Genomic DNA, 57,671 nt, shown 5'->3' on the forward strand with positions numbered 1-57,671 from the left:
ATAGTCCGAGATGAAGCCGCGGAGCCGCGCGGCGAGGACGCCGTTGAGGTGGATCTCGGCGTCCTCGTCGTGGTGGACCGAGAGCGTGAAGCCCCCGCGATCCCCCTCGGGGAGCGTGAACTCGCGGCGCATCCAGATGTCCCGGGACCGCCACTCGGTGCGGACCACGGCGCCGGGCGTGCCCCGGGTGCCGAAGCCCCCGGGGGCCTCGGGCCAGGAGGTGTCGTCGAAGTCCTCGCGGGCCCAGTCGGCGGCGGGCCGCCGTTCGGTCCGCCTCCAGGGGACTCCCTCCTTGCGCGAGGTGGATGCGACCTCCCGGGCCGCGGCGGGGAGGATCGGGGTCAGGTCGGCCGAGGTCGGATCGATCCGGTAGATTCCGCCCCGATCGAGGCCGACGACGTACAGCTCCCCCTCGTCGTCGAGGCCGAAGGACGCGATCCGCTCCGGAGCCCGGCCGATCTCGACGATCGAGGTCAGGGTGCGATCCTTCTGGCCGATCGCCCAGACGCGGCGGGTCTCGTAGTCGCCGAAGACGTACCGGCCCGCGAGCGCGGGGGACCGGCCGCCGCGGTAGACGAACCCTCCGGTGACCGAGACGCCGACCCGGTGGTGGTAGGCGAAGACGGGCGGGACGTAGCGTTCGCCGGGCCGCGCAAAGCGGTCGGAGAAGGGACGGAAGCCCTCCAGCACGTTCCAGCCGTGATTGTCGCCGCGACGGACGATCGAGACCTCCTCGTAGAGCCCCTGGCCGACGTCGCCGACCCAGAGGTCGCCGGTCGGCGGGTCGAAGCTGAACCGCCAGGGCTCGCGACATCCGAGGGCCCAGATCTCCGGCCGGGCGCCCTCGCGATTGCGGAACGGGTTATCCGCCGGGATGGCGTAGGCGAGGCCGTCGTCCGCCCGGTCCACGTCGATCCGGCTGATCTTGGCGAGGAGCGTGGAGAGATCCTGGCCGTGGCCCCGCGGGTCTCCCTGCGGGCCGGTGTCGCCCATGCCGATGTAGAGCTTGCCGTCGGGCCCGAACGCGAGGTTGCCGCCGTTGTGGATGTCGCTGACGACCGGCATCCTGAGGATCGGCCGCGAGGGCTCGCCGGAGTCGCGGAGGCCGCCGGCCGCCGCCCGGCGCTCGACGACTTCCACGGCGAGCCGTCCGCCGTCGCGCGGGGAGTGCCGCTCCAGGAAGTAGCGGCCGTTCCTGGGGAATTCGGGGTGAAACGCGACGCTCGTGAGGCCGGTCAGCTCGCCGGGCGTCGTCTCGCCGCCCACGTCGACGAAGAGGCTCCGGCTCCGGCCGTCCTTCTCCAGCAGCCAGACCCGCCCCCGCTGCATCTCGATGACGGCCGATGTGCCGGCATGGCCGGGGAGCGGCCCGAACCAGACCGGCCGGTGGAGCGGGGGGGCCGGCACGGGCCGCGGCACGAAGGTCACGGGCCGCGTGGCGCGGGGGATGTCGCGGGCATTCACGGCCTCGCGGGGGGAGGAAGAGGCGGGCGGTTCGAGGGTCCCGAGATACGCGACCAGGTCGGCCATCTGCCCCGGCGTGAGGGCCGCGTGCAGCCCCTCCGGCATCAGCGAGACCCGCGACGGCGACTGCTCCTCGATCTCCGATCGCGCCAGGCGGATGCTCTCCGTGGCCGAGGTCACGATCTGGAGCTCGTCCTCGCCCGTGGGGCGGAGCAGACCCTGGAGCACCCGGCCCGACTTGAGGGCCACGACGGTGGAGAGGAACTCCGGATGGATCTTCGCGGAGGGCTCGAGGATCGAGTCGAGGATCGCGGGGGCGTCCCACTGGCCGCCGCCGAGGCTCGACAGGTCCGGCCCGATCGACGGCCCCTTGCCGCCGATGGCGTGGCACGTGGCGCACTGGGTCCGGGCCGCATCCTCGAAGAGCCGCCGGCCACGGGCCGCGTCGCCCCTGGCGGCCAGCGCGGCGGCCCGGTAGCGGGCCAGGCCCGCGACGTCACGCGCGGGCGCGGTCTGCGAGCGAACTTCCCCGGGGACGAGCGCGGCCAGCACCGCCAGGGCCGCGATCAGCCCCGGCGCGGAGGCCGTGTCGCATCTTCGAGTCATGGTCCGTGCCCCTCGGGACGTGATACCGACGCATGCCTGCCGAGAATCCCGACGCGGGGAAACTCCCAGGGCGAGTGCCCCGCCGGATATTCTATGTAGACGCGTGCGTGATGGGGAATCTCGCGATCCATGGTCTGCGGGGGAGTGCCGCGTGAGCTGGGCGTCGCCGGAGGTCGAGGACTGGACGGATCGCGCACACGCGCTGGTGGAGGCGGCCGAGGGGGGCGACGGGCTGACGCTCCTCCACCGGCGGCTCGACCTGCTGGGCGAGGGCTTCCGCCTCCGCCAGGCGACCGACGCGAAGGGGGAGAGCGCCGGCCCCGGACCGGGCGAGGAGCAGGCCCGCGAATCGGCCCTCCGCGCCCTGATCCTGCTCCAGCGTGCGGTCCTGGAGCAGGTCGACGCCGAGATCGCGCGGAGCCCCGACGTCGAGCCGGACCCGTTCCACGCCGAGGGCGAGGACGACGGCCGGGCCGAGCCGGCCACCGCCAGGGCGATCGTCGCGGCCCGGGTCAAGGAATGGCTGCCGCTGGGGAAGGCGGCGCTCCGGTCGCTCGTCGCCGATCACCAGGTCCGGCGGATGGGGCGGGCGCTCGCCGTCCACGGCATGCGCGGGGACCTCGAGTGGCTCAGCGACGTGGTCGCCCGGCTCGACGGCGAGCCGGCGTCGGTCGCGACGGCCGCGCTCGAGGTGGACCTCGGGCGGATCGACCACGACCTCCGCGCGGCCTCGGCGGCGGGGCGGCCGGAGCAGCTCCGGGAGCGGGACCGGCTGATCGCCTGGGCCGATGCGCTTCGCCGGCTGCTGCTCGGCCGGCGGGTCCGGCGAGAGCTGGCGTGGCCCGCGGCCGGCATGCCCCCCGAGCGGCTGCTGACGATGCGGCTCCAGCTCTCGCGGCTGGAGGCCACGGTGGAGGCCCTGGACGACGGCGAGCGGTCGCGGGAGTGGGCGGAGGCCCTGGCCGTCCGCCGGGCCGACCTGGCGGATCGCGCGGCCGCGGCCTTCCGATCGATGGATCCGGCCGACGCCCGGCGGCACTGCGACCGGTGCGTCCAGGCGACCCAGGACGAGGTCAGCGAGGCCATCGCCTTCGTCGAGGACATGCCGCTGCGGCGGGCCGTGAGCCGGCTCGAGCTCGCCGGCCAGGATCTCGACCAGCTCGCGATCGTGGTCCGCCCCCTCGCGGACGAGGAGCAGGCCGCCGAGGCGCGGGCCCCCGACCCGGCGATCCCGGCGCCGCGGACGACCTCCCAGGCCGCCGAGGAGGAGCTCGAGGAGGTCGACGAGGCCCGCGCGCGGACCCGCCGGCAGCTCGCGGAGGTCCGGCGCCTGCGGCGGCGGGTCCACGGCGAGTGGCAGGAGAAGCTGCTGGCGCTCCGCCTCCGCGAGCGGTTCGGGCGGCGGGCGGTGCGGCTGCTGGAATCGGCCGTGCTCTGGCTGATCGTGGGGCTCCTCTCGCTGGTGGCCGCGGAGGCGGCGCTGCGGCACGGCGGCCGGCTGACTCCCGCGGGCCGGGCCGCGATCGCGTGGGCGGACCTGGTCGTCTGCTCGCTCCTCCTGGCGGAGTTCGGCCTGCGACTGGCGCTGGCGCCGGAGCGATGGCGCTACTTCCGCCGCCATTTCGCGATCGACCTGCTGGCCTCGCTGCCGCTGGGGTTCCTCGCCTATCTCATCGAGGCGGATGAGGCCGAGGTGGGCCTGGCGCAGGCGGAGGAGGCCGTCGACCTGCTCCAGTTCCTCCAGGTCGGCCGCCTGGTGCAGGTGCTCCGCGTCGTCCGGATCATCCTGCCGGCGCTTCGGGTCCTGCGGCTTGGGCTCTTCGCCCTCCGGCTGGGGGACCGGCTGGTCCGCCGGCACGCGGGGCTGCTCAATCGCAACGTCGTCCTCTTCGAGCCGTACCACGCCCACCGGGCGGAATCGAGCGACCGGCACGTGCTGGCCGCCCTGCGGGCGGAGCAGGAGCACGCGGCCACGCTCGTCGCCTCGCGGCTCGGCCGGGCCCAGCGGCTCCGGCTGGCCTCGCGCGGGCTGGCCGACCTGGGGGTGAGGATCCGGGCCTTGCCGGGTGAGGCGTTCGACGACCCGACCGACCCGGGCGAGGCCCGCGACGGGCGGGAGATCCCCGTCGAGGCGCTGGTGGACCGGATGATCCAGCTCACGCCGGAGCAGCTCGTCGACCGCATGGGGCCGGGCTTCGTCACGTCCGCCGATCGCTACCTCCGGCTCCTGGACGCCCCGGGCATCCGCCGCCTGCCGGTGGTCCGAAATCTGGTCGCCTACCGCCAGAAGAGCCCGGCGGAGGCCGCGGCGCTGGCGGCCAACTACATGGGCCATCTGGTGCAGCAGGCCCTCGAGGTCGTCTACTTCCTGGCGGACCTCCAGGGGACGGTCTCCCCCGCCGTCTTCCTGGACCGGCTGGGCGCGGCCCTGGTCTCCGCGACGCGGAACCCGGCGAAGCGCCTGCTCTGGCTGGGCTCCGCGTTCCTGCTCCTGTTCCTGCTGGTCAACGGGCTGGCGGTCTTCCGGCCGTTCCGCGGCTTCGTGGACAAGCTTCAGGACCTCCTCGGCTGGCCGGTGATCATCCTGGGGGGCATCTGCCTGGTCTTCTGGCTGCTCGGGGCGTGGTTCCGCAAGATCGCCAACCAGTCGGCCGACTTCAGCGAGAGGGTGGTCGAGGCCCAGTTCGTGGCCCAGACCAGGACGCTGAAGTCCCTCCGTCGCGAGGAGGACGGCCGGTTCCTCCTGGAACGGGTCATCGATCCCGAGTTCCTCCTCCGGTCGTCCGACAACCGGCGGCCCGGCCCGGAACGACGCGCGGACGCGACCGAGGCCGTCGTCGGCCGGGGGGGAGCGGCCGTCGAGGATCGAGAGCTGTCCTTCCTGAGGAATGTCGGCCTCCTCTACCAGGACTACCTGGACGGCTCGCCGTTCCACCGCAGCGACACCCGGGCCTCGGTGCAGCTCCTGGGGAACCTGGCCCTGACCAACATGAGGCGGAGCCACCTGGGGCACCTCCTCCGCGAGGGGCGGACGATCGATCGGCTGGACCTGAACCGGGCCGGCCGGGTCCTCGGCGGCCCGTACCTCTGGTTCAACTACATCACCCGGATGATCGTCCAGGAGACGGCGATCCTGCTGCTGGACTACAACCGGCACGCCATCCCCCTGGACCGGCTGGCCTGCTCGCCCGAGGGATCTCGCCGGGGATTCCGGGAGTGGCTGGCGCGTCGGCTCCGGGTCGAGCCCGACGAGATCTTCCTCCCCCCGACCGCGGGGCAGGGACGTGCGGCGGAGGAGGTCGCCGGCCCGGCCGACGGGGCGATCCCCCGACGGCCCGAGGCCGACGCGTTCATGGAGACCGTGGAGTTCACCGCGATCGACTTCCTGGCGGCGGATCCCGTGCGGGACGCGGCGATCCGGCGGCGGTTCGGGCCGCAGGTCGCCGACCTGGTCCGGCGCGACCGCCGGCAGAACGTCCGCCGGGCCTTCCGCAGCTATCCGCTCCACGAGCTGCCGCTGGCCCGGCGGACCATCAACCCCTACGCCTTCTACGAGGCCCACCTTTCTCGCGGCCGGATCGTCCTGCTGCCGTTCCTGATCCTGATCGCGGCCGCCCGGATGGTGACCGCGTCGGTGCGCGGGGTCCACGGCGTCGTCGAGGAGATCCTCCATCCCGAGGCGGACCCGGTGGAGGAGATCCCGGCGGACACCTACGCGACGGCGATCCGGAAGATCCATCGGATGCGCAAACCTGTGCTCATGGGTTCGCTCTGGCTGCGGGCGCGGTTCGACGTCGAATACCTGGGACTCCCCCTGCCGACGGCCCCGCCGGAGCTGACGGCGGGGCCGCTGATCGAGGGCGACCTGGACTACATCCGGGCCTCGCGGCAGGACCGGATCGTCGCCGAGCAGATCCGGATGGGCCATTCTCGACGCCTCCAGTGGATCGGCCGCTGGCTGGAGCGGTTCGGCTGGACGTTCGACGGCCTCCCGGCCTTCCTCGCCGCCGAGATCCCCTATCTCTCCGATCGCGGCGGCGAGGCCCTGCGGGCGCTCGTGGCCGCCTGCGTGCTGGACCACGACGACATCGCCACCCTGGCATCCTCCATCGAGGGCCTCGCACGCGTGATGACGCATGGGGCCGATCCCGAGGTGGACATCTCGCTGCTCCCCCCCAACCTCCCCGATCCGGTGATCAACCTGCGGCGGCTCTGGCACCCGGTCCCCTCGGTCCGAAGGCCCGCGGCCGACCTCTTCAACCTGCCGTGCTTCTCGTCCTACGGGCCGGCCGAGCGCGGCCGGATCCTCGCCTACATGAAGCGGCATCGCCGCGCCGTCCGGGGCTGGGTCAAGGTCGTGCTGGGGCAGGGGGGGGCGGATCCCTGGGCCGTGGTCCGGGCCCGGATGCGCGAGGTCCTCCTGCGGACCGACCTCTGGAGCGACCAGATCATCGTCCTCCGCGCGGTGCAGACCCTGGCACTCCTGGACGTCCAGCACAACTGCAACCTGGTCCGCAGCCTGGGCGACTACGACGCCCCCACTCGCCCCACTCGCCAGTAGGGAGTGGGGCGAAGGACGCAGGGAGTGGAGGATTCGGCCGGGCGGAGCGACCGCGACGGCCGAGCCCCTCGACTTCCTACTTCCCGCTCTCGACCAGCTCTCGCTCGCAGCGGGCGGGGGCGACCTTGCGGACGCAGACGCGCTGCATGTCGCGGAGGTTGAGGCTGAACTTCAGCTTGTCCAGGTTGAGGCGCTGGGAGAGCCCCCAGAAGGCCCGCTGGAGCCCGCGGCTCTTGGAGACGATCCCGACGTTGTGGAGCAGCCGCTCGGCCGACAACGATCGGCCGACGGCGGCGGCCTCCACGGTGTCGAAGCCGGCCGCCTCGTACACCTTGCGGAGCGTATCGAACGTGAAGAAGTAAATATGTCCGCCGCAGTTGACGCTACGCTCGCGTCGCCCCATCAGCTTGAACATGAGGGTGTCGTAGCGGGGCGTCTCGATGACCAGGTGGCCGCCCGGCTTGAGGACGCGGTTGATCTCGCCGAGCGTCCGGATCGGGTCGTCCACGTGCTCGATGACGTGGTTGAACAGGAGGACGTCGATCGACTCGTCGGGGATGTTGGCGTCCTCGAGGATCGCGGGGATCGCCTCGATCCCCAGGTGGTCCTTGCAGAACTTGCAGCAAGCGGCCGCGGGCTCCACGCCCAGGACGTCCCAGCCATCCTTGCGGAAGGCGTCGAGCAGGAATCCGAGGCTGCTGCCGACCTCCAGGAGCTTGCCCCGATTGGGGTAGAGGCGATTCAGGAGCGCCCGCGTGCGGTCGTAATCTCGGACCTGGAGCCGCTCCTTGCTGAGCCGCATGTGCGTCCAGCCGACGGCGTCCAGGAAGTGCTGGTTGAGGGTGCCGTCGGCCTCGGCCTGCAGCGCCAGCTTGAACGGGTCGTAGTTGGGATCCTCCCGCCCGATCTCCATGTGGTCGGGATCCTTCGCCCGCGGGCTGGCATACATCAGGCCGCAGCGGTTGCAGCGGACGATCTGGCTAATCTGGGCGACGCCCGCCGGGAAGACGATCGTGGCGTCATCGACTCCGCAATAGTTGCAAGGCACGGGATCGGCCATGCGGTGGGTTCCTCTCAAGGGGATACGTGATCGCCGCGTCGGCTCGAAGCTCGGCAAGAGAGCTTAATATGACTCCAGTAGGCGGATTGTTGATTCTACCCGGGGCGATGGGGCGAGAAACAGGGGAAAAGGGGCCGCGTTGCCCGGCGGAATCACGACGGCCCATCGGCCAGCGCGCGGACGAGGCGATCGCTGGCGGCCTGCCAGCGGAAGCGGGCCGCGATGGCCCGACCGACCGCGATGCGGCGGTCGCGCTCCTCGTGGCGGTCGAGGAGCTGGCGGAGGGTCGCCGCGATGGAATCCGGGCTGAGGGGATCGAAGTACCAGCCGGCGGCGCCGCCGATCTCCGGCAGGGCCGTCGAGTCGGCGAGCGCGGCGGGGATGCCCTGGGCCATGGCCTCGACGACCGGGATGCCGAAGCTCTCGCAGAGCGAGGGGAAGACCAGGGCGACGGCCTCGGCGTAGGCGGCGCGGAGGGCCTCTCCCTGGCGATAGCCGGGCATCCGGACGACGGCCCGCTTGCCGGCCGCCGCGACGGCCTCGCGGAGCGGGCGGGCCTCCGCCTCCGCCCCGGTCCCGAGCAGGACCAGCGCCAGGTCCCCGGCGGCGACCTCCGGCAGGGACGTCGCCGCCTGGACCAGCCGGGGCAGGTTCTTCCTCGGCTGGAAGTTCGCCACCGAGATCAGGTAGGGCATCCCGGCGGGCAGCCCCAGGTCCTGCCGCACCCGCTCCCGCTCGCTCGGGGTCGCCGGGTCGAAGAACAGGTCCTCGGCGGCGTTGGGCACGTACACCACCTTGTCCCGGCAGGCCGGGAATGCCTCCGCGAGCCGGCCGGTGTTGAAGCCCGAGACCGAGAGGATCAGGTCCGCCCGGTCGTAGGCCGCGGCCAGCCGCTCGCGGGTCCGTTGCGGCGAATATCGCAGCCCCTGGAGGACGTCGTGGCTCGTCACCGCCAGCCGGGCCGACCTCACCGGCACGGCGTACTCGGCGGGGCAGTACACCCAGTCGGCCGGGCCGCAGAGCGCGTCGATCGTCGGCCAGTCGGAAAACCGCCACCAGCGCAGGAGTTGGCGCGTCCGCACGGGGAGCTCGCGGCGAGGCAGGCGCTCCAGGGTGGCCCAGTAGGCCAGGCCGTCGGGCTGGACCATCCGCCCCGTGGCCACCCGAAGGCTGACGTCCTCGCGCCGGGCGAGGCATTCGAGCTGTCCCAGCGCGTGCCTCGTCACCCCCGTGGGGCCGTGGCAGCCGTCCAGGTCATAGAACCAAAGGATCCGCATGGTGGAGGCCCGGGGAGGGCCATCGGTCCGGCCGTCCTGGTCGAGGTCCGCGGCCGGCACCGGCAACGATGCCTCATCCGGGGCGGGGACGGACAGGGCGGCCGACGATGTGCCGGCCCCCATCCCGGATGGGCCATCATGGTCGCGGTGCGGCATCCCTGAGCCCTGGCCTTTCCTCGCCGCCGATCGCGCCATCTCTTGGCCCGGCACCCGGCCCCTGGGTCCACCCGAATCGATCCGGCGAGTCGTCATGTCCATCGAACTGCCCACAGGCTGTCCCGATCGTAGAAATCCCGCGTCCGACTGTCAATCGCGACGCTTCGCGACATGCGCGCGCGGGCTTTGAAATCCCCCGGAGGGCCGGTAGACTACGAGCGGCCCCCGGCCATTCGCCCCGGGCCAGGCCCGTACCATGTCGAGCGATCCATGATGCCCCACGACCGTGCGCCCGGGGACGCCTCCGCCGACCTCCAGTTCGATCGCGCCGAGTTCGCGGATCCTCCGGGCGACATGCCGCCGGCGGGCGACGTCCCGGCCGTCGCGACCGACGTCGAGGCATCCCGGTGCCTCGCCTGCCGCGGGCCGATCGAGGACGTCTATTACGAGGTCCATGGCCAGGTCGTCTGCCCAACCTGCCGGGGGCGGATCGGCGCGGCCCGGGACATGGGCTCCCCGGCCGGGCGGCTGCTCAAGGCCCTGCTTTTCGGGCTCGGTGCCGCGATCATCGGCTCGATCCTCTACTACGCGTTCATCGCCTTCACCGGATGGAACTTCGGCCTGGTCGCGGTCGTGCTCGGGGTGCTCGTCGGGGGGGCCGTCCGGGCCGGCTCGGGGGGCCGCGGAGGGCCCGTGTTCCAGGCCCTGGCCGTCGTCCTGGCGTACCTGGCCATCGCGGCTATGGCCATCCCGGATAACTACTCCGCCCTCATTCAGGCCATCGAAGACCGCGGCGCCGAGGCGGCCCAGCCGCAGGCCCCGGCCCAGCCCGCCGCCGTACCGCCTCCGCCGGCCCGGCCGCGCGCCGACGCCCGGGCGGTCCTGGCGAAGATGATCGCGGAACACCCCTCGATCCTCCTCGTTCTCGGGTTCAGCATCCTCATCTCGCCGGTCGAGCTGGCGATGCTCGCCCCCATCTCCGGCCTGATCTACGCCTTCGCCCTCTGGGAGGCATGGAAGATCAATCGCCGGGCCGTCGTCACGTTCAACGGCCCGTATCGCCTGGCCGCGGCGACGTGCCCGCCCGCGGCCGAGAAGCCGCCGGAGGCCGCCGATGAGCCCTGAGCCCGCCTCGTCCCCGTTCGCGACCGCGATCACCTGCCCGGCCTGTGGCACGGAGGTGGCCCCGACGCTGCTGGCCTGCCCGGCCTGCCGGACGCTCGTCCACGCCGACCACCTCAAAGCCTTGGCCCGGGCCGCCGAGGAGGCGGAGCAGGCCGGCGACGTCTCGGCCGCCCTGGCCGCCTGGCGGCAGGCCCTCGCCCTGCTCCCACCGTCCACTCGCCAGCACGCGGCGATCTCGGCGCGGATCGCGGAGCTGTCGCGGCTCGCGGAAGGGGGGGGCGAGGCGGCCGGCGCGGGAGGCAGGGCCGCCGCCCCCGGGTCCGACGTCCAGGGCTGGTCCCAGGGGCTCGCCGGGGCCGGCGGCGCGGCCGGCGCGCTCGCCCTGGCCGCCTGGAAGTTCAAGTTCGCGTTCTTCCTCCTCTTCGGCAAGGCCAAGCTCCTGCTCCTGGGCCTGACCAAGGCCAGCACGTTCTTCTCCATGCTCGCCATGGTCGGCGTCTACTGGACCGCCTTCGGGCTCCCCTTCGCGCTCGGCCTGGTCCTCTCGATCTACGTCCACGAGATGGGCCACGTGGCCGTGCTGATGCGCTACGGCGTCCCCTTCAGCGCCCCGCTGTTCATCCCCGGCCTGGGGGCGGTGATCCGCCTCCGGCAGGCCTTCAACGACCCTCGCGAGGACGCCCGCGTCGGCCTCGCCGGGCCGACGTGGGGCCTGGGGGCGGCGCTCGCCTGCGGGGGGATCTACCTCCTGACCGGCCAGCAGGTCTTCGCCGCGCTCGCACAGTTCGGCGCGCTGCTCAACCTGTTCAATCTCCTCCCGATCTGGCAGCTCGACGGCGGCCGCGCCTTCCACAGCTTCGACCGCCCCCAGCGATGGCTCGCCGCCGCCGCCATCGCCACCGCCTGGTCCCTGACCGGTGACGGCCTGCTCCTCCTGATCACCATCGTCGCCGCCGCGCGGGCCGCCCTCGACCGGCCGGCTCCCCGACCCGACCGCGGCGCCCTGGCCCGGTACATCGTCCTGGTCGCCGCCCTCGCGGTCCTCGCCTACTCGCCGGCCTTCCGCGTCCGGGGCTGATCGATCCCTGGACCTCTGACTTGAACGGACCATCTTCATGTGGATTTCGGGAATTCTACTGTACAGACGTTGACAACATGCCGATCTCTCGTTGTACTTCAGCCACCTCGCCGCGATCCTGTTCATGCGATCAGGATGCGGGAGGGGCTCACCTCAACGGAAGAATTTCATGGCGCACCCGATTCCTGCAGGCCAGCCCGTGATCACGCCGCACCTGGTCGTCAAGGGGGCGGCGGAGGCGATCGAGTTCTACAAGAAGGCGTTCGGCGCGGTGGAGATCTACCGGATGCCGTTCCCCGAGAGTGATGGCACCATCAAGCTGGGGCATGCGGAGCTGAAGTTCGGCGACTCCAAGTTGTATCTCGCGGACGAGTTCCCCAGCTACGGCTCGGTCGGGCCGGCGAACGGGAGCTCTCCGGTGGTGATCAACCTGGCCGTCACCGACGCGGACGCGACCTTCGAGAAGGCGACGGCGGCCGGTGCGACCGTGACCATGGCGCCCCAGGACATGTTCTGGGGGGACCGCTACGGCAAGCTCGTGGATCCGTTCGGCCATCATTGGGGGATTTCGGAGCATCTCGAGGACCTCACGCCCGAGGAGATCGAGGCACGCAAGGAGAAGGCCTTCGCGGGCGCCCCCTGCGAGTGAGCGACTCGCGGCCTCAGTCCAGCGGGTGGAGGCGGGCCTCCTCCTCGGCCTCCCGCAGCAACTGCCTCTCGGCCTCCCGCCGATTTCGGTCGGCGGCGGCCGCCCCTTCCGCGCCCTCGGGCTTGCCCTGGGCCACCCACATCTCGTAGGCACGGGCCTCGACCTGGGCCGCCACCACCTTCTCGGCCTCCAGCCAGTTCCGGGTGGCGAGGTCGTCGCCCTTCGGTTTCCCCTGCACGACCCACATGCGATAGGACCGAAGCTCGGTCAGCTTCCGGAATTCGGCGGATCGCTCGGCGGGCTTGGCGGCATCCGGCCCCGGGCGCTGATCCGCCGCCGGGGCGGTCGCCGCGGGGGGAACGACCGGGTGGGCCGCGGGGGGAACGACCGGGCCCTGATTCAGCCGGGCCATCGCGGCGAGCCCGACCCCCGCCGCCAGCAGGATCGCCGCCGTCGCGGCCCCGTACCTCAGTCCCGACCCGAGCCCACGGGCCGCGGGCCTCGCCGACTCGAGGTGCGGGTCGATCGCCCGGACCAGGTGGCCGACCGAGTCGTACCGCTCGCGGGGATCTTCCTCCAGGCCCCGCAGGATCGCGGCATCGAGCGCCGACGGGAGCGACGGATTCAGGCGGGAGGGGGGGCCGAAGCGGCCCATGGGACGCCGGCCCGTGAGCAGCTCGTAGGTCACGGCGGCCAGCGAGTACTGGTCGGCCCGCTCATCGATCCGATCCCCGCGCTGCTGCTCGGGCGAGACATAGCCGAGCGTCCCCAGCCCCCGCCCGGAGCGCGTCAGGGCGCCGGCGCTCTCCTGCAAGACGGCCAGGCCGAAGTCGCAGACCTTGCACAGGGTCTCCGTGGGCATGAGGATGTTCTCGGGCTTCAGGTCGCGGTGGATGATCCCCTTGCCGTGCAGGTGCTCGAGCGCATCGCCGGCCTGGCGGAGGATCTCCCGCACCCGGTCCGACGTCATCGGCCTGCCCGGTTTCATCCGGCTCCGCAGGTCCCCCCCCTCGATGTACTCGGTCGCCAGGTAGGGCAGGTCCGAGTCGGCCGTCACGCCGTAATCGAAGAGGGCGAGGATGTGCGGGTGGGAGAGGTTCGCGAGCAGCTCCGCCTCCCGACGGAACCGCGCCCGGCAGAGGACCGGGTCCTCGAGATCCGGGATCGTCAGCACCTTCACGCAGACGAGCCGCCCGAGCGCGACCTGGCGCGCCAGGAAGACGCGGCCCATGCCCCCCGCGCCGAGCTGCCGGATCAACTCATGGCCGGGAACCACCGGCGCGGTCACCCGGGAGGTCTCGTCAACCCGCGCCATGGCCAACCCATCCTCCACGGGTGCAACTTGCCCGTTCCGAAGAAGCCGTATCCCTGGCAAGCTCAGCCTATCATCCCGGGCGCTTTCCTGCACCGCATTCCGGACCCGGGCCGCCCGGATTCCCGCATCATGGGGGATCGTCTGCGAGGATGCACCGGATATCACATGAGCGCACATACACAAAAGCAATGAAAGTAGGCCGGCGGCATCGAGCCCAGGCCCTCCGGCCGATCGAAGGAGGTCGGACATGTCGCCCTCGACAGTTCCCGAGGAAACGTCCCGAAAACATCCGGGATGGCACGTAACTTAACGCGACTTTCGCACGAAAACCGGCCAAGCGAGCTTGTCAAGAAATTGGCAGACGCTATAGTCTCCCCATCGCGAAAGCGAGGCGGCATGGACGGCGCCATGGAGAGGCCATGGCCTCGCCTGCCCGGCCGCCGGGATACATGGGCCGAGGCCCCGAGTGAAGGAGCACCGTTCGCATGGCCGACCAGAGACTCGCAAGGATTGCAGGCCGCATCGCCTGGATGGCAGTCGTCGCCCTCGCCGCGTGCACGTCCGCGCAGCCCGTCCGGGCGGGGCAGTTCACCGGCATCGTCTCCTTCGGCGATAGCCTCTCGGACGTCGGGAACACGTTCCTGGCGGCCGGCCTCCCGCCGGATCCCCCCTATTACCAGGGCCGCTACTCGAACGGGCTGAACTGGCTGGATTACCTGGCCAAGGACCTGGGGATCGCCGGTCCGGTGGCGAGCCTCGCCGGCGGCTCGGATTACGCCTGGGGCGGGGCCCAGACGGGCGACGGCCTCTCGTTCATGGGCACGCCGAACATCGGCATGCAGGTGGATGGCTTCCTGATGGCCGGCGGCACCCTGACCGGCTCCCAGCTCGTCACGATCTGGGGGGGCGCCAATGACTTCCTCAACGCCGGGCTGACCGATCCGGCGGTCGCCGTGGCCAACCTCTCGGCCGCGATCACCAAGCTGGCGGCGGCCGGCGCGTCCCAGTTCATCGTCCCGAATCTCCCGCTGCTCGGCGAGCTCCCCGTGACCAACACGTTGCCCGACGCCGTCCGGCAGGCCCTGGACGGCCTCACGATGGCCTTCAACGCCATGCTCGCGCAGGAGTTGACGAAGCTCGACGCGACCCTCGGGATCACGATCCATCAGCTCGACATCGCCACCGTCTTCCAGGAGATGCTGGCCGATCCGTCGAAGTACGGCCTCACCAACGTGACCGATTCCGCGCTCGACTCCGGCAACTTCACCGGCGCCGGCTACCTGTTCTGGGATAACGTCCATCCGACGACCTCGGTCCAGGAGCGGATCGGGCATGCGGCCGCCGCCACCGTGATCCCAGAGCCTTCCTCCCTCGCCCTGCTCGCGATCGGCGGCTGCGCCGTGGTGCCCATGCTGCGGCCTCGGGCCCGGCGCCGCGCGGCCTGAACGACGCCCGACACGAGGATCTCGACACGTCCGGCGCCCGGGCGAATGCCCGGGCGGCCGCTATCTCGGCCCCCAGGGCGCCCGGCTGCCGTCGATGGTCGTCTGGTAGTGGAGCGGCTCGAGGACCCGTGGCGAGGTCCCGTCGATGTTCATCACCCAGACGGGCCGCTTGTCGGCCCGCTTCTCCTTGTAGGCGAGCTCCATCCGCTGGCCGTCCCGCCAGTAGACCTCGTCGCAGAGCCGGAACGAGATCAGCCGGCCGTCCGGCGAGACCGAGGGCGAGGTGGCGCCCCGGCCCCCGCCGAAGTGCGTGAGCTGATCCCGCCCCTTGCCCTCCGGGTCGCACCGGAAGATCTCCAGCGAGTCGCCAACCTTGTCGGCGAAGACGATCCAGCGCCCGTCCGGGGACCACGCGGAGTGCATCCCCGCGAACGGGTTGGGCCGGGTCGTCAGCGGCCGTTCGTTCTTGCCGTCGCCGTCGGCGGCGTACAGGAGCTGGCCCCCCTTCACGCCGCGGGCGTAGACGACCGTCCTGCCGTCCGGCGAGATGGCCGGGTCGATGGCCCCTTCCAGCAGGACCTCGAACGACGACCCGTCCGGGTGGATCCGGCAGAGCCGGGCGGGCCCGCTGTTGAACAGGCCGAAGTAAATCCAGCGGCCGTCCGCCGTCCAGCTCTGCATGCCGGCCACGGTCGGGGCCTTCTCGTGCGTGAGCTGGCGGACGTCCGTGCCGTCGGCATTCATGACGAACAGGTTATACGTCCCGTCCCGGTCCGAGTTGAAGCCGACGAGCTTGCCGTCGAACGACCAGGACGGATAGCGCTCGCCGGACCCGGGGCTCCGCGACAGGTTCCGCGCATCGCCCGTGGCCGGGTCGATCCGGAAGATCTCCGTGTCCCCCGTCCGGAACGTCGCGACGAGCAGGCCGAAGCCGATCAAGAGTGTCTGCTGCATGGCGGATGGCTCCAGGGAATCGGCACCGATCACCGGGCGGACGCGCCGGGGGCGGGATAGTCTCGTGACGCATCGTCGAGGATCAGGACCCAGTCCTTCCCCTTGCCGCTGGAGGGGGGACGGAACTCCCTCGTCCCCTTGCGGGCGACGGCCTCGCCGGACTTCGCCTCGCCGGTCCGCGGGTCCAGCCAAGTCGACCGCAGCTCCTTGCCGGAGAGCTTCTCCAGGTCGATCGAGAAGGGCTTGCCGGATGACGAGTAGACGAAGGCGTACGAGCCGTCCGCGCCCCGAGTCGCCGCGATATGGTCGGTCCCCTTGCCGGGGTCGCCGACGATCAGCGACTGGTCCGGGATCCTCTCCAGGTAAGGTCGCGACTCGATCAAGGCCCGGGCAAACTTCATCTGGCGGCTTCCGGGCAAGACCAGGGCCTTCTTCCAGGGCGTGCGGGCGAAGGTGATCGGCGCACGGCCCTTGTCGTAGAACTGCCAGATGTCGTGGCAGCCGTAGGTATGCCCGCAGGCCCCGGCGAAGAGGGCCCAGTAGGCGAACTTGCGGGTCTCGTACTCGTCCAGGTAGCCGTTGTTCGCCTTGAAGTCGTTGGGGTGATCCTCGTAGCCGGGCTCGGCGTCCAGGCAGGGCTTCGCGGGCTTCCGCGCGTAATCGGCCGCGATGAACTTGAAGTTCTCGTGATCGAACCCATGTCCGGTCTGGCACATGTTGAAGTCGAGCCAGGGCTCGTCGTGGAGCCACTGGGCCGAGGTCCGCCATCCGCTCGGATGGAAGGTGATCAGGTGCCGCCCGCCGTCCCCGTCTCGCAGCCCCTCGGCCATCGCCCTCATGATCGCCCTGTGGCGGTCGTTCTCGATCTCCCGGTCGCCGCCGAGGATCCAGACGACCGGCCTGTCCCGGTAGCGACGGCCGAGATACGCGCCGTAGACCCGCGCGTTCTCCGGAGTGAAGAGCTCCGGCCCGACGCCCCATTTCTTGTTCCACTTGTCCCCCCACGTCGGCAGCAGGCCGGCGCAGAGGCCGAGCTCGTCGGCCCGGTTGACCACCCAGTCGACGTCGGCGAAGTACCTCTCGTCGGGCCTCGTCGGGTCGTTGTCCACGAGCGGGACGTGCCCCTGCGGGTTGGGCTGGGTGTAGCCGTGCTCGGCCAGGACGACGGTCTGGATCACGGTGAACTTCTGGTCGGCGCGGTCCTTCAGGTAGTGGTCGGCCTCGTCGCGGTTGAGGCGGTGGATCAGCTCCCAGGCCGTGTCCCCCAGGTAGAAGAACGGCTTGCCGTGCTGATCCAGCAGGAACCGGCCGTTCTCGCTGACCTTCGCGGGAAACGGCGTGTCGCGGCCCGCCGCCGCGGCCGGGGTGGCCGGAACGAGCGTGAGGCCAAGGCCCAGCAAGCCGGCAAGGCCGATCAGCAGGGCCGGATGCGCGTTCTTCCGGGATCGGGTCTTCATCATCGAGGGGACCTCGTCGGGGAGGGAGGATCCGGCAGATTCGCACGGCCCTCCAGGATCGCACGCGCGACCGTTCCCCCGCCATGACGGATCGCGTAGAACTTTTACGGGATTGCGACACCACGAGGGGAATGGCGACATGCCGCGGGTCTCTCGGATCGGCCTGGTCTTCGGCTTCGGGCTCGACTATTGCCGCGACATCCTGAGGGGGATCAAGGGGTTTGCGGAGTCTCGCCCCGACTGGTCCTTCGCGACCGTCGCGCCCGAGCCCAGGGCGCTGGAGGTCTTCCGATCGGCCCGCGTGGACGGCCTGATCGCGCATGTCGCCAACCGGGCGCTGGCGGATGCGATCGAGCGGTTGGGCCGGCCGGCGGTGAACGTCTCCGGGGTGCTCCCCGAGCTGCCCTTCCCGCGGGTGATGACCGACCATCGCGAGGCGGGGCGGCTCGCGGCCCGGCACCTGCTCGACTGCGGGCTCCGGCAATTCGGGTTCGTCGGGTATCCCGACCACGCCTTCTCGATCGGCCGCGAGGAGGGCTTCCGCGAGGAGCTCGCGGGTGCCGGCTTCTCGGCCTCGGCGCTCCGCCAACGGGTCCCCTGGCGGCGGGATCCGACGGGCCTCTGGAGCTGGAACGAGGCGCTGCCGCTCTGGCTGGCGAGCCTGCCCAGGCCCGTCGGGATCCTCGCCAGCCACGACCCGCAAGGGGTGCAGGTCTCCGAGGCCTGCCGCCAGGCCGGCCTGAAGGTCCCCGACGACGTGGCGATCGTGGGGGTGGACGACGACGACCTCCTCTGCGAGCTGGCCCGGCCCTCGCTGTCGAGCGTGGCGTTGCCCTCGGAGCGGATCGGCCGCGAGGCCGCCGCGCTCCTGGAGCGGCTCCTCGACGGCGCGCCGCCGCCCGCGGAGCCGATCCTCTTGCCGCCTCTGGGCGTGGTGGCCCGGCAATCCTCGGACATCCTGGCGATCCCCGATCCCGAGGTGGCGGCGGCGGTCCGGTTCATCCGCGATCAGGGGGGCAGGCCGCTCCGGGTCGACGACGTCCTCCGGGCCGTCCCCGCCTCCCGTCGGGGCCTCGAACGCCGCTTCCGCAAGGTCCTCCGGCGGGGCATCTGGGAGGAGATCCGCCGCGTCCAGGTCGACCGGGGCAAGGCGCTGCTCTCCGGCACGGACCTCCCCATGTCCGAGATCGCCCGCCGCGCCGGATTCACCGACGGCCGCATGCTCTCGGTCGTCTTCCGCCAGGAAACCGGCCAGACCCCCACCGAATTCCGCCGCAGGCACCGCGGGCCGCGGTGACGGGACCGCCCCGGGAAATTGGCTTCGTTCGTCGCATGAAGCACAACTTATTCGTTCTTCAAGCCCGATCCTATATGAGACTTGCGTCGATTCTGCGACTGGCTTTGATGGCGCCATTTCCTCGATTTGGGGCCTCGCGGGACGGGCTGCCGCCGGCGCGTCCCGCGCCGTCTTCTCGCGCTCGCGGCGAAGCGCGACCAGGACCTCCGTCAGCTCCCGGCGCATCGCCGCGACGGTCAGCGACTCTCCCGGCTTGGTCCGGCGTCGGAGTGAGTCGATGACATGGCGTCCATGGGCGAGAGCCTGGGCCTCGGTCGTCATCATGGGCAGCCTCCGCGTCGGGGTGACCAGGTGGGCGGGCGCGCAACGTCACACGGCCCTTTCCTAGTACAATCCCGAAATGGCGACCGCCGGTTTCACCAAAATGGGATAATGTCGTCGGCGTCCGTGTGCGAGCCATCAGGAGGCCACCACCGAGCCCGACGGCCGAGCCGCTCGCCTCCGATTCCCCTTTCAGGACAGGGCCAATCTCCCATGACCGCAGACGAATGGGATCGATGCCCTCGTAGCGACAGGATGATTCTGCCGCTCCACGAGTGGCTTCTCGCCAACCCCGCGGCCGCGGGGCCGGTCGACCGCAGGCTGCGGTTGTATGCCGTCGCCTGCTGCCGTCAGCGCTGGGAACTGTTCGACTCGGATCTCTTCCGGCGGGCGGTGGAGGTGGCCGAGGAACTCGCCGAGGGGCGGGCGGATGAGAAGGAGCGGGCCGTGCTCTACGCCGCGATCATGGACTTCCCGACCCCGAATGGTCAGAGCCACTGCATCGAGAACATGACGCTCAAGTTGCTCCAGAATCGAGGTATCAACTGCGTGGCGGCAGCCGTTTCGGATTTGGCCTTTGCGACTGGGGCTGGTGATTTCGAGGCGGTCGTCCAGGCCCAGGCCCCGCTCCTCCGCTGCGTGGTCGGCAACCCGTTCCGCCCCGTCGCGTTCGACCCGGCCTTGCGGACTCCTTCCACCTCCGAGCTTGCCACATCGATCTACGCGGATCGGGCCTTCGATCGGATGCCGGCCCAGGCCGATGCCCTCGAGAAAGCGGGCTGCGGCCTTCCCGACCTGCTGGCGCATTGCCGGGGCGGCGGCCCGCACGTCCGCGGCTGCTGGGTCATCGATCTGCTGCTCGGGCAAGCCGGTCCCCGCGCGGTCTGACTCTTGCAGGGTGGGCCGAGCAGATCGCAGATGCACCGGATCGGTTCGGCCGGCACCATCCCAAATGCGGAAGCCACGGATTGACAGCCCTGCACGAGTTTTCTGGACAGGTGACCACCCGCGTGAGCGGGTGGTTCGGACGGGGCGCAGCCCACCAGCCTCCGGCGTAAGCCGGACCGCCTTCGAGCGAGCGACGGCCTGCCCCGCGGATCGCACTGACGTGCGAGGCTGGAGGCTTCGCCCGTCCGAACCACGATCTGACGATCGTGGTCACCGATGCTTACGTAGTTATACCGACTGTCAACCTCGGGAGCCGAATCCTCGCTATCTCAAAACGATGCCGTTCGGCCTCGAGATTTCCGCGGGCTTTCCTCTCGGCCCCGAAATCCCGGGACTCGGGCCGTCGGCTCAACGCCATGGTGAACCGGCCGGGCAACCGCGGTCGCCCCGGACCGCGGAGTTCCGGAGACGAGCCCCGAGCCGGCTCCGCGGGCGTTAGCGGCCGGAGTCCGCCGCGCCGACCCCGTAGACGTTCCCATCGCCGCAGACCACGACGACCTCGGCGGCACCCGTCCCGAGGGTGTCGGCGATGGCGGGCGGGCCGAGTTGATCGGGGAAGGAGCGGGCCCAGCGGATGACGCCCGCCTTGCCGTCGGACGAGGTCCCCACCGCGAGCAGGCACTTGCCGACGGCCAGGACCGCCTCGTCCCGGCCATCGCCGTCGATGTCGGCCGTGGCGGGGACCATCGGGGCGCTCGCCTCGTCGGAGGGATCGAGGCCGGTCAGCGGCAACGTCCATTCGACCGTGCCGGTCGCGGCGTCGAAGCAGCGCACCTCCTGCCCGGCCCCTGACGGCCGACGATGGCCGACGCTCAGGAGCTCGATCGCCCCGTCGCCGTCGAGATCGCCGATGCCCGGCGATACGTCCGGCCAGCCCGGCGTCGGGCCGTGCTGCCAGAGGGGAGATGCATCCGCCGCCAACATCGCGAACACCGTCGCATTGGCGCCGTAGACCACCTGCGGCCGCCCCCGGCGGAGGAAGTCGGCGACCGACGGGACCGCGTACATGCTCCATGTGTTCTTGAACACATCATGGTTCGTGTGGCGGTCGAGGAGGAGCTTGCCGGACGGGCCGTCGAAGACCGACACGACGTCGGGATAGAGGCAGAGGGCGTCGTCCCGGCCGTCGCCGTCGTGGTCGTAGACGGCCATCCAGCTCCCGCCGCAGGCCCGCTGATTGCCGCCGGCGTTCCCCCCTTGCACGCGCCGCCAGATCCGTCGTCCGTCGCGGCCGTCCAGCAGGAACGCCTCGTCGCTGTGCATGGTGCTGCGACGGATGTTGACGAGGACGTCGCACCGCCTGGGGTCGGTGAATCGCCCGGCGAACCAGAGCGTCAGGCCGCCCAGGTTCCATTCCGGGGGGGCCCCCGCGAGGTCGTCGAAATCGGCCGCCCAGAGGAGCCGGCCCGTCGGCCCGTGGGCCACGAGCCGGGCGTGGCCGTCGGGCGCGGTCGTCGCCGCGACGGTCGCCAGCGTCCCGTCGCCGACCAGGTCGGCCAGCACGACGCCCCCGAAGCTCGCCCCCCCGCCCAGCCGTGACGAGCCCGTGTAGAGGCCACGGCCCGGCCGGCTCGCGAGCCTCGCGGGCGCCTTCCCGCCCGGCTTCGGCTGGAACGTCGAGAGCCGATCGCAGGCCCCCTGGACCACCACGCTGGGAGGTTCTCCCGGGGCCAGCCGGCCGACGACCGGCGTCGATGGGGGCATCCCCTCCCGCCTCGAGGCCAGGATCGTCGCCTCCGTCGAATGGCATGCGACCTCGCCCGTGCTATCGCCGGGGACTCGCGCGCGGACCAGGATCTCGGCGGGGCCGGCCGGCGTGGGTCGGCTCCCGAGGGCCTCCAGATGAGGCCCGGTGATCCGGCCTCGACGCGTGATGGCCCCGCGCCCATCCGACTGCCAGATGGAAAGCTCGATGCCCCCCGAGTCCGGAGCCGCGACCCGCCGCGTGAGGAAGTAGGGCCGGCCCGCGACGCCGGACGGGACCGTCAGCAGGGTCGTGGTCCCGGTCCCGCTGTTGGTGTTCACCGTCGCGGGCAGGTCGTGCAGGGGCTGGGCCTGGAACGCCGCGTCCGTCTCCTTCCAACGAGGCTCGAGCCGGCCCCCCCTGACGCCGAAGATCGCGAGCGATCCACGCTCGGGGACGAACCGGCCGCGGGTCTCCGTGCACGCCAGCTCGGCGGCGCCGTCGCCGTCCAGGTCGGCCAGCCCGCAGAGCACCTGGTCGGGGAGGTCGTGCCTGGTCCGCCCGGTGAGGCCCTCCAAGACCACCGAATGCCAGCGCGCATCGCCATCCGAGTTGAAGAGCGAAACGACGATCTCGGGACGGCCGTCGCCGTCGACATCCTGGACGGGGAGGGCACCGGTCCGGAGGATGGTCTGCTTCATGGTGATCCCGCGCTCGATGAGGCGGGACCAGAGGCGGACGAGCTGGCCATCCTTCCAGCCCAGCACGGCCATGAAGTTCTCGAAGTCGCCGAGGACGACGAACTCCATCCGTCCGTCGCCGTCGAAGTCGGCCGCCCCGAGCCATCCATAAGCCCGACCGCTCTCCGCACCCTCGGGCGTGTAGCGGGCCTTCGACTTGAACGCGCCGGTCTGGAGGTCGAAGACCCAGAGGTCGTACCAGGGGGTCATGGCCACGTCCGGCCGGCCGTCGTGATCGAAGTCCCCCGTGATCGGGTTCGCCACGTACTGGAGTGGTATGGGCACGCTCGTCCAGACCCGTTCCCAGCCGCCGTTGCGTCGCGCCAGCAGCCGCGCCGTGGCCGGCGGCGGGGGCTCGATCTTGGAGGCGAAGAGGGAGTCGACCTCGAGCTTCTGGAGCCCCGGGCGGTCGGCCAGGAACTTGCCGATGCGATGCTGGGGATCGACGGCGGATTCCCGCAGCTTGCCATCGCCGTCGAGGTCCGCGAGGGCCGCCCCGATCGGCCACTGGGCGAGGACTTCCGCCCATCGCTCCGGCCGGATGTCGCAGGCGGGCAGGGCCAGGGACGACGGGCCCTCGCCCGCTAGCCGGACCGCCAGGAGGGTGCCGCGGTCCCCCACGAACTGCGTCCAGGTCGTCACCGGATCGCGGATCGCCCCCCGGATCGCCGAATGCCCGGTGAGGCCGCGATCCCCCCGGAACTGGAGCCAGCTCCCCGCCGGCCCCTCGCCGGCCCCCGCCCGCGCGGGGAGGATCAGGAGCAAGATCAGCCCATGAACGAGCCGCGATGTCTGCTTCACCGAATCTCCTCCGAACGTCCGCCCCGCGATGCGGAGGCGCAGGCCGTCTCGGCCGATGGCCGGTTCCACGACGCCCGGAGGTGCCGCCCGGGCCCGCGGGGACTCCTTACCGTCCAGGAGGGAGCCCACGAGCGAGCCTTCCGATCCCCTCCTCCACCAGGGGAAGGGATCGGACGTCGCCTCCCCACCTGTGGGTCACGATGAGCCCGCGGTGAGGGAGGAGGTCGGAGGGGCTTGCCCATCGCCGAGGTTTGTTCGGTCGGCGGAGGTGGCGCCCGACGCCGGGCTCTGTTCGCCCGGCGAAGGACGCCACCTCGCCGCCGGGGTCAGTACGTATCCGCCGAGATCACCTCGGACCCGCTGAGGGTGATCAGCGATCGCTGGGCGAGGATGTTCACCGACTCCTTGAGGAACCGCACCGAGCCGTCGCCCATCAGGACGTTGGCGCCGCCGGGGTGGAAGGCGTAGATCTCGTCGTTGGGGCCGGCGTCGGTGCCCGCGGTCGGGCCCGAGCCGGGGTACTGGTTGGCCTCGTGCTGGGGCATGCCCTTGTTGTTGGGCGAGGTGGAGGAGACGACGCCGCCGGCGGCCTCCGCCCAGCGCCAGAACCGACGCTGGCCCGGCGGCACGTTGCGGACCTTCGGCTTGTTCGGGAGGTAGGCGTCCTCGCCGAAGCCGCTCAGGAACCGCGCGTCCCGGCCCGCGCTCTCGACCACGCAGATGGTCTGGCTGAGGCCGTCGGTGACCTCGGAGACCGCGGTCTTGCCGTGATGGAAGAAGCCATCCGTCAGCGCATAAGCGTTGCGATAGGGGCCGGTCTTGGTGCTGCCGGCCCCGCCCGTGCGCCCGGCCGGGTCGATGGTCGTGCCGATGACGCCGAAGTAGTCGGACACGCCGTAGCCGATCCCCGCGGCGGACGACGCCGGGTCCGCCGGCTCGGGCGCGTCGTGGCCGTCATCGGGGACTCGCGTCGACGACGGGCAGATGAAGGTCGAGACGACCTGGCTGCACGCCGTGAAGTTGGCCCCGCTGAGATGGTTGTAGTCGAGCGAGAAGTTCATCGCGGCATAGGTCGTCGTCGCCTCGAGGTAGGGGAGGATCCTCGGGAGGAGGCCGACGCCGTCCACGAACTCCACGAACGGCGGGCTGACCGTGTAGTTCACGGCCTTCCCGGCCGGCGGGAAGGCGCCGAGGGCGTTCTCGTAGTTGGCCAGCGCCAGCCCGATCTGCTTGAGGTTGTTCGTGCACCGCATCCGCCGGGCCGCCTCGCGGGCCGATTGCACCGCCGGCAAGAGGAGGGCGATCAGCACCGCGATGATCGCGATCACCACCAGCAGCTCGATGAGCGTGAAGCCGGAAAGCGGGGCCCGGCCCCTGGCGGCGCGCAGCATGATCCTTCGCGCACTCATGGAAACATCTCCTTGATGTCAAGAACGAGTCGGCCCGTCGCCGCCTGGGTTGCTAGCGTCGGGGCCTATCGTCGAGGTCCGGAGTTAGCCTAACGTGGCCCGAGGGAGATGTCCACTACTTATTGGCCGCTTGTTTAACATTCAACAAAGGACAGATCTTTGCCCTCGGCCACGAGATGGGCAAGAATCCTGATGACCCTTCGATGCCGGCGAGGCCTGACCTGGTGAATGCGATGCGATCGAGACCGAGGCAGATTTCGTTGAGGGGAGTGATGATCGGAATCGCGATCATCGCCGTCTTCATGGGCCTCTGCGTCGTCGCTCCCCCCGCGGCCGTCGTCATGAGCCTCTATGGCGGCATGCCTCTCGGCTACATCGTCGACGTCCGGCGGGGAGGGCTCGGCCTGATCGGTTCCACGATCGGCGGTGCGATCGGCTTCGGTGTGGTGGGCCTTGCCGCGGTCACCTCGGTGTTCGTCCATGATACGAGCTTCCCCGTGACCGCACGCGAGATCTTGCTGATCCTGCTCATCGTCTTCCCCCTCTTCATCTCGGGGGGCGCATGCTTCGGCGTGATGACGGCCGCGGCCTTCCGGTTCCTCTCGCACTTTCAAGGCGGGCTGGCCGGAGTCCTGTGCGAGCTGCCCGGAGCGAGGAGGCGAACCGGCTCGGATCGAGACGGCCGGCAGGGGATGGTTCGGGAGACGAATCGGAGCCAAATCCGGGGAAATGGAGCCTCCGTCGGACGTGGCGCGGACCTGCCGGAGATGCCGGACGACGATCCCGTCCTGGCCGCGGCCACGGTCCGTTCGGCCGGCTCGGTGGATGGACCGGGCCTTTGACCGCGCGTCAGTTCGAAGATCGAGGTGATCCCGTGCGATTGATTCCCTTCCGGGTGTCCTCGGCGACCGCCCTGCCTCCCTGACCCTCCCCCGCGGCGGCGGGAGGGGGCCAGGAGGCTCGCCTCGCGCGATTGAGGAACGGATCATTTCTTCATGTCGGCGATCGGGCACCCGATCGCCGGGACGCGGGCCTGGGCGACCGGCTTGCCCGCGAGGACGGCGTCGAGGGCGTCGCGGAGGTCGTGCCGCGAGGGCTCGGTGCGCTGGCGGCCGAGCTTGCCGAATCGATCGTCGATCCGGCCGCAGTAGGCGACCCGGCCGGACTCGCCGATCACGGCGGCCTCGGGGACGACCTCCGCGCCCGTCTGCTTCACGAGGACGTGATCGACGTCGCGGACGATCGGCAGCGTCAGGCCGTACTCCTTCGCGTGGGCCTTCGCCTCGTCCGCGGTCATGTCGGGATCGACGTACACCGCCAGGAAGGCGACGTGCCGGGCCGAGTAGTCATTCGCGATCCGGCCGATCTCGCTCGTGTAGGTGTTGCCCACGGGACAGTCCCTGGTGAGGAAGACCAGGACGTTGGCCTTCGTCCCCTCGGCGGGACGGAGCGGGTTCCAGGCGCGGCCGTCCAGGTCCGCCATCGTCGGGCCCGTCGATGGGACCGGAAGAGGGGTCGCCGAGGTCCCGGGGCCGGGCTCCGCGGCGTCGCCGCGGGCGTCGGCGATGGCCTTCTCCATCTCGGCCCGGTCGAGGATCCCATCGTGATTGGCGTCGAGCCGGAACATCAGGAGCCGGAGCCGCGCGGGGAGCTCGTCCCCTTTCAGCTTGCCGTCCTGATCGGCGTCGAGGGCGTCGAAGAGCGTCATCACCTGGGCCGGGTCGCGACCGCCGAAGACGCCGCCGAGGCCCTTCGCGGCCGCCGGCCCGGCGCGGCGGCCGAGCCGGCTGACGGTGTCGCCGCCGCCGAAGATGGCCGGGCCCCGGTACGACGCGAGGTCGCCCTCGTTCACCGCCACGAACATGAGGCCGACGGAGCCCATCTCGTCGAGCGAGCCCTCGCCCCAGCGGACCTTCACGGGCGGGTTCGACGGGTTCCGCGGGTTCTCCGCCGAGTTGTCGTAGACGAGCGTCGTCCGGACCACGGCCCCCTTCGGCAGGCGGACCGGCTCGACGTAGTTGTATCGCCCCTGCCAGTTGAAATCCCAGTCGTCGATGGCGAAGAGCTTCACTTCCTTGCCGTCGGGGAGCTCGGCCACGGCCTTCATGGTCTTGCAGAGATAATGGGCGTGGCCGCCGATGCCGACCACGTCGACGTCGAACGGGACCTTCCAGGTGCCGTGGATGGTGAAGTCCCTGTCGCCGGGCTCGATCCCCTTCGTCCGGAGTGCCGTGCCGATGCCGAAGAGCATGGGCGCCTGGGTCCCGAGCAGCCTCCGCCTGGGCGGCTCCTTGGCGAAGTAGATGCCGAACGACGTCTGCTCGCGCTCCGGCTTGCCGGAGGGATGCAGATGCATCTGGACGACCAGGTCGGAGCCGGCGGCCAGGGGGAAGGCCAGGCCCAGGGGCAGACGCCGCGCGGTCGCGCCGACAGCCCAGCCGCCGAGGGTGCCGGTCCGGGGGAACCCCATCCGGCCGAAGCCGGGCCCGAGATCGGCCTCGTCGAGCTTCCGGGCGGCACCCGTGCTATCCAGGAAGTAGAGGGCATGATGGACGACCGACCGGGCCGTCGGCCGGATCTCGACGGCCGTGACCCAGCGGTCCTCCTTCTGGTTCAGCGGCAGGACGAACATCCGGTAGATGTCCTTGCCGTCGGCCGGGACCGGATACGCTTCCGGCAGCGTGACCACCAGGTCGGGGGTGCCGAGCGTCCAGCCGCCGGCCGCGAACGCCGGCAACGGCGGCAGCTTTTCCGCCGGGCCCTCGGCCATGCCGGATTCGACCCAACGGTCGATGAGCTCGATCTGCTCGCGGGCGAGCCGCCGCTCGTCCTGGAAGTGGCCCCAGCCCTCCGCGGGGGGCCACGGCGGCATCGTCCGCTCGTCCACGACGCCGCGGATCAGGTGGCCGTGCTTCTTCACGTCCCGGTAATTCAGCAGCGGGAACGGCGCGGCCTCGCCCGGACGATGGCACGAGGCGCAGTGATTGAACACGATCGGCGCGACGTGCTCCGTGAACGTCACGTGCTCCGGCGTGCCCGCCGGGCCGGCGGCCGGGACATCGCGGAGCCCCGGGCCGAGGCAGCCCGCGACGACCCCGAATATCAATCCGATTTGAGCGTGCATCTTCATATCATAAGTCCTCAACGAGAAGCGAGCCGAGGAACCGGAGGAGTGCCCTGCGGCGGGACGGCCGCCGGTCGTGGTCCAGGATCGTGGCGGATCCCGCCAGGTGGGTCGCAAGCCGGTAGGCCGCGTCGGGCTGCGGCTCGTCATCCTCCAGCCGGAAGGTGATGTCGGCGACGGGCCGTCCCTCCCCGACCCGCGAGAGGACGACCTCGCGGACGGTCCGGGTGGCCTCGTCGATCTCCATCGCGATCGACGAGAGCCGGGGATGGGGCCGCGCCGCGGTGACGCGAGGCGTGCCCAGGATCCGCCTCCGGCCGGGGCCTCCGCCCGCGGCCGGGCCGACGCCCCTGATCTCGAAGTCGTCCGCCAGCAAGTGTAGTACGGAATCGAGCCGGAGGTTGAGAAGGTCGAGCGCCTCGTCGAGCGGCTCGGGGATGTCCCCGGGCTCGAAATCGAGGCCGACATCGGGGCCCGGCGCCAGCCAGGAATGCCGTCCCTCGTCGCGGCCGAAGGACCAGGTCCGATCCCCTCGGCGGGCCTCGATCCAGAATCGATCGGACCGCGTGTGCAATCGAAGGTCGTGCGCGGCGAAGGCCGAGAGCAGGGGATGTCGCTCGGCCCCCCCCGGGGCGAAGTCGATCCGGATTCCATACGCGCGGTCCCTGGGCGATGCCTCCAGGGCCCGCATCGCCTCGCGGACGAGAGCCACCGCGTCGGCGTGGAGCGATGGCTGGTGGAACCGCCAGGCGAATCCCACGATCAGGAGGGAGGCCGCGACCGCCGCCGCCCACCGTGCGCCCGGCCGCGGCCGGCGCCGGGGCGGCGATCGCCTCGGCTCCGACGTCCGCCTCGCCGTCACGGCGTCGAGCATGGCGTGCGCGTCCACCGCCCGCTCCCGGGCGAGGAGATGGTCGCGGACGAGATCCTCCACGTCGCGTCGATCGGGCCGATTCGGGTTCATGACGGCGGGCCCTCCAGGTAGGGGCCGAGCATCGCTTCCATGGCCCCGCGGGCCCGATGGACGAGGACGCCGGCGTTGCCCGGGCTCACTCCGAGGATCTCCGCGATCTCCTGGAGCGAATGCCCCAGGCTTTTCAGCTCGAGCGCCGCACGCTGGCGATCCGGCAGCGAGGCGAGCCCCCGGGCGACGGCCTCGGCGAGCTCCGCGTCGAGCAGCTCGCCGGAGGGCTCGCGGGCCGAGCGATCGGCGACGGGCTCGGCCCGGCCGTCCCGGCCGAAGATCGAGAACATCGACCGCCGCCGTGAGTTCCGGTTGAAGCACGCGTTGCTCACGGCGCGGAGGAGGATTTTCAGGCCGTCGGCCTTCAGGTCGTAGACGTCCGCCCGCGCGAGCAGTCGGCAATAGCAGTCCTGGACCACGTCCTCGGCCTCCTGGCGGTTCCGGAGCAGCGACGCCGCGTAGGCCACGGCCCTGGGCGCCGTGGCGAGCACCCAGTCGGAAAGGTCATCCGGGTGGCTCACCGCTTCGCGATCCTCGTCGTGCCTGTCGAGATCGTGCTGCTCGGGAAGTGCCCGCACTGGCCTCATCCGCGCCCGCGGCGCCCGGGTTCGCGGACGGGCCCGACCCCCGATTCTACTTCCTCAGCGACTGAAGATCCGTCGCGATGGCCTTCAGGTCGTCGGCGATCATCGTCACGTCCGCCTTGTCGACCCCGCTGGCGGTGATCACCACCTTGATGTCTGCGGCGGTCTGCTGCGCCAGCGCAGGTGGGATATTCGCGCTGGTGAGGACGGCCTGGATATCCTTCTCGATCACGACGACATCCTTCGGCGTGATCGTGCCGCTCTTGGCGACGCTGATCAGTTCCGTCTTGAGCGCGGCGACCGCCGCGGGATCGGGCCTCGTCGCCACCTTCGCGACGGCCAGGAAGTCGGAGCCGACGGCCTTGACCTCGGCCGGCGTCACGTCGGACGCCGCATGGATGGTCCCCAGGTCGTGCACGAGCTGACCGATGTCCTGCGAGAGTGAGGAGAGCAGGGCACGGCCTTCGAGACGTTCGCAGCGGAGATGCGCGGGTCGAGGTTTCGTCATTGGTTTCCTCATGGAAGCGGTCCGAACGGACCGGCGGCGCAACGGGGCCCGGCGGCCTCGATCGCTGTCCGCCCCGGGCCTCGTTCGCCCCTTACCTGAGGAAACCCATCAGCACGGGTTTCATTACGGAGAATCGTCCCGGAAGTCCGAGAAACGCCTCCACACGCTCACTTTCCGGCCGACGTGCGATGCTTCACCAGCCCGTCGTAGGCGATTCGGGTGAACATGCCGCCGGTGAAGAAACCGTGGGCCCATGTAGGGTCGAGGTCGGCCGTGGGGCGGGCATCGATGGCCTCGCGGAGGGTCTTGCCGGCGTCGTGGAGGCGGGCGAGGCGGTCGTGTACGGTCGCGAGCATCGCCCGGTAGCGGGCGAGATCTTCGCGGGTGGCGACCGGGCCGTGGCCGGGGATGATCCTCGTGGACGGGCCGGTGAGCTTCAGGAGGCGGTCGGCCGCGGCGACCATGCCGCCGATCCAGCCCAGGCTCGATGAGTCGATGTTCGGATAGAAGCCGTTGCTGTAGAGATCGCCGGTGTGGATCACGTCGTGCTTCGTGAAATGGACGACCAGGTCGCCGTCGGTATGGGCCGGCGGTACGGACATGAGCCGGAGCGTTTCCGGGCCGGCGTGGAGCTCGGCCTCGTCGAGGGTTACGACCGGCAGCGCGGCCGGGGGCGAGGCCGGCGACTTCATCTTGAAGACCTCTGTGTATTGATCCTCGGCCAGTCGCCGTCGGGTGGCCGCCGTCGCGAGGATCGTCGCCCCGGCCCGGGCGAACGCCTCGTTCCCTCCGGCGTGATCGAAATGCCAGTGCGTGTCGATCAGCCGCGCGATCGGCTTGCCGCCTGCCCGCTTCACCGCGTCCAAGGTCTCGGCAGCCCGGTGGGGGAGCCCCGCGTCGACGACCGTCAGGCCGTCCGGGCCGTCGAGGACCGCGATGTTGCCGCCGGGCCCCTGGACCAGGTGGATACCGTCGACGAGGGGCTTCACCTCGATGGGAGTCTTCGCCGTGGCGGCGAGCATACCCTGGACCAGCGGGGCGGGGTCCGAGTCATCCGGCGGGCCATCGCCGCGGACACGCCCCGCGATCGCCAAGGCCCCGGCCGTGCCAAGTCCCACCCTCATCCAACCGCGCCTGTTCATCTCGAGAACCCTCCTGAACCGGGACGAAGTACCAACAGCGCCGCCGCGGGCCGACATCGAGACCTCGTGACCTTCCCCCTCGATCAGAAGTCCGCGTCGAGCACGATCCGATAGCGGGCCTTGCCGGCCCTGAGCCTCGCGAAGGCGTCGTTGATCTGGCTCATCGGCAGGTGCTCGGTCGTCGGGGCGACGCCGTGACGCGCGGCGAATTCGAGCATGGTCCCGATCGCGACCGGGGATCCGGTCGGCGAGCCGGAGAGGCCGGTCTGCGGGAAGATGAGCGACATCGCCGGGACGGGGATCGGTTCCGTCACCGCGCCGACGACATGCATGCGGCCCCTGGGGGCGAGCGTGCCCAGCAGCGCGTTCCAGTCCATCGGCACGTTCACGGTGACGAGCAGCAGGTCAAGGCTCCGGGCCAGCTTCTTGATCGCGTCGGAATCGCGGCTGGCGACGACATGATGGGCGCCGAAGCCGCGGGCTTCGTCGAACTTGTTCGGGCTGGAGGTGAACGCGGTCACGTCGCAGCCGTACGCCGCGGCGAACTTCACGGCCATGTGGCCGAGGCCGCCGATTCCGACGATCCCGACGCGATCCGTCGGCTTCGCGTACATCGCCAGCGGGTTGAACACGGTGATCCCGCCGCAGAGCAGGGGGCCGGCCTCGGCGACCGGCAGGCCTTCGGGTATGGGGAGGGTCCATGCCCAGTGCGAGCGGACGCGGGTCGCGAACCCGCCGCGGTGGCCGACGATCGTCGGCACTGCCTCGGCGCAGAGGTGCTGGTCGCCCGAGAGGCACTGGCGGCAGTGCATGCAACTTCCGGCCGTCCAACCGACCCCGACCCGTTGCCCGACCTTCAGCCCCTTCGCCGCGGGCCCCACCGCGACGACCTTGCCGATCGCCTCGTGCCCGAGGATCGCCGGGTATTGCGTCATGCCCCAGTCGTTGAGCCACATGGAGAGATCGGAATGGCAGAGCCCGCAATGCTCCACCTCGATCTCCACCTCCTCCGCCCCGATCGGGCCGAGGTCGACCTGCTGGCGAATCAATGCCTGCCCCGCCCCCGGAACCACCCAAGCATCAACGACAGACATCATGAGACTCCTGGACCTGATGAGTCTTTAGGCCGATCGGGAGGCAATTCTAGATCGCGAGCAAAGCCCCGGGATAGGGGACTTCACGGGTCGATTCGCGGGGCCTGCACCGTCAGGCGGACGGGCCCCGATCTCGTCCCCTCGCAGGCGAGGACCTGGCGGCCCGGGTCGCGGCGGAGGGACATCGTCGGGTCGGAGCAGGCCACGATCGACCCGGCGGGGAAGAGGCCGGACGGGAGGAACAGTTCGGTCGTGCCGAGGACGGGTCGATGCTCCCAGCGGAACTCGAGGCAGGCCGGGGCTCCCGACCTGGGGACGACGAAACGGAAGGATGTGGGGAGGCCCGCGGTCACCCGGGGGTAGGGGCGGGGGGCGAAGTTCGGCCGGAGGGAGCGAGAGGAATCGAGGATGCTGAAGTCCTCGCCGTTCCAGCCGTCCCGGTCGCGAACGTTCCAGCGCGGGGAGTAGTTCCACTGGGCGCCCGACGCGAGGCAGGCGTCCATGCGGTCGTAGATCGCCGCGACGTAGTCGCCCCCGTTGCGGGCGCCGGCGGAGACGCCGAACTCGCCGAGGAAGAGGGGGGCATCCCAGGTGCGGGCGGTCGCGGCCATGGTCGAGAATGCGTGGTTCATGCCCACCGTCATCCCGTGCCATCGGCCCAGCAGGACCGTCAGCGGGCGGTAGTAGTGCGGAGCATAGGCCGCGCCGGGAAAGTCCGGCCGGGGGAGCCGGGTCCCGGCGCCGCAGTTGGTGGTGACGTGGCCCTCAAGGAAGAGGATGGCCCCGGGATGACGGTCGCGGATCACCGCCGCCGCGTCCCGGTAGAGCGTCGCGAGTTCGGTCCGCTCGTCACCCCAGGGCTCGTTGAGGAGGTCGTAGCCGACCACGCCGGGGACGGTGGCGAAGGCATCGGCGACCCGGCCGAGCATCGCGAGATACCGCGTCCGCACGCCGTTCACGTCGGCGAAGAAGTCGTCGAAGGACCGGTGCGTCGTCGGGTCGGTCGCCATCCGCACCGGCCAGTTCCGGCAGCGGTCCGAGTTATCCGGGCTGGAAGGAGTGCCGCGCGGCGAGACGGCCCAGCGCGGGAAGCCATCGCCGGCCCCCCGGGAGGCGAAGCGAGAGAATCCATCCTGGTGGATGTCCACGATCACATGCATCCCGCGAGCCCGCGCCGCCGCGGCGGTCGACCGGAGCTGCCCGAGATAGGCGTCGTCGTAGACGCCCGCGACCGGCTCGTAGGCCTCCCAGATGAAGAGCATCCGGACGACGTTGAAGCCCAGGTCAACCAGCGGATCCAGGTCCGACGGGCTGGAGCAGGGGAGGAACGGCGGCCGCTTGGCGTCGCCCGAGAGGTTCACCCCGCGGAGGATCACCACCCGCCCGGCCGGATCCACGAAGTGCCGGCCGCGGACGGCCAACTCGGGAGCCGCCGCGGCCTGCGCGGTCGGCGACCCTTGCGCCACGGCCCTCCCGGGCGGGATCAGGGCGAGGCCCAGGGACATGTACACCAGGAAAGCGAGCGTGAATTCGATCTTGCCGTGTCGCCGCAATCCGTTATCTTTCGCAGCGCTCCCGGTCGATTCGCCTCCGGGCCGGTCGGCGAACGGCGAGACGATTCCCCCTCGGCGCGCGGGGACTTCCGGTGCCGCGCCCCGGAGGCGCGGCGAGATCGCGTCGGTCACGGTCGGGTCTCCGGCCTGGGGAAGGGGAGGAGGGGGAGGCGGGCGGGCCACGGCGTGGCGCACGTCCTCTGTAATCTCGCTGGGAAATGGCGCGGATCTCGTGCCACTCGATTCTCGAGGACGAGGGTGGACCGAGATGACGACCGACGGCCGCGGATCGGTGACCCGCTGGATCGGTGACCTCAAGGCGGGCGAGGCGGATGCGGCCCGGGCGCTCTGGGACCGCTACTTCGAGAAGCTCGTCCGACTGGCGAGGAAGCGGCTGGCCCGCGGCGTCGACGCCGCGGAGGACGAGGAGGACGCGGCCCTCAGCGCGTTCGACAGCTTCTGCAACGGCCTGGCGCGGGGCCGGTTCCAGCGGCTCGGCGATCGGGAAGACCTCTGGAAGCTCCTGGTCGTGATCACGGCGCGGAAGGTCTCTGCCCAGGCCGATCGGCGGGGGGCCGCCAAGCGGGGCGGCGGCTGGCACAGGCTGGACGGGCCGCACGGCGACGGCGTCGGCGACGGGACGTCGGTCGGTGGCGGCGGCGGCGCGCTCGCGGCGATCCTCGCCCGGGAGCCCACGCCGGAGTTCGCGGCGACCGTCGCCGAGGAGACGAGCCGGCTCCTGGGGCGGCTCGGCGACGAGCAGCTCCGCCAGATCGCGCTCGACCGCATGGAAGGCTACACCACCGACGAGATCGCCGAGCGGCTCGGCTGCGCACGGCGGACGGTCGCCCGGCGGCTGGACCTGATCCGACAGATCTGGACGGAGGAGACGTCATGAACTCCGTTGGGCGATCCCGGATCGGGGCCGGCCCGGGCGAGACGTCGCGGCCGGGCCTCGAGGAGGCGAAGGCGATCGACGCCCATTGCAACGAGTTCGAACGAGCCTGGCGGCAGGGCTGGCCCGTCGCCGTCTCCGAGCTCCTCGATCGCTTCCAGGCCGCGGGCGGAGATCCGGCGCGGCTGGCGCCCGAGCTGCTGGCCCTGGAGGAAGAGCTCCGGCGGGAAGACGACCTGACCGGGCCGGGCGAGCTCCCGGCCTCGCTCGAGGGGCCGTCGGGCCCGAGGCGGCGCGTCGGCGATTATGAGCTGCTGGGGGAGCTCGCCCGCGGCGGGATGGGTGTGGTCTACCGGGCGCGTCACGTGACCCTCGGCCGCGAGGTCGCGCTCAAGATGATCCTCTCCGGAGAGTTCGCCTCCGGGACCGAGCTCCGCCGGTTCCGCGCCGAGGCCGCGGCGGCGGCCCTGCTGGACCACCCCAACATCGTGCCGGTCTACGAGGTGGGCCTCCACAAGGGCCACGCCTACTTCAGCATGAAGCTGATCGGCGGCGGGAACCTCGGCCGTCGGATCGGCCGCTATCTCGACGATCCGGAGGCGGCCGCCCGCCTGATGGCGACGGTCGCCCGGACGATCCACCACGCCCACCGGCGGGGGATGATCCACCGCGACCTCAAGCCCTCCAACATCCTCATCGACGACGACGGCCAGCCGCTCATCGCCGATTTCGGCCTGGTGAAGCGTGCCGGCGACGTGGACGCCAGCAGCCTGACCAGCACCGGCGCCATCCTGGGGACGCCGGCGTACATGGCGCCGGAGCAGGTCACCGGCGGCGAGGCCTCGCCCGCCACCGACGTCTACAGCCTGGGCGCGATCCTCTACCAGGTCCTGACCGGCAGCCCGCCGTTCCGCGGCGGCACCGTGGCGGAGATCCTCGAGCAGGTCCTCGAGCGCGACCCGGTCCCGCCGCGGCTGGCCCGCCCCTCGGTCCCCCGCGCCCTCGAGTTCATCTGCCTGAAGTGCCTGGAGAAGGATCCTCGCCGCCGCTATCGCAGCGCGGCGGACCTGAACGACGATCTCGAGCGATTCCTCCGGGGGGAGACGATCCAGGTCGGGCGGACATCCCCGCTCCGCCGGATCGCCCGCTGGGCGCGGGGAGAGCCGGAATTCGCCTGCCGGCTGGTCGGTCAGGGGTTGGCCCTGGGCCTCACCCAGGTGAACTTCCTCAGGCACCCGGCGCCCGACGTCCCGCTCCACCTGGCGACCACGTCCGTGGAGCTGCTCTGGATCGCGTCCTCGCCGCTGCTCCGCCGCCTGGCGCGCATGGAGGGCCAATGGGAGCTCTCGCGGTTGGCCTGGGTCAGCCTGGACGTGATGATCCTGACGGTCCTGCTCTGGATCCTCCGGGCCGGGGACAGCTCCCTGGTCCTCGGCTACCCGATGCTGATCGCCGTCTCGGGGCTGTGGGACCGATTGCGGCTCGTCTGGCTGACCGCCGGGCTGTCGATCCTCGGCTACTCGGCCCTGATCCTCGACGCCTGGTTGCGGGGCGCCCCCCAGGACCACAACAGCCACCCCAACATCGTCCTCTCCTGCCTGGCCGTCACCGGCCTGGTCGTCGCCCAGCAGGTCCGCCGCACCCGGGCGCTGACCTCGCTGTCGTCGATCGAGGGCGCCGTACCCCCCGCCGCCCGCGAACCGGACGCCTATCCCCCGGAGCCTACCGAGTGACGAGGCCGGGGCCGCGCCGCAGGGCGAGGCCGCCGCAGAGGAGCCCCAGGGCCAATAGCGACACGCTCGTCGGCTCGGGCACGGCCAGGGCCGCGACGGCCGCCACCTCATCGTTCCAGTAGGTCGGGAGCCGGTCCCACGGGTTCAGCGGCGTGTCGTCCGTGAAGTAGACCGACCCGGCATTCAGCCCGTACGCCTTGAGCAGGTCGGCCCGCATGGCGTCCGCGTCGGGCGTCTCGTAGACGAGGTTGGCGATCGAGCTCCGCGCCACGCCGGGCTGCGTCATCCAGTCCAGCCCGTAGGGATAGTTGTTGAAGCCGATCGCGCCGGGCGGCCCGGTGTGGGGCCCCTCGAAGGCCACCATGGTGTCGGCGACCGAGAGGAAATCCGACGGGGCGACCCCGTTGAGGAACGGCGTGCCCGGATTGCCGACGACCTCATAGGCCGGATTCAGGGACTTGATGTATCCGTAGATCTGACTGTAGTACGCCAGGCTGATCGGCGAGTTCACCTGGTCCAGGAAGAAGCCGTTGACGTGGACGTCGCTGGCGAGATACGTCTGGATCGCGGCCTTGATCGTGTCGAAGGGGATCGCCCCGTAGGACGTGTCGATGTAGCCGATCACCTTGCCGCCGTTGTCCTGCACCCCCTTGACGGCCGCCGCGTACGCGTTGACCTGTCCGATCGACCCCGGGCCGCTGGCCGGGTTCATGATCGCCGTCAGCGAGACCGACTTCGCTGCATCGGTCATCTGCGCCCAGCCGTCGCCGACGCCCCCCGCGCCCCCGGTCCCGGGCGCGAAATAGGCCGGGATGAGCAGCTCGACCACCGACCCGGCCTTCGCGGCCACGCCGAACGATGCCGCCAGGGCGATCGTGGCCAGGATCCGGATCACCGGCCGAGATCGCCCGCCTCGCATCCGTCGCATGCTCTTGCTCCCCGTCCCATCCGGCGGGCGGAGCCCTCCGGCTTCCTCGATCCTCCTATGCTGCCAGGCCGACTCACCCGAGAGGCTATCCGGCACAGCCTGAACGTTAAACAACCTTCCCTGTTTTCCGAGCGAAGATCGGAAGTATGGCGACCCGATGTTGCGAAACCTCAACACATTCGTCCCCGGGACATGCCGCGATCTCGCCGGCACGCATCGAGCCGCTTCAGCGCGATTCCCTCAGCGCGGCGGCCTCGCGGGGCCAGTATCCGGGGAGGTGATCGTAGGGATTGGGGCCGTCACCATCGGTGATGAAGATCGCCCCGAGGTGGGCGGCCGCGGCATGATTCAGCGCCCGCCTCATGTCCCGCTCGGTCCGGGCGCCATGGACGATCGCGGCGAAGCCATCCGCCGGGTATCGGAGGGCCCAGGCCGGTGGGCCGAAGCTCTCGAAGCTCTCCGCCGTCCCTTCGAAGAGGACCACGACGTCCGCCGTGGAGGCGGACCGATAGTCCTCATCGGTGAGCGTGCCCGGATTCCCGACCACTTCCAGCCGCGGGTCGCGGTCGGTGATGAACCGGCGAAGGCTTGCGTAATAGGGGACGGAGCGAGGGTCGCTGGACATCTCGTCGATGAACAGGCCGTCCACCTCGTACATCTCGAGATAGGCGACGACCTCGGCCCGGACGAGCTCCGGATCGCGCAGGCCGTAGGAGGTGTGGACGTAGCCGAGGATTCGCGCCCCCGCGGCCCGGGCGCGACGGCAGGCGGCGGCGTAGGTCGAGTCGATGAGCCTTCCCGGGCCGCTCGAAGGGTTGAGGATCACCCGGAGGGGGACCTCGCGGGCGGTCGCGGCGATCGTCTCCCAGGCGAGCTCCCCGGAACCCCCGGGATAGAAATAGGCGGGGACGATCGCGATCCACGAGCGACTCCCCTCACGGCCGGCGATCGCCACCGTCCCCACGACGGCCGCCGCCGTCACCGCCGACAGGAGGAGTCGCCCGAGGATCGGCCAGGGCCGCCGCATGGACGCGGAATCCGATTGGTTGAGCATGGTCCTCGACCGGTCACGACGTCGCGAGGCCGTGGACGACGACGGCCACGGAGCATGGATGGTATTATTGTCGATCCCTGGTCGACATTCCAGCCGCCTTTCGCCCCGATTCAGGGGATCGGGGGCCGGAGCGGGACGGCCAGGACGACGCCGAACTCCTCGGCGAGGTCGCACGAGATCCGGGCGCGGACCCTGCCGCGGCGGACGAGGAAGCGGCCGTGATCGCGGTCGGCGTCGGCCGCCGGGTAGGCCGCGTCGGCCCCGCACCAGACCCCCGGGGCGATGGAGAGAGCCCGGCCCGATTCCACCAGGAAGCCGACGAAATCGCCGGCCGCCACGTCGTCCCCGGGCATCGCCAGGACGACGACATACGGCCCGGGGTCGAGCGGGACGATCAGGCGGGCGCCGTCCGGCTGGTAGCTCGCCGCGCGGAGGAGCACCGCCGGCACGCCCTCGCCGACGCGGGCGGCCCAGCCGATGACCCGGTCCTCGGCCCGATCCTCATCCTCGCGGGCGAGGACCAGGTCCCCCTCGCGGCGGACGTCCAGCCGGGTCGACACGAGGCCGCCGCCGAGCCCCGTGTCCGGATCCACGGGCCGCCAGCCGAGCGCGGGCCAGGGGACGAGCTCCACCGGGAAGGCGTCCGGATCGTCCACGAGCACCGCGTAGCGGGCGAGCGTCACCGGCGTCGCCCGGACGAGGGGGACCTCATGGCGGGGGAGATCGGCGACGGCCGGTCGATCCGGCGATCGATCGCCTTCGAGGGGGATGGCGGGCGGGTCCATCATGATCGAGACGTCCCTGGAGGAAGGCGGCTGGTCCGTGGCGGCCCGGCCATCCGCCGGGGTCGCGACGCGTCTCCGTCGCAGTCTACCGCGAGCGGGGGGCGTCGTCGTCCCCCGCTCCGGAAACGACCGCGGCCGACGGGTCAGCCAAACCCATCGGCCGCGACGAATTCCGGAGTACCCTTCGTACCGCCGAGGATCAGACGGCGGTGAGGCATGGCCTCGTTGACCTTGTCTAGTAAGCGGGCCGGCGGCGATCGTCCACGAGTACCTCCGGGAATTTCGGCCCACCCGGGTCGGGCTCGAGGCGAGCCTTCCACCCGGCCGCCGGGTTCGAAAACGATCGCGGCCGACGGGTCAGCCAGACCCATCGGCCGCGACGAATTCCGGAGTACCCTTCATACCGCCGAGGATCAGACGGCGGTGAGGCATGGCCTCGACATTGATGTGTAGTAGTCGTCCCCGCGCGGGTCGTCCACCGGCCCGAGGAATTCCCGGCCCCCGGGACCTCAGGCGGCGGGCTCGGCGACGACGGCGGGCTGGCCCAGCGTGGACGTGGCCCCGGACGGCTCGACGGCCTCGTCCGCGGGCTTCACGCGAACGGGCGCGGCCGCCGGCCCGTCGCCCTCCAGCGGGTAGAGGAGCTGGTCGAGCAGCGTATGGGGGACGCCGTTGCCCCGGACGCCGTAGTCCTTGGGGAAGTGGTCGGGCAGGTAGAAGCTGCCGAAGACCCAGTCCATCCAGGGGAGCATCGTCGAGAAATTCTTGTCGATCGGGCCGCTCTTGGTGTGGTGCCAGTGGTGGAACGCCGGGCTGGAGATGAGCCACTCGAGCGGCCCCAGCCGCCAGCGAATATTGGCATGGATGAAGAAGCCCCAGATCGTCCCGAACAGCCCGACCAGCACCGGGACGAGCGTCCCGGACGCCCCCACCGGCCCGCCCAGCCCCAGCACGTAGATGGGCACGAACATGGAGAACCGATCGATCACCATGTCGATCGGGTGGGCCCGGGTGTTGGTCAGGAAGTCCACGTCCTCGGCGCTGTGGTGGATGGCGTGGAACTTCCAGAGGAACGGGATCTCATGGCTGAGGCGGTGGGCCCAGTAATAGCCGACCTCGCCGACGATCATGGCGGCGGACGCCCTGGCCCAGACGGGGAGGCCGGCCATCGTCTCCAGGAAGCCCGGGGGCAGGGTGCGGCGCGTGAGCCAGGCCGCCAGGCTCAGCGGCACGCTGATCAGGAAGGCCGTCAGCAGGCTGTTCAGGAAGTAGTAGCAGAGATCGACGCCGAATTCCCGGCGGAAGATCCTCCGCGGATGGGCCGCGAAGAGTCGCTCGAGGGGCACGAAGATCGCCGACAGGATCGCAAGCCAGACGGTGAGCTGGAAGACGTCGCGGAGGAATGCCTGGAACTGGGGGCCTTGGAGGAAAGACATGGAGGATTCCCTTGGATGAGGACCAGGTCCCGATCAAACGGGCTCGGCCGGCGGGTTGAGCGACCCGCCGGCCCCGGGAGCTTTGCGACGATTAAGCCGACTTTCAGGCGGTCCGCATGCGGCGGCGGAGGCGGGCGAAGAGGGTGGCGCCGGCCAGGCCGATCCCCATCAGGGCCATCGAGGCCGGCTCGGGAACGGCTTCCATCGACACGCCGTCCAGGAGGGCGAACGGGGGGACCGACCCGGGGCTGGTCTGGCCGTCGTAGCCGCCGAAGGCCTCGAAGGAGAGGACCTCGCTGGTGGACTTGGCGGTGAAGTACATCGTCACCTTGTCGAACCAGCCGGAGAAGACGTGCTGGGGGATCGTCTTCGTTTCGGTCACCTGATACTCGTCGCCGAGGCCGACCTTCCAGTAATCCCAGGTGCCGTAATTGAAGCCCTCCTGCTGGGCGATGGCCCAGTAGAAGCTGACGGCGTAGGTCTGGCCCGCGACCAGCCCGGTGAGCGACTGGGTGATGGCGCTGTGCTGGAAGTCTCCATCCTGCGCGATGAAGTTCCCGCCGTCGGGGCTGGCCGTGATCGGGCCGCCGCCCGCGCCACCGTTATTGGAGCTGTCCCAGAGGGCCGTCGTGCCGAATTGGCCGGTCACGCCCGTCGCCGCATTGGTGCTGTTGTAGAGGAACGTGTAGCTGGGCGAGTTCTCCATCGACCAGCCCGTCACGCTGGTGTTGTAGCCGACCTGGCCGTAGCCGCCGGACGTTTCGAATCCGCCGTTCGTGATCAGATTATTCGCCTGCGAGGTGCCGGAAATGGCCAGGGAGAGGGTCAGGGCCGCCAGGCCCTTCGGAACAATGCTGCGGTAGATCATGTGTGTCCTTTCAGGTCTTCTTCGAATCATGGTCAGGCGGGACGTTCGATCCAATGCAGGGGCCAATGGCAACGCCTTATCATGCCGACTGGCCCCCCTAACAATCGACTCAAGTAGGCGGCGTCCCGGGGATCGTCCACGCGCCGGGTACGGCGTTGCGGAAAAGCGACGCGGCGGGCGTCCGCCCGAGGCCACGCGGCCCTCGACGCCGGGGGAAAGATATCGGTCGCCGCCCGGCCGGTTCAATTCGGACCGCTTAATTTGCCTCACATCGTCATGCTTCGTGGCATTACCGGGACGCCGCGTCACACCGATGCGGCGGGCCGGGAACGGGCGCGTGCCGTTTCGCACCGCTCGCGGAGCGGCGACGACTCGCGCTGATTCCGGGAACCATCGACGGTAAGCTGTGTCTGGTGAGGATGGTCGGGGCCGCGCCGCGTGGCCGCCACGACGGACCATGCTCGGAGCCTGTCCCGAGAGCCTGGGCAACCGGCATCGCCACGCCCGGGGACGGATCCTCCGCCAGAACACGATCAGGACCGCGACCATGGGCAGCGAACCCGACCAAACCGACCTCCGGCGGATCCGCAACATCGGCATCATCGCCCACATCGACGCCGGCAAGACCACCACGACCGAACGGATCCTCTACTACACGGGCGAGATCCACCGGATGGGGGACGTCGACAAGGGGAACACGACGACCGACTACCTCGAGGAGGAGCGCGAGCGGGGCATCACCATCGTCGCCGCCGCCATCACCTGCCGCTGGCACGACGCCGACGGCGGCCCGATCACCGTCAACATCATCGACACCCCCGGCCACGTCGACTTCACCGCCGAGGTCGAGCGGTCGCTCCGCGTCCTCGACGGGGCCGTCGTCATCTTCTCGGCCGTCGAGGGGGTCGAGGCCCAGAGCGAGACCGTCTGGCGGCAGGCGGCCAAGTATCACATCCCCCGCCTCTGCTTCGTCAACAAGATGGACCGCATCGGCGCCGAGTTCGAGCGCGTCTACGCCGAGATCGAGGAGCGACTCCTCGACAGCCGCCCCATCCCGATCCAGATCCCGATCGGATCAGGGCCGGAGGGGACCATGGGCGAGTTCCAGGGGCTCATCGACCTGATCGCCATGAAGGCCCTGCATTTCACGACCGAGGACCTCGGCTCGACGTTCACCGTCGACGAGATCCCCGAGCCGCTCCGCCTCGAGGCCGACGCCTGGCGCGAGACCATGCTGAACAACCTCTCCGCCTTCGACGAGGAGTTCGCCGAGCAGTACATGGCCCACCTCGACGGCGTCGAGCTGACCGAGGCCATGATCCACGCCGCGCTGCGGCGGGCCACGCTCACGGGCCGCGTCCAGCCGGTGCTCTGCGGCTCCAGCTTCAAGTACGTCGGCGTCCAGCGGCTGCTCGACGCCGTCTCGGCCTACCTCCCCAGCCCGCTCGACCGGCCGCCGGTGGTCGGCATCCACCCCAAGAAGGGGACCGACCTCGCCCGCAAGCCGAGCCCGGACGAGCCCTTCTGCGGGCTCGTCTTCAAGATCACGAGCGACGCCCACGGCGACCTCTCGTTCCTGCGGATCTACTCGGGCGAGCTCAAGGCCGGCACCCGGGCCTTCAACCCGGGCAAGGACAAGAAGGAGAACTGCTCGCGGCTCTACCACATCCGCGCCGATGACCGCGAGCAGATCGCGGTGGGGACCACCGGGGACATCGTCGGCATCGTCGGCCTCAAGGATTCGGTCACGGGGGACACCCTCTGCGACGCCTCCCACCCGATCCTGCTGGAGCGGATCGAGTTCCCGGAGACGGTCATCAGCATGTCCATCGAGCCGGTCAGCGGCGCCGACAAGGGGAAGCTCTCGGACACGCTCAACGCCCTCTCTCGCGAGGACCCCACCTTCACCTACAAGGTCAACGAGGACACCGGACAGACCCTGATCTCGGGCATGGGGGAACTGCACCTGGAGATCCTCAAGAACCGGATGACGCGGGACTTCAAGCTGAAGGTCCACGTCGGCCGGCCCCGGGTGAGCTATCGCGAGACGATCAAGAAGGCGGTCAAGCGGGTCGAGGGGACGTGCATCCGCCAGACCGGCGGATCCGGCCTGTACGCGAAGGTCACCATCGACCTCGAGCCGGAGACCCAGGCCAAGGGGGCGCCGGTACTCCACTTCGTCAACAAGATGAAGGGCGGGACGATCCCCGCCGAATTCGTGCCGGCGATCGAGGCGGGCCTCCGCGAGGAGGCCAAGTCGGGCGGCCGGACCGGTTATCCGCTCGTCGACCTGAAGGTGACCCTGGTGGACGCCGCCTACCACGACGTCGATTCCAACGACCTGGCCTACCGCTTCGCCGCGTCCGACGCCCTGCGGAAGGCCGTCGAGGAGGCCGGCGCCGTGCTCCTCGAGCCGATCATGCGGCTCGAGGTGGTCACCCCGGAGGACTACCTGGGGAACATCACCGCCGACCTCTCCAGCCGGCGGGCCCTGATCGAGCGCACGAGCACCCGCGGCAAGCTGATGGTCATCGACGGCCGGGCCCCGCTTGAGAAGATGTTCGGCTACTCCACCGCCGTCCGAAGCCTGAGCCAGGGCCGCGCCAGCTACACGATGGAGCCCCTGGAATACGCCGCCGCCCCGGACAGCATGCTGGAGGCCATTGCGGGACTGTGAGGTAGGGGCGAGGGGCGAGGGGCGAGGGGCGAGGGGCGAGGGGCGAGGGGCGAGGGAATTCGGAAGAAAGGATCGGGACCTTCGCCCGCGACTCGCCCGCGCCCCAGTATGAGTCTGGCTCCCCACTCTTCCTGCCTCGAGCGAGCAAACGGGTGGCTGTGGAGGAGCGAAGCGACCCCACGGCCCGCAAGCCATCGCCTCCGACTTGCCCGCGCCCCAGCAAGTGAGCGACGAAAGCTGAAAATGGGGGCGGAAGCGTCCGAGTCCAAGCCGCCGCGAGCGAGCAAATGGATGGCTGTGGAGGAGCGAGGCGACCCCACGGCCCGCGAGCCATCGCCTCCGACTTGCCCGCGCCCCAGTATGAGTCGGCTCCCCACTCTTCCTGCCGCAGATTGGCCGAAGTCGCAAGTAATCCGCAAGTCGCCGCTCCCGCCGCGGGTGTAGAGCCAGTCGCAGTGCCGCCGGTGTGCGAACACCTTTCGAGGATCATCGGCAGCAGCGCCAACGGCGTCATGGATCGCCTCCAGGATGCTCGTCTTGCCACTGCCATTGGCGTCGACGAAGACGGTAAAGCGTTCCAAGTCAACGGAGACGTCTCTCGGCGACCTGTCGTCCCGGACCTGGACCTTCCGGTTCATGGCCGATCCCTTCGGGCTCGGGGCTTCTCGGATCCTTGGGCAAGCATCCTCCACCGCCTCCTCCTAGAAGTTATCTCCCACCGGCGTCCTCGGCTACCCGGTCACGCAGCCGCATGAAGCACACGACGTTCGATTCGAAACGACGCGAGGCGGGGAGCCGTGGCCCCCCGCCTCGCCTTCGCATCTTCAGGAATCGGCGCCGATCAATACTGATCCGCGCTGATGACCTCGCCCTTGGCCCGGGTGGTGAGGGCCTGGAAGACGCCGATGCGGGCGCCGGGGTTGATGACGTAGGTGGACTGGCTGGAGTCCCAGGTCACGCCCTGGGGGTCGCCCGTCCCCGGGTCGTTCCGCCAGGTGTCGATGCTATCCTTGATGAACCGCACGGATCCGTCCACGAAGGACATGTTCACGCCGCCGGGGTGGAAGCTCGAGACGAAGATGGGGAGGTATTCCTCGAAGTCGCCGTTGGTGAACAGGCCGCGGACCACCGTCTTCTGGGCATTCACCGGCCAGAAGCTGTCGAACATGTTGTCGGTGTAGTAGCCCGAGCTCCACCACTGGTAGTAGTTGCGGATGCCGGGGTCCAGCAGCGAGTGGCCGTGCTCGGAGAAGGCCGCGGTGTTGCTCGTGCCGTCGGTGATGGAGGCGAACCGGACGGCCGAGTGGCCGTACATGACGCCGGAGCAGCTCGCCAGCCGCGCCGCGTAATTGGTGTTGTTCGTGCGGATGTTGAGCGCCCACATGCCCGTGTTGCAGGCGTAGCTGCTGAACTGCATCTTGTAGGTGCCCGGCCCGGTGTAGTTGAACGACGAATCGAGGGGCGCCGACTCGGAGACCACCGGGTCGCTCGGGCACCAGAGCGAGGTGACCCCCTGCTGGATGCAGGTCAGGTTCTCGTAGTCGGACTGGCAGAAGTTGAAGTTGGCGGCGTCGTAGATCTGCTTCTGCTCGAAGTAGGGGGCGAGCCGGAACCAGATGCTCAGGCTGTCCCGGATCTTGGCGTCGCGGACGCGAATCGTCGTGACGTTGGCGGGGGGCAGGACCGTGTTCGTGCTCTCGTAGTTCGCCGCCGCCAGGGCGAGCTGCTTGAGGTTGTTCACGCACTGGGCGCGACGGGCGGCCTCGCGGGCCGACTGCACGGCGGGGAGCAGGAGCGCGATCAGGACGGCGATGATGGCGATCACCACCAGCAGCTCGATCAGCGTGAAGCCACGGGCCGATCGGGGAGCGGGACGGGTCTGGGTCATCGGGACTCTCCTTCGGGAAGGCTCCGTTCGAGGACGGAGGGATGAGGAAGGACGGGAATCGTCGGCGAGCGCGGAGAGGTCGGGGCAAGGCGGGACCGCCGCGGCATCGAAGCGGGGGGTTCGGGCTTATTTGCGAGGTCCGGTGTCCGGCGCCTGGGCCTTGCCGCCCTTCTTCGCGGGGGCCTCGGTCCCGGCGCGGGGATTGGAGCTGGGAGCCACTTCCTTGCCGTCGGCGCCGGCCTCACGCGGCTTGCCCACCGTCCCGACTTCCGCAGGCTGGCAGCCCGCGAGTCCCATCACGGGCCCCAGGGACAGGGCCAGGACCCAGGCACCGAATCGTTGTGAGCGTCTCGACATCAACAGTCCTCTCGCCGTTTTCGGCGTGCGCGGGGGAACCTCGAACCCGCTCGCCGGGTCACAACACGTGGCCCGCCCAGGGAGGGGCGGCGCGGGGCCAGGGTCACCATGATTGCCGATCAGCGCCGCACGAGGTCCCGGCTCCGGCCGTCTTGGGCCGAAAGGACGGGGCTTGTGGGCGAGGATGGGATCGAGTCAGACCTCGGTCCCGCCCCTTCGAGGCCTCCGATGAGAGAGGAGAGGCCCGGGATCGCGAACGACGGCATGACTGGACACCATGAATGATCGCGCCAGGATTTTACCACGATCCACGATCGGCTTGTCAACGTCCTGACGCGCCTCGGACTGCGGTCCTGCGGGCCTGAGGTCACGGCTTGCCGCCCGGGAGCACCCGTTTGAGGAGATTGTCCTCCAGGTCCTCGAGGGCACCGGCCGTCCCCCCCGTACGCTTCGAGCCCGTGCCGTTGCGGGCGCCGGCCGCCGGAGCGGGTCCCAGGCGGTCGAGGAGCTTCGAGGCCTCCTTCTGGAGCCCCTGCTTGAGGGCCCCCTTCGAGAGGTCGCCGAGGGCCAGGCGGAGGGCGCGTCGGTCGATCGTGGGGCGGGAGACGGTGCCGCCGATCGGGATGGTGACCTCGTTCCCCTTGAGGGCATCGCCGAGCTCGGCGGGTGCCTGCGAGCCGAGCATCGTCCTGGTGATCGGGACGGTCGCCCGCAGCGCCAGGGTCTGGTCGAAGCCGACCGAGCCCTTCAGGCCGATGTCCACCCCCTTGCGGACGCTGATCTTCAGGCCGTCCTGGATCACCCGCCGGTTGGCGATCGAGAGCTGGACCGGCTGCTGCATGCGGACCCCCTGGGCGGAGCCGCGGCCGACCACCGAGAGGATCTCGCTGGCGGCCGGGCCGGGGGCGAAGACCACGTCCTGGAACGCGAGGTGGCCATTCAGCGTGGTCGTCCGGCTGGGGGGGCCGGTGATCGGGATCTCCCCCTTCATGTCGGCCGCGATCGTCCCGCTCACGTGAGTCGCGCGGTCGAGGACCGGGGCGATGTACGTCAGCACCCGCCGCGAGACCTCGTCGTTGATCTTCACCCCGCCGAGCGCCGTGCCCTCGTGGAGCAGGACCGCGATCCCCTGGGCGTCGTCCACGGAAAGGCCCGGCTTCAGGTCCACGAAGCCCTCGTTGATCGTCGTCCGGAAGGAGTCCATCGTGAGCGAGCCCCCCTTGCAGCGGACGACCAGGGGGGCCTCGCTCATGGCCAGGCCGAAGACGTTGGCCGAGGTGATGTCCACGCCGACCTCCGCGTCCTCCAGCCCCTTGACGATCGCGGCCAGCGAGTCGCCGGAGAGCGGCCCCTTGACGTGGAAGGGGCGCGGCCGGCCCTCGATGCGAGCCTCCGCCTCGACGGCCTTCTCGACGATCGCGGTGAGGTTCTTCCAGTCGGGCGCGATCGTCCCGGACAGATCCGCGGCGCGACGGGTGGTCGCCTCCGCCACCTGCCCGGCGGCCTCGATCCGGGCGTAGGGCGTGGCCACCGTGACGGTCCGGCATTCGAGCCGATCGGCCGCCGGGTCATAGGCGCCGCCGAAGGCCAGCTCCACCGGCTGGCCGCCCAGGGCGGTCGGGGCCTGGGCCGCCAGCCGGAGCTTGAGGCGGCCGCCATCCGGCTCGGCGATGAAGCGGATCCCGGCCGGGCCCGCCAGCCCGGTCCCGGATTGGCCCGTCCAGACATTCAGGAAGGCGTCTATCGCCGCGAGGTCCCCGCGGACGTCGACCTCGGCCGACTCCGGCGACGAAGGGTTCTTCAGCAACCCGCGCACCTTCATCCCATGGTCGCCCAGCGTGGCCGGGGCCCTCTGACCCTGACCGAGGGGCAGGGGAGTGACGGTCAGGTCGTCGGCGTCGAGGTCCAGGCGTCCCCGCAAGGCGGCCAGCATCACGCCGGCCGGGATGAGTGCCTGGTCGTCCGGTTGGAGGTTGAGGCGGAGCTCGTCGATCTCGATGACGCCCCGGCCGGTCGCGGCCGCGGTGGGGGCGGTCCAGCGTCCCGCGAAGTCGGCCCCGGCCCGGCCGGACCGCTGCGGGAGGACGGCCGGCAGCGAGGCCGTCCCCTTCCAGGACATCACGTCGCCCTGGGACCTCGCCGTGACGTTGACCAGCTCGAAGGGCGAATGGAACTTGCCGCGGAAGTCGGCCCACGACGCGGGCAGGCCCGACGGATCCGCCGGGCCGCTCGCGTCGGCCTCGAGCCTCAGAACCTCGCGGGCATAGGGCGAGGTGGTCAGTCCGGCCACGTTCAGCGCCTGGATCTCGACGACCGACCGGCCGGCGAATCGGCCCTTGTCGCGGCGATAGTCGGCCGCCAGCCTCCCCTTGCCCGCCAGGCCCACCCGGCCGAAGTCGATCAACTGGCGGAACTGCGACTGCACGGCGGCCAGGTCGAAGGTCCCGGAGAGGGCCAGGCCCCGGTCCATGTCGCCGCTCCCCTTCAGCGACGCGAAGGCGGATTTCAGCTCGATCGTCTCCACGCTGAGTGACGCCGCGGATCGACGGCCCCGCGCGACGAGCGTCGCCGGCGCGCCGAGCGTGAACGCCCGCGTCGCATCGTGGCCGGCCAGGTCGGAGAGGTTGGCCTCGAGCGATCCTTCCTGGGCCTCGCCGGCCGCCTTCACGTCGAGGACGACCCGGGCCTCGCCGCGATCGAGCGCGATCCCCTGGCGGAGCCGGAGCGCCCGGGGGATGAGCTTCGCCAGCGCCGCCAGGTCGATTCGCCCCTCGAGGTGCACGGCCTTGGCTCCCGAACGATCGCCGCCGATCGTCGCGGTGGCCCCGACGGAGGCGACCGGGCAATCGACCGAGAGCTTCCGTATGGCCCACGCGCCGTCGTCCTCGGCCAGGTCCCAGGAGCCCTTGACCGCGTCGAGCCTCAGCCGGTCGCCCGCCAGCGCCGGGCCCGCCGCGTCCAGGTCCAGGAGGTTTGCCTCGCCAGCGGCCGCCCAGTGGCCGGTCGTCCGCCCGAGGCGGATCTCGCCGTCGAGCCGGCCCTTCGCGACCAGCCCACCGGCCGTGACCGCGAGCGGCCAGTCCTTGCCCGCGATCCGCAGCGATGTGTCGGGCGAATCCGCGGCGCGATGGTCGAAGTCGCCGTCGAGCGTGAGGGTCTGCTCCGCCGAGCCGCCCGGCGGGCTCGCCAGCGCGACCTGCCAGCCGAGCTTCCTGTCGGCGGCGGCCGGCAGCCGGATCGTCAGCTCGGCCTGGCCCGCGGTGATCGGCTCGACGAGCTCCGGAGAACGCAGCACGACCGCGCTTCGGACGACCTTCAGCGTCACGTCGATGGGCTTCCTGTCGCCGGCCGCCGGCTTGTTCCCGGACGGCGGAGCGGGCGGCGTGAGGGCGTCCACCAGGTCGATCGAGCCGTCCGCCCGGCGCTCGATGTCGATGTTTGCCCCCTCGACAGTCAACGTGCCGAGCCGCGACGGATCGATGAACAGCGCCGCGAGCCCGCGGTCGAGCGCCGCCGCGTCCGCGGTCAGGATCGTCTTGCCCTGGCCGTCGGTGAACTTCAGCCCGGTCGCGCGGAGCGTCCCGAACCACGAGGCCGACAGCCCGGCCACCTCGACCCGACTGGGGGCCAGGGCCCGGTTGACCCGGACCGCGATGGCCGACCGCACGAAGGCCGTCCCCGCCAGTCGTGGCAGGGCCCAGGTGGCCCCGCCGATCATCGCCAGGAAAACGAGCGCGACCACTGCGAGCCGTCGCCCCCAGGACCGCTTTTTCGTCGCCTTGATGTCCTCGGAACCGCCCCGGGCCGTCTTCTCGTCCATGATGCATGCCCTCCGGGTCATCCCGACCCGTGCAAGCCTTGATTGGCGACGTGACCTTGCGTGACGTGCCCCGCAGCCGCCAGCAGGTTCCTGCCGCCGACCGCGAGCCTGGTTCGTCCCGTTATCGGCAGCCGGCCATGAGAGTCCGAAGCGTAATCGGCGTCAAGGTCGGACGGCATCTTATCCAGACCACGCAAGACAACCAGTCTACCTACGATGTGACTTCAGCTTCCCCATCGATAGAGCCAGAGTGGCAATCGGTCTCATGGCTTGAGGTCGTCGATGGACGGGTAGAGTCCTCGAACGAGGATTCGACCGGGCTCTGAGAAGGCCCCCAGGGCAGGGAACGCGTGTACCGTCGATGATCCAGCCAGCCTCACGGCCGTGGTTGGACTTCCCGATTCGCAAGATGTCGCCATAGCGAAGCCTGTGATTCATCAGGTGCCTCGCGGACACGTGCCGTCCGATCTGTACGAACCTGGCGGAGCCTACCAGATCCGTGCGACACCATATCGATCCAGGGCCGCGTCAGCGCTGACGATGGGTGCACCATCGACCTGGGACTGCGCGACGACGAAGCGATCGAAGGGATCGCGAAGATGGGTCGGTAGAGCGGCCTGGGCCTCGGCGTACTCCACCGTGATCGGCAGAAGCTCGGGGCCGAGATCCGCAATCGCCTTCTCGATCCACTCCCGGTACGGACGCGATAGGGCCAGTTTCCTCAAGCCCACCTTGATCGCAATCTCCCAAAGCGTCCCGGCGCCGAGGAGAAGGTCATTGGCGGGATCCTTGATGGCGGCCGCCGCCGGAAGGCTGAGCTTGGTAGGCTCCTCGACGGCCCAGATCAGGGCGGTCGAATCCAGGATCACCCTCGCTCCATGTAATCCTTGAAGTCATCCAGCGGAGCGTCGAAGTCGGGAGCCATGTAGAGCACGGTTCCTTTCAGAGTACCCAACCGACGCGGTTCACGCTTCTTGGGCGGGGTAACAGCGACCAGGCGAGCAACGATCTGGTCATTCTCAGTGATGAGGAGTTCTTCCGCGGGCGTCAACTTGTGAATGAGCTCGTCGAGGTCCTTCTTGGCTTCCTCAAGGGACACGGTAGGCATTGTGTCGCTCCCTTCCCTTTTCACCATGCCGGTCTTCGGACTCCTCTTCGAATGCTCTAGCTTACCAAACGTCCTGCTTCGCTGCTTTCGGGATCTCGTGGCATTCACCAGATAAACGGCCTGCAACAAGTCGAGCACGACGCGACGACCTCTTCGGTACAATCGCAACGTCTGAGTCAGCAACCCGGCTCGCAATCAATCCATGATGAGGAAGGATCGCAGCCCGATGCCGACGAGCTCCAAACGCCTGATGCGGGCGGTCAAGGACGTCTTGCTCCGCGACTGGGATCCGCTCGACATTGGGGCGAAGCCTCACCTGGCTGACGAGTACGATCGATACGCCGCCGGCGTCTGCCGCATGCTGATGGCAGGTACGGACGAGCGCAGACTCGCGGCCCATCTCCGGCATATTCGGACCGTCGCCATCGGCGTTCTCCTGGTCGACGAGGGACGCGACGAACGGGTCGCAAGGCGGCTCCTCGATCTGCCAGCCGGCCTGCCACCCATGGACGAGGAGGACTTCTGGCCTCGGCTGGAATGGAGCGTCAGCGGCGAACTCGAGCAGATGCGTGACCACGACCTACGGCGGTTCTGGTGCGATGGCTTCCTCCCCCGGACGTACCACCTCGAAGGCCCCTCGCCGCGGATCGAGGGCCGGGCCTGGATCGGCGATGGCTCCACTCAGGACGAATGGGCGTTCACTCTCCTGCTACCCCATCCGTTCGGATCCCGCGAGGAAATCCCCTGGGAATCCCTCGTGCCGGCGGGAGGCATGACGCGATGGCTGACGCTCGATCGAAGCGGGAAGCGGATCCAGATCGAGCCGACGGCCGCGGTCCCGGATCCGGCCTGACGACTCGGGGAGGGAGGGGGAGGCCGATACTTCTGACGGCGAAACAAGCCGGCCCCGCCCGCCGTCGAGATCGAGGGCGGGCGGGGCCGTGCATGTCGCTCATCCGTTCGCGGAACGGCGTGGAGCGACTCTGCTTCCCTAGGTTAACGACAGCGTCCCGGTCGCGTCGGCGGCGGCCACATAGTTGGTGCTGCCGGTGAACTTGGCGGTGACGGTCTCGCCGGTGGTCAGGCCGGTGTTGTCCAGGCCAGAAAGTGTCGCCACGCCGCTGCTGTTGGTCGTCGCGGTCCCCGCGGCGGTGGAGCTGCTCCCCAGGTAGAACGACACGGTCTGGCCCGCGACCCCCGAGGACGTGACCGAGGAGGTCAGGGTGGCCACCAGGGTCACCGTCCCGCCCGGGTCGCTGGTGCCGGTGCCGGAGACCGAGCCCAGCGTGGTGGCCGCCTGGCTGACGACCAGGTCGCCGGTCGCATTGGTCGCCGCCGTGAAGTTGGTGTTCCCGGCGAAGCTCGCGACCACCACGCCGGTGTGCGTGCCGGCCGCGTCCGTGGTCGCGACGCCGGCGAGCGTCGCCACGCCGCTGCTGTCCGTCGTGGCCGTCCCCACCGAGGTCCCGTCGAGGGTGAAGGTCACGGTCGCGCCGGAGATCGCCCCGCCGGTGACGGCCGACTTGAGGGTCGCCGTCAGGGTCGCCGTCCCGCCGAAGCTCGATGCGCCGGCAACGCTCGAGAGCGTGCTGCCGGCCTGGCTGACCACCAGGTTGCCGGTGGCGTTGGTGGCCGCCGCGTAGCTGGTGTCGCCCGCGAAGCTCGCGACCACCACGCCGGTATGCGTGCCGACGGCGTCGGTCGTCGTCACGCCCGCGAGGGTCGCCACGCCGTTGCTGTCGGTCGTGGCCGTCCCGACGCTCGTGCCGTCGAGCGTGAAGGTCACCGTCTTGCCGGAGAGCGCCGCGCCGGTGACCGTCGACTTGAGGGTCGCCGTCAGCGTCGCCGTCCCGCCGAAGGAGGCCGCCCCGGAGACGGTCGAGAGCGCCGTGGCCGCCTGGCTAACAACGAGGTTGCCGGTCGCATTGGCGGCGCCGCCGTAGCTGCTGTTGCCCGCGAAGCCGGCGACCACCACGCCGGTATGCGTGCCGACGGCGTCCGTGGTCGTCACGCCGGTGAGCGTCGCCACGCCGCTGCTATTGGTGGTGGCGCTGCCGACGCTCGTGCCGTCGAGGGTGAAGGTCACGGTCGCGCCGGAGATCGGCTGGCTGGTCGCGTTCGAGGTCAGCGTCGCCACCAGCGTGGCCGTGCCGCCGAAGCTGGCCGTGCCGGCGACGCTCGCCAGCGTCGTCGTGGCCGCGCTGATGACCACGTTGCCGGTGGCGTCGGTCGCGGCCGCGTAGTTGGTGCCGCCGGCGTAGCTCGCGACCAGGGCACCGGTATTCGTCCCGACCGGGAGCGAGGTCGTCACGCCGGTGAGCGTGGCCACGCCGCTGGCGTTCGTCACCGCGGTCCCCACGCTCGTGCCGCTGATCTTGAACGTGACCGTCTGGCCGGAGATCGCGTCGCCGGTCTCGCTCGAGGTCAGCGTGGCGGTCAGGCTGGCGGTGCCGCCGAAGGTGCCCGTCCCGGAGACGGCGCCCAGGGCCGTCGCCGCCTGGTCGACGACCAGGTCGCCGGCCGAGGCGCTGGGCCGATAGCCGTAGGCCCCGGCGAAGCTGGCGACCACCGAGTTCGACGAGGTCCCCACGTCGGCCGTCGTGACCACGCCCTCGAGCGTGGCGACGCCGGACGCGTCGGTCACGGCGGAGCCGGCGAAGGCCCCATCGAGCAGGAACGTCACGTCCCGCCCCGCGAGCGCCACGCCCGTGGCGGACTTGAGCGTCGCCGTCAGCGTGGCCGTGCCGCCGAAGTTGGCCGCGGCCGAGACGCTGCTGATTGCGGTGTCGGACTGCGAGACCGTGAGGTTGATCGGCACGTAGCCCTTGCGGCCGTTCACGGTCACGACCGGCCCCTGGGACCCGAACAGCCCGGTGGTCCCCAGCATGGTCGTCTGGAAGGTCGTCACCGCGGCCGACGCCTCGGTGATCGCCGTGCTGGTGTCGGTCGTGTCGATGGCCGCGATCGAATCCGACAGCGCGATGATCGCCGCGTCCACCCGATTGGCGATGTTCGGATGCGTCACCAGGAGCCCGGAGAACATCTCGGCGCGGTACGCGGAGGTCACGGCCTGGAAGGTCGTCGTGATGTCGGCGGCGGTCGCGGCCGTGCTCGAGGCCAGGCTCGACCCGAGCGACTGAAGCTGGCTGACGAATTCCTGCGTCGTGCTGATATACGAGCTGACCGGGGTGTTCAGGGCCGTGATCGGCCCCGCCGTCAGCCCGTTGATGGCGGTCGTCGCCTGGGTGGTGAAGTCGGAGTCGGTGATCAGGCCGACCGTGAGCTGCTGGTTGAGCGAGGCCAGCTCGGAGACCACCTTCTGGCCCTGGAGGCGGAGGATCGTATCGATATTGATGAAGTGGGGCAGGAGCTGGGAATCCGCGGACTGGACGTATCCGGCCACCAGGCTTGTCGCCTCGGCCACGAAGCCGTTGCCGTCGACCGAGCCGCCGGAGAAGTCGGCGAGCGGACCGCTGGTGAGCTGGGACTTGAGGGCCGACACCATGGTGTTGATCGCGGCGCGGGAGGTGTCCTTGCCCTGCCACGCCTGGGCGATCAGCCCGGTGAGCGACGGCGACTGGAAGGAACCCGACGCCAGCAACCGGCGATCCTCCAGGAACTCGAGGCGGAAGTCCCGCCTCCTCCCCGCGCGTACGTCGTTCCTGCGGCCTCGTCTTGGAGTGCTCATCGTATCCCTGCTGTAATTCTTGGGGTGCTTCGTCAACGAATTCGTCGCACGCGACGCGAAAACCGGCTTCGGATCCGATCAGGCCCGGCCGGCTTGCACGATTCCGGCGCGCTTGCCCCCCGCGCGCCCGTCACTAAGAAGTCATCGAGATCCGGTCGAAAAACCGCCGCGGGAAGATAAACGGACCTCCCAATAGTCAACGATTTTTCCACGAATACAGATTGGAGTAAATAGGGGATTCTGGAAAGCAACCCGGGGCTCGATCGATGACCGCGAGGGCTCGGGAATGGCCACGGCGGGTGAGTTCGCGGAAAATTCGAAAAACCACGGCCTGTTGCGTTGACGCGTTTTGGGGCTGCTGATACACTCTTCCTTTCCTGCGTGATGTGCGAGAAAGGGCGGGATGGTCCCCGCCCCGAATGGACCAGGCTCGGGAAGGACGACAATCGGTGGCGGGTATCAGCAACGAGCGAATTCGGATCCGGATGGAAGCGTATGACCACACCATCCTGGATCAGTCGGCGAAGGACATTGTCGATACCGCGAAGCGCACCGAAGCGATCGTCCGTGGGCCGATTCCGCTGCCGACGCGCATCGAGCGTTACACCGTGCTCCGGAGCCCGCACATCGATAAGAAGTCGCGGGAGCAGTTTGAGATCCGGACGCACAAGCGGTTGATCGACATCGTTCAGCCGACCAACAAGACGATTGACGCCCTCAACAAGCTGAGCCTGCCGGCCGGCGTGGACATCAAGATCAAGGCCTCCCAGTCGGGGGCCTGATCGACGTTCGTTCCCCGTTCCGACAGGTTTGAGCGGGTCATGGGGTTTCCTGGACCGCACGCGTCTCCGCGCGTGTGATCGTCCGGTCGCGTCGGACGCCTCAATCGGAGGGCCATCGTGGGCCCACCGAGAGACAGCCCCGACGCCAGGGCCGCCGGAATGCCTGGCAGCGGCCCTCGTGGAACCTGACCTTTTCCCCCAGGTGAATAGCGGCGACCCGCACCCCGCGGGGCCCTGGGCGGGCTCCCGGGCCCTGCCGTCGGTCGGCCGCGTACCGATACCGAATCGAATCGACGGAGCCAGACGATGCAAGTGGGACTGCTGGGACGTAAGGTCGGCATGACCCAGATCTACCAGGAGGACGGCACCTCGGTGCCCGTCACCGTCCTGGAATGCGGCCCGTGCACCGTGCTCCAGGTCCGGACCGAGGAGCGCGACGGGTATCACGCCGTGCAGCTCGGCTTCGACGACAAGAAGCGGAAGAACGCCACCCAGGCGGCGCGGGGCCACGCCAAGAAGGTGGGCGCCGAGCCCAAGCGGTACGTCCGCGAGGTCCGCCAGGAGAAGGCCGCGGAGGTCGCCGAGGGGCAGACCCTGACCGTGGAGGTCTTCGACGGCATCAAGCGGGTGGACGTCACCGGGACGAGCAAGGGCCGGGGCTACGCGGGCGTCATCAAGCGGCACGGCTTCCGCGGCCTGCGGGCCACCCACGGCGTGAAGCGGATGCACCGCCACCCGGGCTCCTCCGGCCCCAGCGCCGACCCGTCGCGGACCCAGAAGGGGATCCGGAAGCCGGGCCAGTTCGGCAACGTCCGCTCGACCGTCCGGAACCTGGAGGTCGTGAAGATCGACCCGGCCAACAACCTGCTCCTGCTCCGGGGCGCCGTCCCGGGGCCCAACGGCGGCTACCTCACGGTCCGCCAGACCAACAAGGTGTGACCGCCGCGGTCGCGTCGCGATGAGATGAGGCCCGCGGCCGCCCCACACCACGAGGGCGCCGGGTCGACGCCGGTCCTTAAGCTGATGGATCCACGATCATGCTGACGATTCCCGTATTCAACCTCGCCGGCGAGCGGGTGGGCGAGGAACAGATCGACCCGGCCGACTTCGGCGGCGCGATCAACAAGCAACTGCTCCACGACGTCGTCCTGATGCACCTGGCGGCCCGCCGGGTCGGCACCGTGGGGACGCGGGGCCGGGCGGACGTGGCCGGCTCGGGCAAGAAGCTCTTCCGCCAGAAGGGGACCGGCAACGCCCGCGCCGGTGCCAAGCGGACCAACAAGCGGAAGGGGGGCGGCATGGCCTTCGCCCGCCGCAACCGCGACTACCGCTACGCGATGCCCAAGAAGGCGGTCCGGACGGCCATCCGGATGGCCCTGCTGTCCAAGTTCCAGGACAACCAGGCGCTCGTCATCGACGGCCTGAGCCTGGAGAAGCCCCAGACCAAGGCCGTGGTCAAGGCCCTCAAGGCCATCCGCCGCCCCGACCTGACCGAGGCCGAGGCCGCCGAGACCGTCGGCGAGACCAAGGCCGCCGCCCTCCGCCGGACGCTCGACGGCCGGACCGTGCTGCTGGGCCTCCCCGGCCAGGACCAGGTCCTCTACCGGTCGGCCCGCAACATCGAGGGGGTGACGGTGGCCCCGGTCGCCGAGTTCAACACGTACGACATCCTCCGGCAGCGTTACCTGGTCCTCACGCGGGAGGCCCTCGGGGCCCTCAAGGACCGCGTCAAGGCCCAGGGGGCCCGCCGCGAGCCCGAAGCCGCCGCCCCGAGCACGGAGAACTGAGCCATGGTGACCCTCCGCCGTCCCCCCCAGTACGAGCGCAAGGGCCCCGCGCTGGACCCGTACCAGGTGGTCATCCGGCCGCTCATCACCGAGAAGGCGACCCACCTCTCGGAGCGGCACAACGCGTACACGTTCGAGGTCAACCCGATGGCCTCCAAGACCGAGATCAAGGAGGCCGTCGAGGCCCTCTTCCCGGTCAAGGTCCTCGACGTCCGCACCCAGAACCGCCGCGGCAAGCTCCGCCGCTACCGCCTCAAGTCGGGCCGGATGCGGAACTGGAAGAAGGCCATCGTCTCGCTCCACGAGCAGTACCGCATCGACTTCTATTGAGAGTCGCCGAGCCAAACCAGTCGTAGGAACAGCCGACGATCGCGGCACAAGGCCGCCGGACGCAGGGCAATCCTGAAGGATCTCCGATGGGCATTCGCACATACAAGCCGACGACCCCCGGGCGGCGGAACGCCTCGGTCAGCGACTTCGCCGAGCTGACCGACAAGGACAAGAAGCCCGAGAAGTCGCTCACCGAGCCGCTCAAGAAGACGGGCGGGC

The 57,671-nt window shown here is 70.2% G+C and carries 43 protein-coding genes (1 of these 43 running past the window's edge); 17 read left to right on the top strand and 26 right to left on the bottom strand.

The features are described 5' to 3' along the window. Nucleotides 1–2,070: PQQ-dependent sugar dehydrogenase (locus G6O54_RS24130; protein ID WP_165228908.1), on the bottom strand; the 2,070-nt coding region annotated here is incomplete at its 3' end. A 151-nt stretch (nt 2,071–2,221) separates the two neighbouring features. Here G6O54_RS24130 and G6O54_RS24135 point away from each other — a divergent pair. Beyond that, nucleotides 2,222–6,631: an ion transporter gene (locus tag G6O54_RS24135; protein WP_165228910.1), complete on the top strand. Its 4,410-nt coding sequence runs from the start codon at nt 2,222–2,224 to the stop codon at nt 6,629–6,631. A gap of 76 nt (nt 6,632–6,707) precedes the next feature. On the opposite strand, the gene G6O54_RS24140 is transcribed toward G6O54_RS24135, so the two are convergent. Next, nucleotides 6,708–7,691, bottom strand: a complete 984-nt coding sequence (locus G6O54_RS24140) for a class I SAM-dependent methyltransferase (RefSeq protein WP_165228912.1) — start codon at nt 7,689–7,691, stop codon at nt 6,708–6,710. Between the two features lie 152 nt (nt 7,692–7,843). Next, nucleotides 7,844–9,091, bottom strand: coding sequence for a glycosyltransferase family 4 protein (locus G6O54_RS24145; protein ID WP_165228914.1), 1,248 nt, complete (start codon nt 9,089–9,091; stop codon nt 7,844–7,846). A gap of 303 nt (nt 9,092–9,394) precedes the next feature. Between G6O54_RS24145 and G6O54_RS24150 the strand changes: the two genes are divergently transcribed. The 3 genes from G6O54_RS24150 (at nt 9,395) to G6O54_RS24160 (ending at nt 11,976) form a co-directional block, all read left to right on the top strand. Beyond that, on the top strand, nt 9,395–10,249 hold the full coding sequence (locus G6O54_RS24150; protein WP_165228916.1) for a hypothetical protein: 855 nt from the start codon (nt 9,395–9,397) through the stop codon (nt 10,247–10,249). Continuing rightward, the gene (locus G6O54_RS24155; RefSeq protein WP_165228918.1) at nt 10,239–11,327 is read left to right on the top strand and encodes a site-2 protease family protein; all 1,089 of its coding nucleotides are present in this window, start codon (nt 10,239–10,241) and stop codon (nt 11,325–11,327) included. The genes G6O54_RS24150 and G6O54_RS24155 overlap by 11 nt, the downstream gene beginning before the upstream one ends. A gap of 169 nt (nt 11,328–11,496) precedes the next feature. Next, nucleotides 11,497–11,976 carry a VOC family protein gene (locus G6O54_RS24160; RefSeq protein ID WP_165228920.1) on the top strand — a complete coding sequence of 160 codons (480 nt, stop codon included), beginning with the start codon at nt 11,497–11,499 and terminating at the stop codon, nt 11,974–11,976. A 13-nt stretch (nt 11,977–11,989) separates the two neighbouring features. Here G6O54_RS24160 and G6O54_RS24165 read toward each other — a convergent pair whose 3' ends face one another. Continuing rightward, nucleotides 11,990–13,291 carry a serine/threonine-protein kinase gene (locus tag G6O54_RS24165; protein ID WP_165228922.1) on the bottom strand — a complete coding sequence of 434 codons (1,302 nt, stop codon included), beginning with the start codon at nt 13,289–13,291 and terminating at the stop codon, nt 11,990–11,992. A gap of 485 nt (nt 13,292–13,776) precedes the next feature. On the opposite strand from G6O54_RS24165, the gene G6O54_RS24170 reads away from it, so the two are divergent. After that, entirely contained in the window at nt 13,777–14,736 is a 960-nt protein-coding gene (locus G6O54_RS24170) for an SGNH/GDSL hydrolase family protein (protein WP_165228924.1), read from the top strand. A 60-nt stretch (nt 14,737–14,796) separates the two neighbouring features. Here G6O54_RS24170 and G6O54_RS24175 read toward each other — a convergent pair whose 3' ends face one another. Together G6O54_RS24175 and G6O54_RS24180 are read right to left on the bottom strand one after the other, a co-directional pair. Further along, a complete protein-coding gene (locus G6O54_RS24175; RefSeq protein WP_165228926.1) occupies nt 14,797–15,690 on the bottom strand; it encodes a TolB family protein in 894 nt (297 codons plus the stop codon). A gap of 29 nt (nt 15,691–15,719) precedes the next feature. Continuing rightward, nucleotides 15,720–17,150 (bottom strand): glycoside hydrolase family 140 protein, encoded by a 1,431-nt coding sequence (locus G6O54_RS24180; protein ID WP_205679020.1) that lies wholly within the window; start codon nt 17,148–17,150, stop codon nt 15,720–15,722. A gap of 136 nt (nt 17,151–17,286) precedes the next feature. Here G6O54_RS24180 and G6O54_RS24185 point away from each other — a divergent pair, with 136 nt between their 5' ends. Beyond that, nucleotides 17,287–18,444, top strand: coding sequence for an AraC family transcriptional regulator (locus tag G6O54_RS24185; protein WP_165228928.1), 1,158 nt, complete (start codon nt 17,287–17,289; stop codon nt 18,442–18,444). Nucleotides 18,445–19,020: 576 nt separating this feature from the next. After that, on the top strand, nt 19,021–19,653 hold the full coding sequence (locus tag G6O54_RS37410) for a hypothetical protein (RefSeq protein ID WP_205679021.1): 633 nt from the start codon (nt 19,021–19,023) through the stop codon (nt 19,651–19,653). A 495-nt stretch (nt 19,654–20,148) separates the two neighbouring features. On the opposite strand, the gene G6O54_RS24195 is transcribed toward G6O54_RS37410, so the two are convergent. Both G6O54_RS24195 and G6O54_RS24200 read right to left on the bottom strand, forming a co-directional pair. After that, nucleotides 20,149–22,938, bottom strand: a complete 2,790-nt coding sequence (locus G6O54_RS24195) for an FG-GAP repeat domain-containing protein (RefSeq protein ID WP_165228930.1) — start codon at nt 22,936–22,938, stop codon at nt 20,149–20,151. 326 nt (nt 22,939–23,264) lie between these two features. Next, nucleotides 23,265–24,347, bottom strand: a complete 1,083-nt coding sequence (locus G6O54_RS24200) for a DUF1559 family PulG-like putative transporter (RefSeq protein WP_250847046.1) — start codon at nt 24,345–24,347, stop codon at nt 23,265–23,267. A 272-nt stretch (nt 24,348–24,619) separates the two neighbouring features. Here G6O54_RS24200 and G6O54_RS24205 point away from each other — a divergent pair, with 272 nt between their 5' ends. Beyond that, a complete protein-coding gene (locus G6O54_RS24205; RefSeq protein WP_165228932.1) occupies nt 24,620–25,189 on the top strand; it encodes a hypothetical protein in 570 nt (189 codons plus the stop codon). A gap of 143 nt (nt 25,190–25,332) precedes the next feature. On the opposite strand, the gene G6O54_RS24210 is transcribed toward G6O54_RS24205, so the two are convergent. The 7 genes from G6O54_RS24210 to G6O54_RS24240 all read right to left on the bottom strand — a co-directional run bounded on the left by G6O54_RS24210 (nt 25,333) and on the right by G6O54_RS24240 (nt 33,448). After that, nucleotides 25,333–27,471, bottom strand: a complete 2,139-nt coding sequence (locus G6O54_RS24210; protein WP_165228934.1) for a redoxin domain-containing protein — start codon at nt 27,469–27,471, stop codon at nt 25,333–25,335. A 7-nt stretch (nt 27,472–27,478) separates the two neighbouring features. Further along, nucleotides 27,479–28,435, bottom strand: a complete 957-nt coding sequence (locus tag G6O54_RS24215) for a hypothetical protein (protein ID WP_165228936.1) — start codon at nt 28,433–28,435, stop codon at nt 27,479–27,481. Then, a complete protein-coding gene (locus G6O54_RS24220; protein ID WP_165228938.1) occupies nt 28,432–28,956 on the bottom strand; it encodes an RNA polymerase sigma factor in 525 nt (174 codons plus the stop codon). Before G6O54_RS24220 ends, G6O54_RS24215 begins: the two co-directional genes overlap by 4 nt. Nucleotides 28,957–29,068: 112 nt before the next feature. Continuing rightward, nucleotides 29,069–29,527: a hypothetical protein gene (locus tag G6O54_RS24225; protein WP_165228940.1), complete on the bottom strand. Its 459-nt coding sequence runs from the start codon at nt 29,525–29,527 to the stop codon at nt 29,069–29,071. Between the two features lie 167 nt (nt 29,528–29,694). Beyond that, complete coding sequence (locus G6O54_RS24230) at nt 29,695–30,669, bottom strand: MBL fold metallo-hydrolase (RefSeq protein WP_165228942.1); 975 nt, start codon at nt 30,667–30,669, stop codon at nt 29,695–29,697. Between the two features lie 83 nt (nt 30,670–30,752). Then, nucleotides 30,753–31,763, bottom strand: a complete 1,011-nt coding sequence (gene ahr, locus G6O54_RS24235) for an NADPH-dependent aldehyde reductase Ahr (protein ID WP_165228944.1) — start codon at nt 31,761–31,763, stop codon at nt 30,753–30,755. Nucleotides 31,764–31,846: 83 nt separating this feature from the next. Then, nucleotides 31,847–33,448, bottom strand: a complete 1,602-nt coding sequence (locus tag G6O54_RS24240; RefSeq protein WP_250847047.1) for a cellulase family glycosylhydrolase — start codon at nt 33,446–33,448, stop codon at nt 31,847–31,849. Between the two features lie 136 nt (nt 33,449–33,584). Here G6O54_RS24240 and G6O54_RS24245 point away from each other — a divergent pair, with 136 nt between their 5' ends. Then, the gene (locus G6O54_RS24245; protein ID WP_165228946.1) at nt 33,585–34,214 is read left to right on the top strand and encodes an ECF-type sigma factor; all 630 of its coding nucleotides are present in this window, start codon (nt 33,585–33,587) and stop codon (nt 34,212–34,214) included. Next, nucleotides 34,211–35,944, top strand: coding sequence for a serine/threonine-protein kinase (locus tag G6O54_RS24250; RefSeq protein WP_165228948.1), 1,734 nt, complete (start codon nt 34,211–34,213; stop codon nt 35,942–35,944). The genes G6O54_RS24245 and G6O54_RS24250 overlap by 4 nt, the downstream gene beginning before the upstream one ends. On the opposite strand, the gene G6O54_RS24255 is transcribed toward G6O54_RS24250, so the two are convergent. From G6O54_RS24255 to G6O54_RS24275, 5 genes are all read right to left on the bottom strand, one after another. Continuing rightward, the gene (locus G6O54_RS24255; protein ID WP_165229016.1) at nt 35,934–36,872 is read right to left on the bottom strand and encodes a spherulation-specific family 4 protein; all 939 of its coding nucleotides are present in this window, start codon (nt 36,870–36,872) and stop codon (nt 35,934–35,936) included. The two genes, G6O54_RS24250 and G6O54_RS24255, sit on opposite strands and share 11 nt — an antisense overlap. 226 nt (nt 36,873–37,098) lie before the next feature. Then, a complete protein-coding gene (locus G6O54_RS24260) occupies nt 37,099–37,899 on the bottom strand; it encodes a spherulation-specific family 4 protein (protein WP_165228950.1) in 801 nt (266 codons plus the stop codon). A gap of 137 nt (nt 37,900–38,036) precedes the next feature. Next, nucleotides 38,037–38,714, bottom strand: a complete 678-nt coding sequence (locus G6O54_RS24265; RefSeq protein WP_165228952.1) for a cupin domain-containing protein — start codon at nt 38,712–38,714, stop codon at nt 38,037–38,039. A gap of 506 nt (nt 38,715–39,220) precedes the next feature. Continuing rightward, on the bottom strand, nt 39,221–40,147 hold the full coding sequence (locus tag G6O54_RS24270) for a sterol desaturase family protein (protein WP_165228954.1): 927 nt from the start codon (nt 40,145–40,147) through the stop codon (nt 39,221–39,223). Nucleotides 40,148–40,250: 103 nt separating this feature from the next. Further along, entirely contained in the window at nt 40,251–41,015 is a 765-nt protein-coding gene (locus G6O54_RS24275; RefSeq protein WP_165228956.1) for a PEP-CTERM sorting domain-containing protein, read from the bottom strand. A 547-nt stretch (nt 41,016–41,562) separates the two neighbouring features. Here G6O54_RS24275 and fusA point away from each other — a divergent pair. Next, a complete protein-coding gene (fusA, locus tag G6O54_RS24280) occupies nt 41,563–43,692 on the top strand; it encodes an elongation factor G (RefSeq protein ID WP_165229018.1) in 2,130 nt (709 codons plus the stop codon). A gap of 841 nt (nt 43,693–44,533) precedes the next feature. Here fusA and G6O54_RS24285 read toward each other — a convergent pair. The 5 genes from G6O54_RS24285 to G6O54_RS37415 form a co-directional block, all read right to left on the bottom strand. Then, complete coding sequence (locus G6O54_RS24285; RefSeq protein ID WP_165229020.1) at nt 44,534–45,580, bottom strand: DUF1559 domain-containing protein; 1,047 nt, start codon at nt 45,578–45,580, stop codon at nt 44,534–44,536. Nucleotides 45,581–45,706: 126 nt separating this feature from the next. Next, complete coding sequence (locus G6O54_RS24290) at nt 45,707–45,937, bottom strand: hypothetical protein (protein ID WP_165228958.1); 231 nt, start codon at nt 45,935–45,937, stop codon at nt 45,707–45,709. Between the two features lie 367 nt (nt 45,938–46,304). Next, entirely contained in the window at nt 46,305–49,757 is a 3,453-nt protein-coding gene (locus G6O54_RS24295) for a hypothetical protein (RefSeq protein WP_165228960.1), read from the bottom strand. A gap of 488 nt (nt 49,758–50,245) precedes the next feature. After that, entirely contained in the window at nt 50,246–50,626 is a 381-nt protein-coding gene (locus tag G6O54_RS24300; RefSeq protein ID WP_165228962.1) for a type II toxin-antitoxin system VapC family toxin, read from the bottom strand. Next, nucleotides 50,623–51,003, bottom strand: a complete 381-nt coding sequence (locus G6O54_RS37415) for a type II toxin-antitoxin system Phd/YefM family antitoxin (RefSeq protein ID WP_205679022.1) — start codon at nt 51,001–51,003, stop codon at nt 50,623–50,625. Before G6O54_RS37415 ends, G6O54_RS24300 begins: the two co-directional genes overlap by 4 nt. Before the next feature lie 88 nt (nt 51,004–51,091). On the opposite strand from G6O54_RS37415, the gene G6O54_RS38040 reads away from it, so the two are divergent. Further along, nucleotides 51,092–51,718 carry a hypothetical protein gene (locus G6O54_RS38040; RefSeq protein WP_250847049.1) on the top strand — a complete coding sequence of 209 codons (627 nt, stop codon included), beginning with the start codon at nt 51,092–51,094 and terminating at the stop codon, nt 51,716–51,718. 138 nt (nt 51,719–51,856) lie between these two features. On the opposite strand, the gene G6O54_RS24315 is transcribed toward G6O54_RS38040, so the two are convergent. Next, on the bottom strand, nt 51,857–54,553 hold the full coding sequence (locus tag G6O54_RS24315; protein ID WP_165228964.1) for a beta strand repeat-containing protein: 2,697 nt from the start codon (nt 54,551–54,553) through the stop codon (nt 51,857–51,859). 419 nt (nt 54,554–54,972) lie between these two features. Between G6O54_RS24315 and rpsJ the strand changes: the two genes are divergently transcribed. The 5 genes from rpsJ to rplB all read left to right on the top strand — a co-directional run. Beyond that, complete coding sequence (gene rpsJ, locus G6O54_RS24320) at nt 54,973–55,335, top strand: 30S ribosomal protein S10 (RefSeq protein ID WP_439650272.1); 363 nt, start codon at nt 54,973–54,975, stop codon at nt 55,333–55,335. 306 nt (nt 55,336–55,641) lie between these two features. Next, a complete protein-coding gene (gene rplC, locus G6O54_RS24325) occupies nt 55,642–56,274 on the top strand; it encodes a 50S ribosomal protein L3 (protein WP_165228966.1) in 633 nt (210 codons plus the stop codon). 98 nt (nt 56,275–56,372) lie between these two features. Beyond that, complete coding sequence (gene rplD, locus G6O54_RS24330; RefSeq protein ID WP_165228968.1) at nt 56,373–57,122, top strand: 50S ribosomal protein L4; 750 nt, start codon at nt 56,373–56,375, stop codon at nt 57,120–57,122. 3 nt (nt 57,123–57,125) lie between these two features. Next, entirely contained in the window at nt 57,126–57,452 is a 327-nt protein-coding gene (gene rplW, locus G6O54_RS24335; RefSeq protein ID WP_165228970.1) for a 50S ribosomal protein L23, read from the top strand. A gap of 86 nt (nt 57,453–57,538) precedes the next feature. Then, nucleotides 57,539–57,671, top strand: partial view of a 50S ribosomal protein L2 gene (rplB, locus tag G6O54_RS24340; protein ID WP_165228972.1) — the 5' end (the start) only. It continues 725 nt past the right edge of the window; the window shows 133 of its 858 coding nt (coding positions 1–133); the start codon lies at nt 57,539–57,541; the stop codon falls past the right edge of the window.

The sequence above is a fragment of the Aquisphaera insulae genome, from assembly GCF_011064615.1.
Taxonomy (GTDB): domain Bacteria; phylum Planctomycetota; class Planctomycetia; order Isosphaerales; family Isosphaeraceae; genus Aquisphaera; species Aquisphaera insulae.

Coding starts and splice junctions, on each gene's coding strand:
- G6O54_RS24140 (WP_165228912.1), bottom strand. CDS start 7,691: ATGGCCGATCCCGTGCCTTGCAACTATTGCGGAGTCGATGACGCCACG.
- G6O54_RS24145 (WP_165228914.1), bottom strand. CDS start 9,091: ATGGGGGCCGGCACATCGTCGGCCGCCCTGTCCGTCCCCGCCCCGGAT.
- G6O54_RS24150 (WP_165228916.1), top strand. CDS start 9,395: ATGATGCCCCACGACCGTGCGCCCGGGGACGCCTCCGCCGACCTCCAG.
- G6O54_RS24155 (WP_165228918.1), top strand. CDS start 10,239: ATGAGCCCTGAGCCCGCCTCGTCCCCGTTCGCGACCGCGATCACCTGC.
- G6O54_RS24160 (WP_165228920.1), top strand. CDS start 11,497: ATGGCGCACCCGATTCCTGCAGGCCAGCCCGTGATCACGCCGCACCTG.
- G6O54_RS24165 (WP_165228922.1), bottom strand. CDS start 13,291: ATGGCGCGGGTTGACGAGACCTCCCGGGTGACCGCGCCGGTGGTTCCC.
- G6O54_RS24170 (WP_165228924.1), top strand. CDS start 13,777: ATGGCCGACCAGAGACTCGCAAGGATTGCAGGCCGCATCGCCTGGATG.
- G6O54_RS24175 (WP_165228926.1), bottom strand. CDS start 15,690: ATGCAGCAGACACTCTTGATCGGCTTCGGCCTGCTCGTCGCGACGTTC.
- G6O54_RS24180 (WP_205679020.1), bottom strand. CDS start 17,150: ATGATGAAGACCCGATCCCGGAAGAACGCGCATCCGGCCCTGCTGATC.
- G6O54_RS24185 (WP_165228928.1), top strand. CDS start 17,287: ATGCCGCGGGTCTCTCGGATCGGCCTGGTCTTCGGCTTCGGGCTCGAC.
- G6O54_RS37410 (WP_205679021.1), top strand. CDS start 19,021: ATGATTCTGCCGCTCCACGAGTGGCTTCTCGCCAACCCCGCGGCCGCG.
- G6O54_RS24200 (WP_250847046.1), bottom strand. CDS start 24,347: ATGAGTGCGCGAAGGATCATGCTGCGCGCCGCCAGGGGCCGGGCCCCG.
- G6O54_RS24205 (WP_165228932.1), top strand. CDS start 24,620: ATGATCGGAATCGCGATCATCGCCGTCTTCATGGGCCTCTGCGTCGTC.
- G6O54_RS24210 (WP_165228934.1), bottom strand. CDS start 27,471: ATGCACGCTCAAATCGGATTGATATTCGGGGTCGTCGCGGGCTGCCTC.
- G6O54_RS24215 (WP_165228936.1), bottom strand. CDS start 28,435: ATGAACCCGAATCGGCCCGATCGACGCGACGTGGAGGATCTCGTCCGC.
- G6O54_RS24225 (WP_165228940.1), bottom strand. CDS start 29,527: ATGACGAAACCTCGACCCGCGCATCTCCGCTGCGAACGTCTCGAAGGC.
- G6O54_RS24230 (WP_165228942.1), bottom strand. CDS start 30,669: ATGAACAGGCGCGGTTGGATGAGGGTGGGACTTGGCACGGCCGGGGCC.
- ahr (WP_165228944.1), bottom strand. CDS start 31,763: ATGTCTGTCGTTGATGCTTGGGTGGTTCCGGGGGCGGGGCAGGCATTG.
- G6O54_RS24245 (WP_165228946.1), top strand. CDS start 33,585: ATGACGACCGACGGCCGCGGATCGGTGACCCGCTGGATCGGTGACCTC.
- G6O54_RS24250 (WP_165228948.1), top strand. CDS start 34,211: ATGAACTCCGTTGGGCGATCCCGGATCGGGGCCGGCCCGGGCGAGACG.
- G6O54_RS24255 (WP_165229016.1), bottom strand. CDS start 36,872: ATGCGACGGATGCGAGGCGGGCGATCTCGGCCGGTGATCCGGATCCTG.
- G6O54_RS24260 (WP_165228950.1), bottom strand. CDS start 37,899: ATGCGGCGGCCCTGGCCGATCCTCGGGCGACTCCTCCTGTCGGCGGTG.
- G6O54_RS24265 (WP_165228952.1), bottom strand. CDS start 38,714: ATGATGGACCCGCCCGCCATCCCCCTCGAAGGCGATCGATCGCCGGAT.
- G6O54_RS24270 (WP_165228954.1), bottom strand. CDS start 40,147: ATGTCTTTCCTCCAAGGCCCCCAGTTCCAGGCATTCCTCCGCGACGTC.
- G6O54_RS24275 (WP_165228956.1), bottom strand. CDS start 41,015: ATGATCTACCGCAGCATTGTTCCGAAGGGCCTGGCGGCCCTGACCCTC.
- fusA (WP_165229018.1), top strand. CDS start 41,563: ATGGGCAGCGAACCCGACCAAACCGACCTCCGGCGGATCCGCAACATC.
- G6O54_RS24285 (WP_165229020.1), bottom strand. CDS start 45,580: ATGACCCAGACCCGTCCCGCTCCCCGATCGGCCCGTGGCTTCACGCTG.
- G6O54_RS24290 (WP_165228958.1), bottom strand. CDS start 45,937: ATGTCGAGACGCTCACAACGATTCGGTGCCTGGGTCCTGGCCCTGTCC.
- G6O54_RS24295 (WP_165228960.1), bottom strand. CDS start 49,757: ATGGACGAGAAGACGGCCCGGGGCGGTTCCGAGGACATCAAGGCGACG.
- G6O54_RS38040 (WP_250847049.1), top strand. CDS start 51,092: ATGCCGACGAGCTCCAAACGCCTGATGCGGGCGGTCAAGGACGTCTTG.
- G6O54_RS24315 (WP_165228964.1), bottom strand. CDS start 54,553: ATGAGCACTCCAAGACGAGGCCGCAGGAACGACGTACGCGCGGGGAGG.
- rpsJ (WP_439650272.1), top strand. CDS start 54,973: ATGGACCAGGCTCGGGAAGGACGACAATCGGTGGCGGGTATCAGCAAC.
- rplC (WP_165228966.1), top strand. CDS start 55,642: ATGCAAGTGGGACTGCTGGGACGTAAGGTCGGCATGACCCAGATCTAC.
- rplD (WP_165228968.1), top strand. CDS start 56,373: ATGCTGACGATTCCCGTATTCAACCTCGCCGGCGAGCGGGTGGGCGAG.
- rplW (WP_165228970.1), top strand. CDS start 57,126: ATGGTGACCCTCCGCCGTCCCCCCCAGTACGAGCGCAAGGGCCCCGCG.